We start from the raw sequence: 57,671 nt of genomic DNA, 5'->3' as shown, positions 1-57,671 counted from the left end.
CTTGTAGAAGTCTACTAAGTTTCCTGGGTAAATTATCATGATTTTGATTTTCATATTCAAACCTGAGAGCATAAGCATTGTTAACAGGTTCAACAATACCTACATTTGCATCAAACTCTATAACTTGCCGATTAGCAAATTGAGTAACACGATCATTTTTATACCCTTGATACTCGTTAAATCTCTCTTCCAAGTTCCAAGGTTTATATGCTTGCAAAGCTTGTTTGACTTGCCGTTCTGTTTTTTGTTTTAATAGTCGATAAGCAAAACGCTGTACCAATCTCGATTTATCTTGCAATGCTTGAATTAATACATCCAACCCTGCATCACCATATTTCAAGGCTTCGCTGAGTGCAGCAATTCGGACTGTAATCACAGGATTTGATAAAGAACGTTTAACCCCCTCAATTCCTCCTAAAACAACTCCATCCACAGGAGGCGGAGATTGTCCTCCCAACACTGCATCATAATCTCTGGGTTGATTTTGGTTGTTTGTCATGGCGTTTTACCTTTTGAGTCCTTATTAGAATTCCCAAAAATGCGGAATACGCATACATTAATCTCTCAAGTAAAAATACGAGCAACGTAGACGATCGAGGAATGAAAATGTTTTCTATGGAAAGCCTTTTAGGATTTTTGGCGTTACTTTTGATTGTTCCAGCAATTAGCGCTGCGATCGCAACCACTGCCAATATGATTAATCACCTCACCAACGGAACGGATATCAAATTCAGGTGGACGAGAGATTTAAAATGTAGAAGTGTAACCTTGTCCATCCCCGCTTAACAAAAGGTTTAGCAGAATTATTTGCTATGCCTGCTATAGTTATGTTGTCTTTAAGCAAGTCCCCACACTTTAATAGTTTTTTCCCAACTGCTACTACTAACCAGATTCTGCCCATCTGGGCTAATTGCAAGACTCTTAATAAGAAGAGATTGGTGCCCTCTTAGCGCGTTCATCTGCTGTCCGGTTTGCAAATCCCATACTTTGATTGTATTTTCCTCACCGCCGCTAAAGAAGGTTTGTCCGTCTGGGCTAATCGCTACACAATTAACTTGGGTTTGATCTCCAATAAGAGTGTAAATTTCTTTTCCCGTTTCCAAATCCCACACTTTAATAGAACCGTCCCAACTACCGCTGACAAGAGTTTTTTTATCACCAGTGAGGGCAACGGAGGTAACTGCTTTTGAATGTCCCTTCAAAATATGGATTTGCTTTGCTGTGGGTAAATCCCATACGGTGATGCTGTTGTTCTGACTGCTACAGACCAATATTTGTCCGTCTAAGCTGATTGCGAGACAACAAATCTCACTCTGATGAGCATAGAAGTTGTAAAGTTCTTTTGCCATCTGCCAATCCCAGGCTTTGAGTGAATAGTCGCTACTAAAAAGAATTTGCCCATCTGGACTAACGGCTAGAGCGTAAATCGACGTAAATCTTGCTTGTAACCTAGTACGCAAAGTGCTAATTTTTTTTCCAGTTTGCCAATCCAAAACCTTGATAAAATTCTTTTCCTGTCCAACGAAAAGAGTTTGACCATCAGGGCTAATGGCTAGGGAATTAATATAATATCCATCTCCGTCGAGCGTGCGAATTAAACGTCCTGTTGCAAACTCCCATACTTTGATTGTTGTGTCCCAACTGCCAGTGAAAAGAGTTTGACCATCAGGGCTGAAGACGACACAGCTAACAAACCTTGAATGACCTTCCAAGGTACGCAGACATGTAAGCTTTTGCCAAGGATTGTACTCGCGTAACGCCTGTTTTATAAGAGGTTCTTGTCTTTGCCTTAACAGCGAGTAAGCAGCCCACCTAACTTGTGTAACTTCATTTTGCAAAGCTTGGATGACTAAATCTAAGCCTGCATCCCCGTGCTGGAGGGCTTCTTTTAACGCTGCAATCCGATTTTGTGGGGCAGTACTGGCTAACCGTTGTTTGACTCCTGGCAGTCCTCCTAAAACTGCTGCATCGCCTGGGGTAGGTATTTGGCTACCTAAAACAACATCAAAAGGTCTTGGCTGGTTGGGATTTTGTGACATGATGGTTTCAGCTTGCACTACTGTCTATCATTCCCCTGGATTGATAAAATGCGATCGCTCTATTGCGCGTGTAAGTAACCGTCTAACCATGAAGATTGTGCGTAAATTATGTTAAATCTTATTGACTTAAACTAGTACATTTGTTTTAATTTATTGGCGAAAGCTCTCACGTATTTATTTGTACTAGTGCCAGTGTTAATTGTCGTTGGCTAGAATTTGGTACAACACGATCGAAACCCTAAAAAATCAAAAGAGTCTATTTATGGCTGAGTATCAAAAAATTGAGTATCGCATTGGTAAAGATGGGAAAATTACTGAAACAGTAATCAATTCTTCTGGTTCAAGTTGTACAAGTACAACATCGGGAATTGAAAAGGCTTTAGGAGAAGTTGAAAATCAAGAATTATTGCCTGAGTATTACGAAGGCGGTGAGGGCGATACAGTGGCACAAAACCAGTCTCTCAAACAAATCTAAGAGGGATGCAGATAGGAATGTTTTCTCTTTTAAGCCTTTTGACAATCGCAATAGGGATTTGCACTCTATTGTTGATTATTCCAGCAATTAGTGATGCGATCGCTCGCCAAGCAGACTTGGAAACTAACAAGTTAGAATTGGCGCGATGTCTAGCAACAAGCAGGTTAGCATCTACGCAAATTGAGTTACTAGAAAATGAACTAAAGGCAACACGCAAAAATTACTTAGAAGAGCAGCAAAAAATAGAACAGTTACTTGCTGAAAAAGCAGCGCTATATCAGGAAGGCTTGCGACTACATGAAGAATTGCAGCAGCAGCGTCTTGAACTGACAGACGAAATACGTTCTTCGACATTTGAGCAATTGCAGACATTGTTAACAAACTATCCCAGCATCCATCAGATGGTGCAGGTTAAACCAGAATTACCTGCGAAAAATCTGCTTTCGATGTTTACCTCTTTAGATAACCTCCTCAATAAATGGGGTTACGAACAGATAGGGAAACCTTGGGAACAAGTACCTTACAATCCTCAAATTCATCAACCAGACACAGCAGATATTGCTGAAGATGAGTTAGTTTACATCCGATTCGTTGGTTATCAACATCAAGGAAAAATTCTTGTCCCTGCGAAAGTTAGTCGCACTTTGCCCGGAGGAGGGAGATGAGGGGGATGAGGAGGATGAGGGAGATGAGGGAGCAGGGGAAGCAGGGGAAGAAGAACTATTGATTATTACCCAATTCTCCATACCCAATGCCCCATGCCCCATGCCCCATGCCCAATGCCCAATGACAAATGACAAATGACAAATAACAAATGACTACAGTAATAATTGATTTTGGTACGAGCAATACTGTTGTTTGTACTACTGATTTGATTACGCAAAAACCACGGACGTTGAGATTTGATTCGATGTCGCGCCGCTTTGAGGTTGGGACAGAACAAGTTAGCGTTGTACCCAGTTTAGTATTTGTGGAAGGGCGCGATCGCATTTCTTTTGGTGAATCTGTACGCGCTAAACGCTTAGGGTTTGCCCAGCCTGAACGCTGTTTTAGAGCTTTCAAACGCGATTTGGCAGCAGATTTTGTCCCACCTCCCCGACAGTTGGATGGTAATAGTTACAGCGCTGAGGTGGTTTCGGAACTGTTTCTTAAGGAAATTTGGCAACAAGTTGAACAGCAATTACAACCCAGTAGCGTTATTTTCACAGTTCCCGTTGGTGCATTTGAGCGATATCTTGACTGGTTCCGCAACTTGGGCGACAAGTTAAATATTCCCGCAGTGCAAATTGTCGATGAATCTACCGCCGCAGCCCTTGGTTATGCTGTCAAGCATCCTGGTGCTGTGATTTTGGTGGTTGATTTTGGCGGCGGTACTCTAGATTTAAGTTTAGTACGAACTGTCAGCGCTGAATCTGAACAGCAAGTAGTACGTGCCGAAGTTATCGCCAAATCTGATGCTTTTATTGGCGGCATAGATATTGATACATGGATTGTCGAACATTACCTGCAAAAAATTGGTTCCTCTCGTGCTGAAGTTGGAGAAATCGGTTTTATGAATCTGCTGGAAGTTGCAGAAAGGGTAAAAATTCAACTTTCGATAACAGATGAGGCGAAAGAAGCTTGGTTTGATGATGAAAATTTTATGTCCCATGAATTGCAATTACATCGGGATGAATTAGGCGAAATTTTAGAAAATCAACAATTATTAGAACAGCTAAGACAAACCCTAGATGAAGTATTAGCGATCGCACTTGCTAAAGGGATCGGTAAATCTACAATTGAACAAGTTTTATTAGTGGGTGGTACTTGTCAAATTCCCGCCGTACAACAACTAGTAATTTCCTATTTTGGACGACAAAAGGTAAAGTTAGACAAACCCTTTGAAGCTGTCGCACATGGCGCATTAGCTTTAAGTGAAATGGCAGCAGTCGATGATTACCTGCGCCACAGTTATGCTATTCGTCTTTGGGAACCCCACAGCAAAAGTTATTCTTATTTAACTTTGATTGAAAAAGGGGCAAAGTATCCAGGGGCGCGTTCTGAAGCTTTAACTCTGCAAGTTGCAACAGAAGGACAGCGAGAAATTCGTCTCGATATTGGGGAAGTAGCAGAAGTTTCCCAAGCGGAAGTTTATTATGATACTCAAGGAAGGATGACGAGCAGCCAATTAGTAAAACAAGATAGTTATCGCTCTTTGGAAACTCATCATCAACAAGTATGTGTTGCTCATATCGAACCGCCTGGGCAAACGGGAATAGACCGAATACAGGCACAATTTGAAGTGAACGAACAACGAGTATTAGTAGTGACGGTAAAGGATTTATTGACGGGAAAAATGTTAGTTGATAGGGGAGCGATCGCCAAACTAAAATAATCTCCACTTTGCGTCCTTTGCGTCCTTTGCGGTTTGTTTAAAAAAGAACCGTAATCAAAAATGGGAATACTACTAAGAGGATGTCTGAAAAGTATCAAATATTTGTTGATCCCCCCTAACCCCCCTTAAAAAAGAGGGGAATAAGAGTCTTAAAGTCCCCCTTCTTAAGGGGGATTTAGGGGGATCTCCAAGGGTTAGGCGTATACAAAAAAACTTTTCAGACATCCTTTAATATAGCGGTTTGTAGTTGAATCCAATACAGACCTAACCCCAACCCCTTCCCTACAAGGGAAGGGGAGTAAGATTCAAAGCCTCTCTCCTAAAAGGAGAGAGGCTTGGAGAGAGGTCAAAACTGTACTGCACCCAAGCGAGAACCCTTATAGTAAATTGGTAAAAATGCGATGACAGAGAATCAAAATCAACCTAAAGAATATGATGCCGTTTTAGGTACTCAAAATTCTGCCCCAATTGGCAGTGTTATTTTAGGCGGACTCGAAGGTGTTAAAAGCCGCTTGAAAAGTGTAGATATAGAAGCGCGAATTGCCGCATTAAAAGAGGCACTCAATTACGGAGAAGCAGGTTTAGACTTAGTAATTCAGACTTGGCAATATGAATCAGGTAATTTCAAGTGGGCTGCCTATTCGTTACTTCGCCACAGAGAAGAAGCAAGAGTCAAACAGGCATTACAAAAATATAATCCCTGGCTAAATATCACTTGCCTCCACACTTTACAACAAGATTCAGGCATTAGAGCTATTGCTATTAGCCCAGATGGGAAAACTTTTGTAAGTGCCGGAGATGCCATTAATCTTTGGGATTTGCATACCGGACAACTTCAACCTATTTCTATGGAAGATTTCAACGTTAATTCCTTAGCTATTAGCCAAGATGGAAAAACTTTAGTTAGTAGAGGAGGAGGTAGTAGAGGCGCATATTATGATGACGGACACATGCTCAAAGTGTTGGATTTACAGACTGGAGAATGTAAAAAAAACTTAGATGAATTTGCTTTCAGCGTTTTTTCTCTAGTTATTAGTCCAGATGGAAAGACGCTTGCCTGTGGCAGTCAAAATAGAGGAATTAATGTTTGGGATTTGCAGACAGAACAAATTATACGTACCATTAGTGGACATTCAAACTACTTAGTTCAAGCGTTAGCTATCAGTGCCGATGGAAAAACTCTCGTTAGTGGTAGTAATGACGCAACGATTAAAGTGCGAGATTTTGAAACTGGAAAGCTGATACACAGGTTTAAAAAATATTCAAATGGTGTTGAGTCTGTAGCTATTAGCCCAGACGGCCAGACAATTGTCAGTGGTAGTAAAGACAAAACAATTAAAGTATGGAATTTACAGACAAAACAGCTTCAGTTCACACTTGAAGGGCATTCAGGGTGGGTTTATTGTGTAGCTATTAGCCCAGACGGAAACACTCTTGTTAGTTGTGGTAGAGACGAAAATATCAGAATTTGGGACTTGCAAACTGGGGAATGTCAACGCATTCTCAAAGAACATACTGATTGGGTTTATTGTGTAGCTATTAGTCTCGATGGCAAGACTCTGGTTAGCGGGAGTAGAGATGAAACTATCAAAATATGGGGTATTAAGTCATAAAAAAAGTTGCGATCGCACACTTCAATAAAAACTGCGATCGCACTTCTGTTATTGAAAATAGTTACCCCATGTAAAGCGTATTTATGAAATTAGGTGATTATGGCGATCGCACTCAATCATCCCATCATATTACTAAAAAATAATTTAAGATATAAACTGCTATCTTGCTAATCAAATCATCAAATGATTGACCACGATCGCCTATTTAAAGAACTTCTTTCCAACTTCTTCCCAGAGTTTATCGAGCTATTTTTTCCAGATATAAGCGCTTATTGGGAGAGAGATTCAATAGAGTTTTTGCCACAAGAGATATTTACAGATGTGACTGAGGGAGAACGGAAAATACTCGATATAGTTCTGCAAGTTTCAGTGAGAAACCAAGATACTTTATTTATCATCCACACTGAACATCAATCTTATTCCCAAACTAACTTCAATCAGCGAATGTTTACATATTTCGCTCGACTGCACGAAAAATATGCCCTCCCAGTGTACCCAATAGTCATTTATTCTCATGACTCTCCGCAAACACCAGAACCGAACTCTTATCGCATAGATTTTCAGGGCAAGCGGGTGCTGGAATTTAATTATGAAGTTGTCCAGCTAAATCAATTAAAATGGCAGGATTTCGTCAATCAGAGAAATCCTGTAGCTAGCGCGTTGATGGCGAAAATGCAGATGGATGTTCAAGAACGCCCAACAGTAAAACTAATGTCGCTACAATTGCTAGCGAATTTGGGACTCAACCCCGCACAAATCCAATTAATTTCAGGGTTTATTGATACATATCTCGATTTGAATGCTCAAGAAGAAATCATGTTTCAAGAACAACTTGCTAGGATTGAACCAAAGCAGGAGGAAATAGTTATGCAAATCGTCACCAGTTGGATGAGACAAGGTATACAGCAAGGCGAATTTACGCTGATTTTACGCCAACTAAACCGCCGTATAGGTGAAGTGAATCCGCAATTACAAGAACGTATTCAAACTTTGTCAATAGATGAGTTAGAAAATTTGGGAGAGGCTTTACTAGATTTTACAACTGCTGCTGATTTAGAAGCTTGGTTTGAGGGTAGATAGTTAGGGTTTTTCTCTCTTTTCTAGATGAAGGGGTTAAGAGCGATCGCTCAAAAGTTATCAAGTCAATAGTAGCGATCGCACTCAATAATTCCATCATATAAATAAAAAGTAAAAACATGATGTCAAAAAATTCCAATCGCCCAACAGTTTATGATGCTGTCCTTGGTGGTCAAGAAAAAGCGCCTCCTGGTGCTGTAGTATTAGGAGGACTAGAAGGTGTTAAAAGACGCTTGGCAAATCCGGTAATTGAACAAAGAATCGCTGCATTAGAAGAAGCACTCAAGTATGGCGAAGCAGGTTTGGAATTGGTAATCTGGGCGTTAGACGATAAATTATGGAAAGTACGCCAAGCAGCTTATTCACTACTAGCTTCTCGACCAGAACCTATAGTACAAGAAATACTTCAGGACTATAGTCATAAAATTGACAGATATGATGCTTTCGTAGCGATGGCGCGTGCTGGCGGAGTGTCCGATGTCGATACGCTGATGGATAATCTAGAATATGACCGCAATAGCGCCACCTACAAGTTAGTTGACTTTACACTGGGCTTAGTTGATACTTTTCAAGGTCAAGACCGAATTCGACATTACCTGTTCAATGGCACACAGGTACAACGTAATTATGCAGCACTTTACTTTAAGCGAAAAGGTGCAAAAGATATTTTAATTGAAGCAGTGCAGCAGGGCTGTATTGACAGAGTGCAAGCATTTTCTAAATAAAACAGCAATGTCAGAAAATCCCAATCAACCAAGAGAATATGATGCAGTACTTGGCGGACAAGTACCACCTCCAAAAGATGGTGTGGTTTTAGGAGGTATTGAAGGTGTTAAACGACGGTTGATCGGCGCTACATCCCTAGAACAACAAATTGTCGCCGTTGAAGAAGCCCTAAAGTATGGCCAAGCTGGTACAAAATTGGTGTTTCAGATTGTAAATACTGAATCGGAAAAGTTGGAATTTACAGTATCGTCACTGCTGGGACAACAAGCATTAGCAAAAGTACAGTCCCATCTACACAGTGATATACCATTAATCTCTGCGGTTGATGTAAACTACAGTCGTTTGCAAAATTTGCTCGCTTCCAGAAAGTGGAAAGATGCAGACCAAGAGACTGCTAGTATAATGCTGCGCGTATGCGATCGCATACCACAAGGATTTTTAGACCCATCAGACGTTGAAAAATTCCCTTGTGAAGATTTAAACACGATTGAAACTCTCTGGCAAAAATATAGCAATGGACGCTTTGGCTTTGTTGTACAGACGCATATCTGGCAAATCGTTGGCTGTACATCCAATCCTGACTGGGAAGCCTGGTGTCGCTTTGGTAAAGGTGTGGGATGGTTTTCTCAAGGTGCTTGGCGGTATTGGAATGACTTGACATTCGATTTGAGTGCTAACGTAGGACACCTACCCCGTGGCGGTGCATTTATAGGTTGGGGGTTAGGTGACTTTTGGACAGGTTGCAGAACCCTGTCTGCGCTTGCAGAGAAATTAGCAAGCTGCAAAATAGCCTAAATTTGGGAACACTGGTATTAGCAACAGGTAAAAAGCGATGCCAGATAATCCCAAACAACCAAGAGAATATGATGCTGTACTTGGCGGAAAAAATCCTCCGCCAGTCGATGGTGTAGTTTTAGGCGGATTGGAAGGCGCAAAACGAAGTTTCGCTAGCAGTGATGAAAATTACCGCTTTTTAGCGCTTTCGCAACTCATTAACTATAGACAGGAAGGCTGGGATTTAGTAATCCAGGCTTTAAAAGACCCATCAAAAAGGGTACAGTTAGCAGCATATAAATTATTACGGGATATCTCAGAATTAAAAGTAAAACAGGCAATCTTAGAATTTAATCCCTATCGATTTTTTGAGTGTGTTTATACAATTGAGCTTAATAAGTATTATGATGCAGCGATCGCTATTCATCCCGATGGCAAAACCCTCGTGTGTTGCGATGCTAGCGATAGTTCTTATGAAGAATCTCAAAGAGATGGCAGTATTGTTGGTGGGACTTATCTAGATTTTAAAAAGTGGGATTTGAAGACAGGAAAAAGTCTTCACACCATCAATAAAACCTTTGCTACGAGAATGAAGCAATACCCAGAACATTTAACTTTCAGTTCCGATGCTCAAACGTTGGCGATAGTTGGTTTTCAGCATGACAAGACCATTATAACTGAAATTTGGAATCTCAATACTGAGCAATTAAGTCATTTTATTAGCGGACAACCGTTGGGGGACTCTAGAATTAGAACGCGTAATACTATTACCGCTACTACTCTTAGTTCTGATGGCAAAATATTAGCTAGCGGTAATGAAGCTGGTCATATTATCGTCTGGGATTTAGAAAATAAACAAAATATTGACATTACCAAAGGACATTTACAACGTATAACTTCTGTCGCTATTAATGCAGATACAAACATCCTCGCAAGCGCTAGTTATGATAAACCTATAAAAATCTGGGATTTTAGAACTGGAAGTGAAATTTACACATTGGTAGGAGAGGATACTTTTGACTATAATTCTAATCGTGTATTGTTGACAATTAGTCCGAATGGAAGAACTTTAATAACTAGCGACCATCATATGCCAAAACTCATCAGAATATGGGACTTGAGAAGTGGTAAAGAAATTCATAAATTATTTAGTAATACCGATCCATTGAGATGTTTTACTTTGAGTGCAGATGGAAAAATATTTGTTAGTTGTGGCGGTGATATTAATATCTGGAATTTGCAGACACAAGAATTACTTGCTAAACTTCCTGATGCCACAAGTGTTACTATTAGTCCAGATGGGCAGACTATTGTCAGTTACGTTGGGAAATTCATTCAAGTATGGCGAGTTCCATAGAATCAAGGATAGGTGCGATTCCAAATAAGTGCGATCGCATTTCCTGAATTGGGAACACTGGTATTAGAGTCGAGGAAGAGAATGATGCCAAATAATCCCAATCAACCGCAAGAATATGATGCTGTACTTGGTGGACAAGCACCACCTCCAGTTTCCGGTGTAGTTCTAGGCGGAATCGAAGGCGTTAAGCGTCGTCTTTTAAGTAATAATTTAGAAGCAAAAATGGCTGCACTCACTGAAGCTATCAACTATGGTGACGCAGGCTTAGAGTTAGTCATTCAAAGTTTACAGAATGAATCAGTACAGTTAAAAGCGGTAGCATATAAGTTATTACATAAAAGAAAAGAAGCTGGTGTTGAACAGGTTATTGCAGCTTTCAATCCATACCATTATAAATTTTTTGAATGTTTAACTACTTTAACCGGACATACATCTGATGTATATGGAATAGCATTTAGTCCCAATGGACAAACTATTGCGAGTGGAAGCCATGATAAAACTATCAAATTATGGAATATTCAAACCAGCCAATTAATTTCCACATTAGGTGAAGGTTTATCATCTCTTTATGCCCTTGCGTTCAGTCCAGATGGAAAAACTTTGTATAGCAATAATTGGAATGAAATAAAAATTTGGAATTTACAAAATCAGCAAGAAATTCGTACACTTAAAGGGCATTTTGATGCTGTTTTATCTCTTGCTGTTGCTCCTGATGGCACTCTAATTAGTGGTAGTCAAGATAAATTGATTTATGTTTGGGAACAACCCCGTTCAGGAAAATATGATGTTTTGGGAGAGCATCCTTGTTACGTTTGGGGAATGAATACTGTTAAGGTTTCCCTTAGTATTGATGGGAAGATTTTGATTAGTGGTAGTGCTATTGATAGGGCAATAAAAGTTTGGAATTGGAAGCAAAGACAACAAATTACAACTCTAGGAAACGAAACATTGGGTTTAAATAATTATGTACCAGGACTTTCTTGTGTTGCTATCAGTCCAGATGGAACAATTGCTATTGCTGGAGGAGAAAATCAGGTTGATGTTTGGGATATAGAAAAAAGAGAGAAAATTTATACACTTACCCTGGAAGCAGATAATAAGATTCACTCAATATCTGTTAGTAAAGATGGTGAAGCTTTCTTTGGAGGTTTAAATAATGGCATTATTAAAATTTGGAATTTGCTTACAGGTGAAGAAATTCAGGACTTAGAAGGGCATTCAGCTAATGTTATGTCTATTGCTGTGAGTCCTGATGGAAAAACTGTTGTTAGCGGAAGCATTGATAGAACTATTAAAATTTGGGGTATACCAGAGTAATACTAATTCATAATTCGTAATTAGGACTTTTGCAAGAGGTTAACTATCTAGGCTGGGAAAGATGCCCAGCCCAAGCACTTTTTTACACCCAACGCCCTACAACTACTCGCACAGTTCCATCTGCTAATACTTCTTCATCCTCCACATTAAAACCTTGTTCTTGCACCGTTGCCATCAAGGTTTTATGAGCATATTTTTGGCTGATGGAGTTAACAAACTGCTGTTGATTAATTTTTGCTCCCCAAAAGTCTGCAACTATTTCGTAATTTTCACCACTGCGGCGAAAACCTAAATCATAACCATTCTTCTGGCGAATCACATACTCGGCTTGAGTCGTATCGCCTTGATATCCGCGTACATTCGTGTTGCATTCAACTTGATAGTTTAATTCTTGCAAAACTTGATGCAGAATTTCACCGTGTTTGATTTGGACTTTGATAGTTGTGAAATGAGACATAATACCAATTTGGGATTTAAGATTTGGGATTTTGGATTAAATAACGAGGCGCAGGAAACACGTATTTTTTCTATTTTAATCGACTTCTAAAGGGCCTATTCCTTGTTCAGTTGAGTATTGTTTTAATTCTTCTACCAACAGCACATCATTGGAGGCGGTTCTAGCACCTGCTTGTGCTGCCCATTGCTTTAATGCTTCAATTTGTTCATGCGCGATCGCAGCTAGTGGCACTGTCTGCGCTACAGCCTGTAAAATATCTTCTGTATTAAAGTCTCGGCGCTGTCCCTCAATTCTTGTGGAAAATGCTTGGTGCATGGCATCAACGATTACCTGCTCAATTTCCGCACCGCTAAAATTGAGACTCTGTTTAGCTAACAAAGCTAAGTTAAATTCTCGCAGCCGATTCGGGCGTAACCGTTGCAAATGCACTTTAAAAATCTCTTGGCGTTCGGTTTCTGTAGGTAAATTCAAAAAGAAAATTTCATCAAATCTTCCTTTCCGCAACAACTCGGCTGGTAATATTTTGACGTTATTTGCGGTGGCGACAATAAACACACTCGCGGTTTTCTCTTGCATCCAGGTAATCAAACTGCCAAACACGCGGCGCGATGTCCCCGAATCCCCATCAATGCTACTGGTAATATTGCCAAAGGCTTTATCAATTTCATCAATCCACAAAACGCAGGGTGCCATTGCTTCAGTTAGCTGAATCATTTGGCGCACGCGGCTTTCACTTTCGCCGACAATCCCACCAAATAAACGCCCAGAATCTAATCTTAATAAAGGTAAACGCCATTCATGGGCAATTGTCTTGGCCCAAAGAGATTTACCTGTTCCCTGAATGCCCACAAGTAACATCCCTTTGGGGTTAGGAATACCGTAGCGTCTGGCTTCTTCGGTAAAAGCATCTTGGCGCATTAGTACCCATTGTTTGAGTTGATCTAATCCACCAACTCGTTTGAGTGATTCTTGGGGTGTGAAAAATTCTAAAATCCCAGTTTGGCGGATTGCTTGCTTTTTCTCTTCCAATACGCCGTCAATGTCAGACTCATTTACTTGTTGTTTGGCTGCTAGAGCTTTTGCCAATACTCTAGAAATTCGGGTGCGGCTTAAACCTTGACAGGCTTTAACTAACTGTTCTCGCGCCAAACCAGAAACATTTAATTTATCTGGTACTACTAACTGTTGGATTAAATTATCTATTTCGCCAACGCTAGGTAAGGGAAAATCCACTACTGTCACTTCTTGCAGTAACTCGTCGGGAAGTTCTAAAGTATGGCTGGTGGTAACGATAATTTTACGCGATCGCTTTAACTCCCGCGTCAAGTTTCGCAACTCTCGCACAATTGGGGCATTTTTCTCAGTCGTCGGATTTTTCACAAATGGATGCAAATCCCGCAGTACAAACATCGCAGGTATTTGGGCATCAGCTTTGCCAATTCGCCCTAACGCCGCCATCACCGAACCTTTATCTGCACCATTGTCACTCCAACCCCGGACAATATCCCAAAATAAAAGCTGTCGTTTGGGCACAGAACGTAATGCAACTTGCTGCAACACTTCTTCCACAGGTTCTTCTTCAACGGAAATCACATACAGTAAGGGATACCGTGCCCGAATCATCAAATCAAGTTGCTCTACTAAGGAGGTGTATTGCTGATTCTCGCTGTTATGAGTTGCATCTCCTTTTCCATATTGATGAAAATTGTTCATTTCGCTTGAAAATGGGTATTAGGGTATAAGAAAAAGAGTTTTTAGCGCTGTTTAAAACTCTTATCTTTGCGCTTTTGCGCTATTTGAAATGGTGAACCAGCGCTGCGGGAGGGTTTCCCTCCGCAGGCGACTGGTGTTAGCGTAGCGTTAGCGACGCAGGAGCGTCACCCGAAGGGTATGTTTATTTCTGCCGTGCTGTACTAGTAATTGATTAGTCTTAATTAATACTATATCCTTTCCAAAGATACTATAGCAAGCGCCAAGATGGTTAGGACGCAAAATGCAAGACATCTTCAATGGCGTCTCGTAAACAATCAAACTGCTCCAGTTTTTTGCGGATTCGACTTTTTAGTATTTATCACTGATATGCTTCCATTGTAGAGCGATCGCTTCTGATGGTCTGCACCCAGTAAAAAATAATAATTTTACTAAAGGAGCATAGTAGCTGTAGAGTTTACTCTCCTCGAACGCTTGAATTATGCTATCCCGTTCTTCCTTAGTAAAAGGATTGATTTCATATTCTGCCGATTCCGACTTCGGCATCTGAATATCTTTTGCCATACTTTGAAAGGGATTGGATTTAATTAGCTGACTTTTAAGTGCCCAATCACAGCAAGCATTTATATTTGTCAAAGTACGTTTAGCTGCATTAGCACTGAGATTTGCAAGTAAATAGTCTCGAATTGCGATCGCATCATCTAAAGTTTTAGTTGCTAACTTAGCAATGTGATTGCGATACTTGCGGTAGTCAACTGCATAAGTAGAAGGACTAACCTGTGGTTTTTTAAATTCAGTGTATTTTTCCCATAATTCTCCCAAGTCTGGTTGGGGTTTAGGTGAAGGTGTAATTGGGGTAACGGTGCTTAATGACGCTGCTGGTTTGTACTTAACTAAACTGGCATCAAACTCTCCATAGTCAATATCTCTCTGGATTTTTGTCGCCAAAGCCGATGCTTGATGTCTTCCAAAAGGTGTATCGTCGTGCCTTGTTGAAAGATAGAAACGCTTGGTTTTTAGCTCTCCAGTCGGAGTAATAATAGGACGAGAAAAAACTAATTGGAGCCTGCCGTTAGAGTTCTTAATCTATACTGAACCCCGACGGGCAATACTTTGAGATTTTTGAGATTCCATAAGGGTAATTAACTGGGGTAAAGACCTTTATCCTTTCGCTTTACCCCAGTTTTACCCCAGAAATACTTATTGGGGTAAAAACCTCTACCTTACATTTTTACCCCAGTTTTACCCCAGTTCTTTACCCAAACTACCCAAAATAACCCCAAAAATCTCTAAAGGCTTTGAAAACAAGCTTTTAACGCCCAATAAAAAAGGGCTTGAAAACCCTGTAATGCTTATATTTCTTTAAAGGCGGCACCCGGATTTGAACCGGGGGTGGAGGTTTTGCAGACCTCTGCCTTACCACTTGGCTATGCCGCCACAGCAAGATTCCCTGAACTACTTTTATGTTGCTAAGGTATCTTAGCAGCTATTTAGCAGTCATAGGACGCTAGTTAAACCATGATAGCATAGGATTTTGAGGTAGAGATAGTAGGTTAACTGGATGTTTTTGGTAGGCTTTAGGCGATCGCGAGAAAATTTTGATTGCAAGTCGATCGCAGCACAAACAAATCTTAGCTGATTAAAGAGATTTGTAACTCCTCACTCTTAACTTGTTACACCTTTACTTCATCGGCAAAATTACCCCAGCGCAGAAAGTGAAATGGGCCAGCGATAGAACCCCAGAGACGTTCATCGGTGTCTAAATCTCTTCCCCTGTCGAGGCTGAAAAATTCTTTAGCGTCAATCTCAAATTCGTTATCTAGATAAGTATTTTTGCCGTCGCGAAACACTATGCAGCCTTTACCAGGTTCAACTCTGCCTTTGAAGCTTTTACCTGTCCACTCTACAATCATGTTGCAACCTGGCATTTTTTCCAATTGGTCAAGAGACAACTCTTTGAGGCGTTCGGGTTCGCGAGATGCACCGTAAAATTTCTCTTCTTGTTTAACGGTGTAGTGTTCAATCGCAATGTGGTTTTCTGCCGGAATTAACTTCATTACCCGCATCCGGTAGGGTTGATTGAGCGCAAAATCATAAGCTTGTTCGAGAAACAAACTTACCCCTGAGAACAATTCTAAGGGAAGGGGACGGATACAGACGCGGATATGAGCATAAAAAGGCGGATTTTCAAAAGCTTGTTCTTGATTGCTAAAGTCAGCTGCCATCCAGCGAGCTAAGGTGGCGATATCAGTAGAATGAGTCATTACAAAACGATTGACTAGTTACTTAAATACGATCTAGGATTATTTTGACACTCCCCTGGCTCAAAAATCCTGGCTGCGATCGCAATTTTTATCGCAATTTTTAAAATATATCTAGGATAGATGCTCTGATTGAAGAAAATTAGCCGCTTGAGTACAAGTAAAACTTTACATCTTGTACCTAACAACTAGAACTCGTTAAGCATTTATTTTGGCAAAATCCGCACGCTATCTTTTCTCTGTGTGCTGAAGCCAGATTGCTCTCAGGTAGGCTTTTCTTGTAAACCTGGAGAAAAGCAGGAGAATAGTTAGTCAATAATAGGCATGGGGATAATTGTTAATTATCTCATGCAAATCACTCAAGGCAAAGTAAAGTACTCATGCTCAGGCACTTAATTGCGATCGCTACTGCCACTATACTCTTTAGCAATTCTTTAACACTGGCAGCGAGTAAACCGCCGAAACCACCCGATGAATTTCCTCCCAACCCTCTAGAGATTACCACACCCGATCCACTGTCACCGCGATCGCCCAAGGATAAACAGCCGTTAACTCCCCAAGAACGGCAAAAGTTAGAACCAGCGTTAGATGCCCTAAATCAAGAAGCGGCGGCGAAACTACAAGCAGGTGAACAGGTGGCGGCGTTTGAAATTTGGAACCGAGAATTACGTTTGCGGCGCTTTTTAGGTTCATTAGCAGAAGTGCAAGCATTATCACGAGTTGGCGCGATCGCTTGGAAGCTAAACGACGGACAAGAAGTACAATATATAACGGAACGATTGCAAACAATTCAAAAACAAGCCCAATCTCAGAAAAAAGCTGCCCCAATCGATTTAGAATTGTGGCGATCGCTAGGTGAAGCTTACAAAAATGTGCGATTGTCTAAACTAGCTATAGAAGCTTACAACCAAGTTTTGCTAGTAGTGCGACAACAACAAGACCAGACAGCGGTATTAGAAACCCTCAAAACAATTGGAGAACTGCATTTGAGTTGGTTTGATTATCGCAAAGCGGCACCAATCTATGAGGAATTGTTGAGTTTCGCTACATCCCAAGGCGATCGCGTAAATGAAGTAACATATCTGCAACAATTGGCTTATATTTACGAGCAGACAAACCAACCGCAGCAGTCATTAAATGTACTTAACAAACTAGTAGAAATTTATGCCAATGAAAATAAGCTTACAGAAATACTAGAATTAAAGCTAGCGATCGCTTCAGATTACGAATCTCTAGCTAAGAAAGATCCTAATTTACTGCTAGAAGCTTTTAATAATTATCAAGAAGCTTATACCACTGCTTGGCAATTAAAAGAATACGTTCGGGCTGCTGATGCTTTGCAAAAGTTAATTGCGTTGTATCGTTCCCAAGGACAAACAGAAGAGGCTTTGCAGGCTAGTGAAATTCTAGTGCAGATACAGGCGCAAGCTGCCAACTTTTACGGAATGATGCAAGCTTATGACCAAATTGGGCAATTGTATCTAGAACGCAAAGAATTTCCTCAAGCATTAACAGCTTTTCAACAAGGGTTAAAACTGGCGCAACAACTCAAACATGAAGAAGCATACTTTACTGGGCAAATTAAAAAACTGTCGAACGCAAATTAACTGAAATTTCTGCGATCGCTTAACATAAAAATACCCGCTACGCTTACCCCCAAGGTGAAAAGCTATGTCAGAAACCACCCTAGCTGCACCAGATATTCAACTCCCACCCACCCAAGCAGAATTACCATACGATGACGGTATTCCGATGGAAAGCGCACGACATAAAACCCAGATGGATTTGCTGATAGATGCTCTGATACCTTGGTTGGAAGAACGAGAGGATGGGTTTATCGGCGGTAATATGTTTGTTTACTACAGTCTGGCCCAAGCACGAAACAAAGACTTTAAAGGGCCAGATTTTTTTGCTGTGTTGGGAGTCCCGAAAAGAGAACGTCGCAGTTGGGTGGTTTGGGAAGAGGAGAAAGCACCAGATGTAGTCATTGAATTGCTTTCTGACAGCACAGCCCAAGCAGATAAAAATGAGAAAAAGCTGATTTATCAAAATAAAATGCGTGTACCAGAATATTTCTGGTATGACCCTTTTAACCCTGATGATTTGGCTGGTTTCTCTAATGAAAAAGGAGCTTATCAACCTATTGCAGTCAATGCTCAAAATCAGTTAGTGAGCCAATCTTTAGGGTTAGGATTGCAGTTGTGGCAGGGAAGTTATAAAGGTATTGATGCTACTTGGTTACGCTGGGCAAATTTGGCAGGAGAATTACTACCAACTCCTGAAGAAAAGGAACGTCAAAGGGCAGACAAAGCAGAATCGCAGTTATTGCAAACTGCACGCAACTTACTTGAGTCTGGAATGCCAATAGAACAGGTAGCGAGATTAACAGGCTTGAATGTATCTGAGATAGAAATGTAGAACTTAGAAGATTTGATTTTGAATGCGTTCTTCTCTCAACTCATCTATAAAAGCATTAACATCAAAGTTTTCTGGTAATTCTGCCTCTACAACTAAAATCCCTTCTTTTCGATAAATGTTTGGTTGGTTAAGGGGCAGTATATTAGCTATCTCAGAGTTTTGTTGAGTATGTTCTTCAGTGATTTATTGACTCAGCGTATCAATTTTTTCTGTAATAGCTTGCAAAATAAACTGCTCAGTCGAAATTCCCTGACTACTTGCCCATTTTTCAATCTTTTGTTGGAGTTGGGGAGGAAAGTTCATATATGTAAATACAATTAATACTCCAATTGTAAAAGGCGATCGCTTACCACAGTCTATGTTCACACATTGCCAAAGCATCACTGTATAGTGGTTCGGCATCGCTGTACCGCCCTTGGCTTTTGTGGAGTAAAGCTAAATTGTTCAAGCTTAATGCCACATTGGGATGGTCGCCAGCAAACAGGCGCTTTGTCATTGCCAAAGCATCACTGTATAGTGGTTCGGCATCGCTGTACCGCCCTTGGCTTTTGTGGAGTAAAGCTAAATTATTCAAGCTACTAGCCACATCGGGATGGTCGCCAGCAAACAGCGCTACTAACATCGCGCTTTAAGTTACTAAAATAACGAGTTTAGTTACTACCACTACGATTTTTGTGACAAACATGATTATTTTTGTTACAATATTACCAATTTGTTAGTAAAATAACGAGTTTAGTTACCACCACTACGATTTTCGTTGATATTGCTGGCGCTATCGTTACATTTAAGACTTTTTAAATTCAGCGACATTGAAATTTCACTTCGTTTGAAAGATATTTTGTACCATTTTTTTGTCTGCATTCGCCGCCGCCTTATCCAACTCTGCAATCTCACCAGCGTTTAATTGCCAACCCAACGCCCCAAGATTCTCTTTCGCTTGTTCCACGCTCTTTGCTCCAGGGATAGGAATAGTTCCTTTACAGATGCACCAATTAATTGCTACTTGTGACATAGTTTTGTTTCTAAATTGTGCCACTTCTCGCAAACATTCCAAAAGCGATTTACCAGCAGAAGCCGCTTTGCTTTTACGCATTCCTGATAATATTTGCTTAAATAACAGACCTCGAATGCCTTTAGGCAAAGGGCCTTGCTCAGAGTATTTTCCTGTTAGTAGTCCCAAAGCTAGAGGGCTGTAGGCAATCAATTTAATATCCAATTCATCACAAAGGTCTTTGAGCTTGAGTTGAGTGACAGGATATGTAGACAATAGAGAGTATTGAACTTGCAAACTTGTAATCGGAACGCCTCGTTGGGCGAATTTTTTCTGCACTCGCATCAGCCGTTTCGGCCCATAATTGGATAATCCCACGCCCTTAACCAGTCTTTGCTCATACAAATCGGCAAGACCATCTAAAAGTCCTTCCTCTTGCCAAGGAGCATAGTTTGCTGTTGACCAATGCATCTGTACCAAATCAACATTTTTTCCCAGGCGTTGAGCAGATGACTGGCAAGCCTTTACCATTGATTGACGCGTCCATCTCCACGGGTAAGCAGCAAGCTTAGTTGCAATACAAATATTTTCTTTGCCTGAACCTACATATTCTCGGTTAAATCGTCCCAGAAGCAACTCGCTGCGACCATTCAATTTCCCTGTTCCGTAAGAATCACCTGTATCAAATAAAGTTACACCGTTGCTGACACAAAGGTTAAAGACGGCTTGCAACTGCTCATCCATACTTTCGTCATATCCCCAAAGCAGTTGGTTGCCCCAAGCCCAAGTACCGCAGCCCATGCTTGGGAGTGAGAGTTTTTGGAGAGTCTGCATCTTTGCTATTTGTAGATTGCCTTATTAATTATCAGGCATATATAGTAGAAATCATTTATTAAAGAAAGGCAGGAGGCAGGGGGCAGGGGGCAGGAGGTTGGAAGTAGGAGGTCGGAGGCAGGAGGTTGTAGAAAATAATTTTTATCTCTGTTTTTCTTCGTTTAACCGAAGCACAAAAAAGGCAGACTCCTTGTCTGCCCCTTAAGACCTGAGAGTTAAATTTTTGGTTTTAGACCTTAATAGCGGCCACCACCACCACCACCATAGTTTCCTCGTCTACCACCAGAGGAACCGCCCTCTGTTTTGGGTTTGGCTTTATTAACTTTTAAGCTTCGACCCATCCATTCAGCTTTATCAAGGGCATCAATTGCCGCTTGTTCTTGTGCGTCTGATTCCAATTCCACAAACCCGAAACCTCTCATCCGACCTGTTTCTCGATCGACAGGCAATTGAACATTTTTTACAGTTCCATATTCTGCAAAGACTTGCCGGAGGTCATCTTCTTTAACCTCATAAGATAGATTGCCGACGTAAATTGACATAGAATGTCTCCAGAATCAGAGGGTGTAGAGATTTAGATCCGGAGAGGTCTGTAATACAAATATACATAAAAACAAACTGTACAGCCGAATTTCATCTTCCATGCATACTTTAACATAAATGGAGAAGTTATGTTTTTAAGTAACACTATACTTAATCTGTCGATCTAAGTACTCAGATAGTTGGCAAAACTAGTAGTCTGGCAACCCAAAAATGTTAGGTGGAGGTTGGGTAAAGGGTAAAGGGTAAAGGGTAAGGGATAAAAAACATGAGTCCCTTTCCCCTTCCCCTTTACCCCGCTTGCAATGCCTTGGCGTACTACTAGTTTCAAATCAACCTAGCAACGATCGCATGAAATATGCAGCAATCAAAAAATTTTCATCACTGAACTTAATTTATCTTCAAAGAATATTAATTGGTAATTTTTAGATTTTGTTCGATCAAAATTTCGAGAGAGAACAAATCAATAAAACCAGTGCGATCGCTTGTAACGTAAAATTAGTTTCCATCCAGCATTTGCTAACACCTTGACGCCCATGTTTTGCGACTACCTCATCCAAATCCTGACTGCCCGTGTATATGATGTTGCCCAGGAAACACCACTCGAGTATGCTCAAAATTTGTCTGCGCGGCTGAATAATCAACTCCTGTTGAAACGTGAGGATATGCAGTCAGTATTTTCCTTTAAACTGCGGGGTGCTTATAACAAAATGGTGCAACTGCCCCCAGATATATTGGCGCAGGGTGTAATTGCCGCATCTGCGGGAAACCATGCTCAGGGAGTCGCCCTGGCAGCCAATCGTTTGGGAACCAGAGCGATTATCGTCATGCCAGTAACCACACCCCAAGTGAAGGTAGATGCGGTGAGAATGAGGGGCACAGCAGTGGTGTTACATGGAAACACTTATGACGATGCTTATAGCTATGCCCGTGAATTAGAAATAGAAAAAGGATTGACTTTTATTCATCCCTTTGACGATCCCCATGTAATTGCTGGACAAGGAACAATTGGGATGGAAATTTTACGGCAATATCAGCAACCCATCCATGCAATTTTTGTGGCAATTGGAGGCGGCGGATTAATTTCTGGGATTGGGGCTTATGTAAAACGATTGCGTCCCGAAATCAAAATTATTGGTGTTGAACCAGTAGATGCTGATGCCATGTCTCAATCACTTAAAGCTGGACATCGAGTGCGCTTGTCTCAAGTGGGGTTATTTGCTGATGGCGTAGCGGTGCGAGAAGTAGGTGAAGAAACCTTCCGTTTATGTCAGCAGTATGTAGATGAAATTATTTTGGTGGGTACAGATGATACTTGCGCTGCGATCAAAGACGTGTTTGAGGATACGCGATCCATTTTAGAACCAGCTGGTGCATTAGCGATCGCAGCCGCCAAAGCCTACGCCGAAAGAGAACAAATCGAGGGACAAACTTTAATTGCTGTTGCCTGTGGTGCAAACATGAATTTCGATCGCCTCCGCTTTGTCGCAGAACGCGCAGAGTTAGGCGAACGCCGCGAAGCAATCTTTGCAGTCACAATTCCAGAGGAACGGGGAAGTATTCGCCAGTTTTGTGAATGTATTGGCAACCGCAATCTGACAGAGTTTAATTATCGCATTGCTGACGAAAAAACAGCCCATATTTTTGTCGGCGTGCAAATTCAAAACCGTGCTGATGCTGTCAAGATGGTAGAAATCTTTGAAGCTCATGGATTTGAAACCCTTGATTTAACGGACGATGAGCTAACTAAACTACATCTGCGGCACATGGTGGGTGGACACTCTCCCCTAGCTAACAATGAATTGCTCTACCGTTTTGAGTTTCCCGAACGTCCCGGCGCATTGATGAAATTTGTTACTTCCATGAGTCCCGACTGGAATATTAGTCTTTTTCACTACCGCAACAACGGCTCAGACTACGGACGAATCGTTGTCGGTATCCAGGTTCCTCCCCACGAAATGCAAGAGTGGCAAGCTTTTCTCGATAACCTGGGCTATCGCTATTGGGATGAGAATAAGAATCCGGCATACAAGCTGTTTTTGGGATAGGCGGGGAAGAGGCAGAGGAGCAGAGGGGGAGTATAACAATGCCCAATGCCCAATCCCCAATCCCCAATGCCCAATCCCCAATCCCCAATTTAACGAGAACTCCCCTTCAATATCAGATTTGAGTCCCAAGTATAGAAGCCAATTTGATTAGGAACCCTAGCGAATCTACCTGTGCGATAGCCTCTAGATAGTTCATTCAGCACCTTATTTTTGATCTCTCTAATTTGCTGAGAATCTAGTTCTCCATAAATTCCGGCGATGACTTCAGCCACGCTGAAAATTTTACCTGGATTTTGTTTTAACAGAGAGGTGAGGGCATCAATTAAGAATTGGCCCTCAAAGGCTTTGAGCATCGGTACTGTTTTTGTCGGAGGAACGAAAGGCTTCTTATTTTTGTTCTTGATATTCCTAGAAGCACCATTGCGATTACTTGGGGCTACTAAACTTAAATCTAGAGTATAACAACCTGGCTCATCGGGAATAGTTACCCAGTAATTCCTTTCTCTGCCTTGGGTGAGGGAAGATTGCACTCTACCTTTAACTACTTTGAATAGATTGGAATCTAACTCTCCATAAAGCGATCGCACGATAAAATCGATATGACAAACAGTACCTATCTGTTCTTGCAATAGCTGTTTTATGGCTTCCATTCGCGAGATAGCGTGCTGATACTGAGGTAGCATCGGAATTTCCACTACCTTCGTTGAACTATCGTTGTTCTCTGGAGCGATCTTTGGATCTGTTGATGTCGTTTGAGATTGACTCTCTTTTGTATCAACAGCAGAAAAAGAATTATTTATCTCAACTTGATCTGAGTCTTTTTCTACTAACTCTAAAGACTCCACCAAGTTGATTTTGTCGATGTCATCAAGGGGTGATAAAAACCGCAGAGAACTTTCCCCAGAAAGATTTGAGGTTTCATCAGCCGCCGTTAATCTTGATATCTGCTTGTTGGTATCAGAAGAAGACCAGTTAGACAGCAATGCTTCTACATGGTCGAGCTGCGATCGCGCCTGCACAAAGAGGCGTTCATACTCTTCTGTAAGGCGAGCATAATAGTCTCGTAATTCCAACAGTGGTGAGAAAAAGGTTTCTGGAGGCGGTTCTAATTGTCCATTTTGAGTCATAGGGCTTTAATCAATTTAAATCGATGTCACTTTTATAAGACATTGCTCTGGGTTTTGCCTTGTGAGATGCAGGTTGGGATTTCTTAGGCGGTTGGGGAGGGCGACATCTCTCACAATATAAAGGTCGAGGGCCGAAAGTCTCGCGTTTTGTCAGATCGTTACACTCTTTACAGACAAACTGGAAAACACGAGTATGAATCTGTCTTTTGTGCGCCCTGACAGTATATTCTCTAACATCAATGAATTTACTTGCCATAATCAGGAATTGTGAATTGCCGACGTTATCAATGTCCTATCAATATAGCTATTCAAGCAAATCAAACCGCATCAGTGTGTGTTTATGTAGAAGTTTTATTCAAATCAGTGAATTTGACATCTAGACATAAAGTGCAAATGAGCAATTTGAGATTTAGCCGTTGACTATATCTCTCAGCATATAATTGGTGATGAGCAAACACTACTATCATTCTTTAGGCGCAGCAATTTACATTGCCATTGCCCTGATTAGAAAAATGGATCGGGAAAGTCCAGGATTATTTACTTCCAGTACTATTGATTGGCAAAGGGCGCGATCGCCAGTGTCTCTAATAGCCCATCATAAAATTACCGCACTCCTAACCCCTCTTCTTCATGCTAGATGGGTAATGCTTAATGAAGCCATTCCTGTCTAAAGAACAACCGCCTCCTAAAACAGGAGGCGGCGATCGTTGTTAATCAAAGTATGATTTCAATAAGTTTGATCCCTCTATTAGTAGTATGTCAAGTCAACTTCACGGGGTCAATAACTTTGTAGTCAGAGCTTTAGCCCTTTGTTAAGCGCTCAAGCGCTTATTATTAACCCATGAATTTCAACTTAACAGACTACTGCTGACTGGGAGTAGCAGGTTGTGATTGAGGTTGTTGGCGTAAACGACGCAAAGAGTCCCGCAATTTATTCTGGCTAGCGTTATCTCTTCGCCGCCGCCGATTTGTGGTTGTTTGTGGCTTTTGTGATGAATCGGTAGTCGTTTGCTCGCGCTGGATGCGGCGTAGGGACTCTCTTGTAGTTCCTTGAGTACGAGTTGTTCTAGCTTCAGATGATGAGTTTCTCGCAGGACTTTCTGCTCTTTGAGGTTCCAGTCGCCGACTAAATCCAGATATTGCTGGTCTTGATGGGGGTGCCAACTCTCTGCGCCTACGTCTTGGAGTTTCCTGTGTAGAGTTAGCAGCCGTTGTTTGCTGGCTTCTCTGTGTCTCTTGTGCTTGTCTTTGTGTTCTCCGTTCTTGAACTTGGCGCGATCGCCGTGAGCCTTTGATGGCATATTCAGTGGCTATAGATACCCCTTGTCTACCACCTTCTGTGGGTTTTAATTTCCAGTCACGCGCTTGTCTCTTGGTTTCTTCATCCAAGTCGCGGTTTCCACTAGAGCGAGCAATCCGCACATTAGTAACATTACCTTGTGCATCAGTATCTACAGCTACTTCTACTCTGCCTTCAACTCCTCGCCGTCTTGCTGCCTCTGGATATTTGGCATTACATTCGCGGCAGGCTGCACGACCATTACCATTACCTGAACTGTTAATTTTTGGAGTTGTAGGCGCTGTTGCTACTGTGGGACGGTTTCCTGTTCCACTACCAATTCCACTACCAGTGCCACTACCGATGCCACTACCAGTGCCGCTACCGATGCCGCTACCAGTGCCGCTACCGATGCCACTGCCTCTGCCACTACCAATTCCACTACCGATGCCACTGCCTGTGCCACTACCAATGCCGCTACCAGTGCCACTGCCTGTGCCACTGCCAATGCCACCGCCGGTGCCAGTGCCAGTACCTCCGCCAGGGCCAGTACCGCTATTTGTACCTACAGCAATACCACTACCTGAGCCTAAACCAACACCAGATCCGCCGCCGCCGCCACCGCCACCGCCACCACCTGGTGAACTTGCTTTGGAATCTTCAGACGGAGCTGATTGGGGAATGGATGATGCAGATTTCACAGGTACTTCTGGTACCGCTCGTGGAATAGGTGCAGATTTCACAGCAACTTTCGGCTCGATCGGAATTGCTTTTGGCGGCGTATCTATCGCCTGTGGCTTCTGAGGGACTGCTGTAATCTGTTCAAATTTTTCTACTGGTGGAGTTTCTATAGGCTGTTTTTGGACAATCTCTGGTTCTTTATTTATTTCTTTTGGAATCTCTGCAATTGGTTTTTCTGGTTCCGCAGTCGGAGCATCCACGAGCGCCAACTCTATTGGTTCTTCTTCTCCTGTAGGTACTCTGGTCAAATAATTACTTATGCCAGAAGACAGTACGCCGATATGCAGCGCCAGTGAACCTATCAGACTGTAAGTCAGAAAAGACTTGAGAGCCTCAACTTCTTTGGAACGTTGCTCGACAGTAATGCCAGAAAAGCTCATAGCTATTGCTACCTATTCTCACTAATTTAGCTATCTTAGAATGCAAGGTTACAAATATCAAGTAAAAATTCAAATTAATTGCGATCGCTTTACAGAATCCTGGACTAGGATAAACATCTTTTTAAACCACCAATATCATGCTTTTTGGACAAAATTAACTTTTATTGCAATTAAATTAAATTAATTTATGTAAAACAAACGAACAAGTAAATAAAAATCATGATCGTTTCATTTGAAAAATTTCTCATTATATCTTATATTTTGTTGAGAATAAGTTTCATCTTTTCTCTAGATTCTGGTAGTCTAATTTTGTATTGTGGATGACGTTATAGAGGCACTACATGGAAATTCAGAATTTATTTGCAGCAGGTGGTATCGTCATGTGGCCCCTGTTGGCGTTTTCGGTAGTAGGTGTGGCACTGATTGTCGAGCGGATTAGATTTTGGGTAAGAATCAATCAGCGTCAAAACCGGGTGGTGCGAGATGTTTTGAATCTCTACCGTCTCGATAATATTGTCGGTGCAATGGATAAACTTCAGAAAAACGCAGATTTGCCACTCGCTCGGATTTTTCTGGCGGCTTTAGAATTAGAAGAGCCAAACCCGGAGGAGTTTCGTTTGGCGTTAGAAAGCGAATCACAGGCTGAAATACCTGTGTTAAAACGTTTCCAAAACCTTTTTGAGACAATCATTAGTCTGGCACCACTGTTAGGTCTTCTCGGCACAGTATTAGGATTGATAGCTTCTTTTGCTTCCCTAAATCTTGGTGATGTGGGAGGTAGCAAAACGGCAAGTGTTACGGCTGGGATTAGTGAGGCTCTAGTATCAACTGCATCAGGATTGATCGTTGCTATATTCATACTCATGTTTGCCAATACCTTCCGGGGATTGTACCAACGGCAAATTGCACTAATTCAGGAGTATGGGGGACAGCTAGAATTACTTTACCGCCGTCGCTATGAACGAGGAGAAAAAACCTATGCGTCTACCAGATGAACCAGAACTTCCGCTCCAGATCAACATCGTGCCGATGATTGACGTGATTTTTGCAATTTTGACATTTTTCATCATGTCAACTCTGTTTTTAACACGTTCGGAAGGTTTGCCAGTCAATTTACCGAAGGCCGCCACAGCTAAACAACAGCAAGTTCCCACTAAAATTACCATTACGGTAGATGAAAAAGAACAGGTAAGCCTGAACCGTAAACCAATTGCAGTTGATGATTTAACAGCGCAAGTGCGGACTTTAGTTGGTTCTAACCCGGAAGTATTAGTGATTATTAATGCTGATGAAAAAGTTGATTATGGCCGGGTGGTAGCGGTAATGGATCGGGTACGTCAGGTTCCGGGAGCTAAATTAGCGATCGCTACCCAAAGAGAGTAAATAGATATATTAGGCATCAGAAGTTCAGAGAGTCAGGAAAATTCTATATTCTGACTCCTAACTCCTTCTTGTCTAATAAACATCTCTAGCAATTATGCGTTGTCCAAAATCCTTGTTATACACAATTCATTAATTTTGCCTAGCTAATTTTCACCAAATATTTAATTCTAACAGCAGTAACTTTTATTAACGTGAGTTCGACAAGCCCTTTTTTGACCTCTCCCTCAACCCCTCTTAGACACCCCTACCGTGATACACAAGTCGAATTACCCCCCTTAATCCCCCCGATGTATTGGGAGGAAACCGGAAAATCTAGTTCCCTCCCCAATACATACGGGGAGGGTTAGGGTGGGGTAATTCGAGGACTAGTAGCGATTCGATAACTTGTGTATACACCGTAGCTTGGACACCCAGAGGGGAGCCAAAACCCTAATTTCTCGTTGCTCCTCCCTTTCTCCGTGGGAGAGGGAGGTTGTCCGGGAGAGGTTCATCGAACTCACGTTTTATTAATGTAGGTTTTGCTAAGGTTAAGTTTCAGCCGAATGCTTCCATTCTAGTATCTAGAATCACGACATAATCCAAACTGACTTGATAAATTGCTAATTACACGAACAAAATAAGGCATAGCAAATTTATACAAGCAGGTAGATTATCTGATGACTATTCCAGAGTCAATTAAAAAATTCATTACATGGATACAAGGTTTTGATCGTCGTGTTTTACACAATGAAGATGACGTAAAAGAAAAGTTAATTTTGCCCATGTTCCGCTATCTCTGCTATCCAGAGATATGTCATCGTGAATACTCTTTGAAAACATATCAATCAGAAACACACACCAAAAATCCAGAAATTGCTCAGATTTATTTTGCCACAGATGATGTTAAGAAACAAAATACAGATACATCACTCATTTTTGTAAAAACGATAGAACCGCATAAAACTAAGTTAAATAAAGCTATTGAGCAAGCTAAATTTTATAGTAATCATTTTAATCCACTATTTTTTATTGTCACTAATGGATATGAAATTAAGGTTTTCCAGCGCCTAGATTATAATCGAGAAGAATTAGTATTCGATCTAAATATAGATGCCTTTAAAAATAACGATATCGTCTCAAAGTTTTATAATAAACTAAATTTTGATGTAGTTAAAAATATTGATAAAAATATAACCGATATTTTGACATATTCTAAATGTAACTTAATAGAAAAATTAATTATACGCCATCCAGATTTACAGTATTTTTTAGAAAAATGTGATTTTGAGCCTTCTATAACACTAGAAGGCTGCCACTTAGTTGTTGTTAAACCAAAAGTAGCGATCGCCTGTAATTTACCCAAAGCTTTTGGAGAAGGTAATTGTCAAATAGAATTCAGTAGTATTCTTTTTAAAGGTTTAAAAATTCACTTAAATCATCAAGATATTTTAGGTCATTTAATGACTGGATTGCACACTCAACCAGATTGGGGGTGTCGTCGTTTTTTAAAACAGATAGATAAAGATAGTTTTACAGTAAAATTGGGTCAAATAACAGTCATTTTATCCAACTTAGAAGCAATAGACTTGTGTTTGTGTATTGATGAAGTTTGCCAAAAATATAAAAACTCAATAATTGAATTTGAAAATGCTTTAGAAACATGGGATTTTGAATTCATCAAATTTTCAGAAGTTCGTGGTTTTATACTTTTTTCTGTTAGGCAAGAATTATGGGAGTTAATGCAACAGTTTTTTAAAGAATTTGATTATAATAAAGGCAAGTCAGAATGGCATCTATTTCATAGAAAAAATATCTCAATTCGAGTGAGTAAAGGAATTCGCGATCGTGCATTTATCTTTCCCAAATTTAACAGAGATTTCTCTTTATTACCTAGTAATCAAATTGATATAATCTACGAGATAAATGATATTAATTTACAATCTATAGAAAAAGCTAAATTTAGCTTCTGGCAGCAAGATATTGGAGTAAGAGGAACTTGGACAGCTAGATATACCAAACAATGGTTATTAGATAAATATATTCCCAAAGTTATTAATTATAACTCTAACAAATCTCAATTATCTGAATCTGAATTGCTAGCAAAAATAACAAATTACAGAAATGAACGTGTGCTGATTAAAGAAATTGATAATATTAAAGATTTAGTACCTTATCTTCGTGACATCCAATCTTGGCTACATATCTATGTGGAAAATATTGCGGCTTCGCTATTGAAGCCATATTACCAAGCCTATACAAATTTAGTGCGTAACACAGATTCTTCCATAACAGGCATAGACTATATTTTTGGAAATTTGCAAAGAGTTGAGTGGAAAAATACGCCAGAAGAAAATTATAGCAATTCCACAGACTGGAAAAACTTGACTTTTAAATATGCTATAGATTGCTTAGATCGGCAAGTAATAAGAATAAATAATAGTGAATACGAGAATAGTTTCAAAGCAGATTTAATCACTCGGATATTTATTTGGATTATAGAAAATGGTAAAATATCTTTTTCACAAGCTCAGTTAAATGCTGCTAAACAGGCTTTAATACCAATTTGGGAACAAAGCCGCTTTGAAATGCGCTATATTTATCCTAATCAATAAAATTACATAATCTGCTGTAAATCTAACACAAACCCAGGTAGTATATTTTCTCCTGATAAACTAGTAGGATTGTCTAATATCTCTACATCTTTACCTGGACGATAAATTTCCACTCGCTTGTTTTTCCGGTCAATTAACCAGCCTAATTGAGTGCCATTTTCGATATACTCCTGCATTTTATCTTGCAATTCTTTCAAGGAATCAGTACGAGAACGCAACTCTACTACAAAATCAGGACAAATTGGGGCAAATTTTTCTTGTTGTTCTGGAGTTAAAGCATTCCATCGCTCAATTTTCACCCAAGAAACATCAGGAGAACGTTCTGCACTATTAGGTAGGGTGAAACCAGTTGAAGAATCAAAACCTTTGCCTAATTTAGTTTGTTTATTCCAGATTCCTAATTCAACAACCATATCAAAGTTACGGTTGCCAGTATCACTACCTGTAGGTGGCATAATTAATAATTCCCCTGATGCTGTACGCTCAAATCGATAATCGCGGTTTTTCTGGCACATCTGGAAAAATTGCTCATCAGTCAAGTCAATTTTCAATTTGAGTGTAGAAGGGAAGGTGGTTGTCTTAGCGTTCATAGGCTATTGTGAGCATCTTAGTTTCTATTTTAGTAGTTTCAAGCGATCGCATGATGAGATGATGGAGAGCGATCGCACTTTACCTATTAAATAAATTTGTCTGCCCATTCGGTGTAGCTTTACCGGGATATATTTGCTTAGAACCCTTGGGAATGTAAATCCAGCCAAGGTCTTGCAAACGATAAACAAGATTAGATATGGTTACACCAATATCCTTTTGGATTGCATAAAGGTGATGCCAATTAGTTAAATCACGTCCTTTTCGTTTAGCTTCCAAAATTTCTCTAGGCATTAACAGACAGCTAGCAAAATACTGAGCTTGCCATTCTCGCCAGTCATCCTGAGTTTCAGGACGCCTCTTATAAATCTGCTCACTAACATTACGACATAGAAACTGTTGTTCAATTGAGTCAATACTTAGGGTTAGCTCTAACTGCTGCACAGAACCTCTGGCTACATCTTGGTTTATATGAAGTACCCAATGCCCAATCTCATGAGCAATTGTAGATGCTTGGAAACCTTCTTCTTCTAATTTTTGTATGTTTTTGTTAAGTACTATTTTTGGTTCTTTTCTAGGAATTATTTTAGCTACTATTTCTCCTTTATCATCAGGAAGTATACTTTGCCAGTCAATCATTATTCCCAAAGCATCAGCAGTACAACTAGCGTCAAAAGGCCACTTTGGAATAAAATTTTCTGCCTTCATCCTCTCTAGAACTTCATAAGCTTTCTGCTCAATCTCTGCTTTAGAATAGTATCTATATGCATTGAAAATGCTCACGTTATTTTTTCCTCACTTTTACCTCATAAATAATACATTCTTGGCTGTTCAGTCTCTAATCCTATTTTTCCGGGATAGATTTGCTTAGAACCTTTAGGTATATAAATCCAACCTAAATTTTGTAACCGATAAATAAGACTAGATATTGTTACACCAAGCTCCTTTGCCATTATGAAAAGGTGCTTCCAATTAGTTAAATCACGTTCTTTACGTAATTCTTGTAAAACATAACGAGGCATTAATAGACAACTAGCAAAATACTGAGCTTGCCACTCAAATGCTTCAAATTTATCAATTGGGCTACTAGCACTACGACATAGGAATAAAATTACTTGATTCTCATCATCACTATTTTCGTTAATTTCTTCTGATAAAATATCAGCATCTTCCTGGTTAATATGAAGTACCCAGTGGCCTATTTCGTGGGCAATTGTAAACTCCGTAAAAGTCCCTAGCATTTCTGGAAGACCTGAGTTTACTAGTATTCTTCTTTCTAATGGTAAAATTTTAGCTACTATTAATCCATGTTCATCAGGCAATATTTCCTCAATATCGATGCTTAAATTCAAGTAATCACATACTCTAGTAGCATCAATTGGTATTTTGGCAGCATCATCATTATGCAAATTTGGCATATTATGTAAAATTTCGTTAGCTTTCCTTTCTATCTCCTCTTTAGAGTAAAAAATATAAGGCTTAAATAAAGTAAGTTTTTTTTGAAGTTTTTCTACTTTAGTTCTTAACTCAGCATTTTCTTTTTGTAATCTTACAATTTGTTCATCTCTTGCTTTAACTAAAGAATCAATACCCGGACTTTCTCTCATTCGACGAAATAAAGCAGGCATTTCTTTGTAGTTAACCTTAAGCAATTGCTCGAAAGCTTCCGAATCATTTTGAGTCATGCGTCCAGCTAGGTACATCAACTGTTCTGCATTCAAACTGAGATGTTCTGCTAGCGAACGGATCACCTTCTCGCTTGGTTCAACGTGGTCGTTTTCTAGCTTGGACAAATAGGTGTAGTCTACCCCTACCTTTACCGCTAGCTCACGCTGACTTAATCCCTTTTTTCTACGAGCTTGCCAAATACACCTGCCAAAACTCTGACTCTCTTGCTTATCCATAATCACATTCAACTGCCTAACGCATTTCCTGAAGCATAAATAATAATAAGCCTTCTATCGGTTTGAGTGATAGTAGGCTAAAAGCCTTATTTGACAAAGCTTTTCAGGAGTTGCTGGGCTATAAGTTACCCAAAATTTTTAGCCTTTGAATCACTCATAGATAGATAATACCAGTGTTGAAAATAAAATTCAACATTTATTTTTGCCTGAATTAAGTAGTTGACAATAATTATGCAGTTTGCATAATATGGTTCAATACTGAACAACTTATATCTTGCCTTGTTGAAATTGTATGGCAATTCAGGCGGTTGTACTGATGTTCGTTGAGTTATATTTCGTTACACAAGAGCAAAAGCATGAATAAACAATCGTTGAACCCTGAACAACTGAGTTTTTCTATTGGTAGACCTCTACCAGTTCTGCTTGAAGAAATTCAAAAATCAAGCCGCAATCCACAACTCATACAGGCTGCGGAACAGATGCTAGAAGGCTTACATACCTTGGAAATCGCCACCGAGATTGATGTATATACAGCAATCTACGAAATCCTGACTAAGTAAAATTTTTTTCTCTGCTAAATTCTGGGATTTGACATCAATGAGCCAAAATTGGCTACCATTTGCCAGTTACAACCTATGGTTGCAGTATTCTCCACCCATAGGGAAAGAACACTTACACTGTGACATGAAACGAGGTTTTACAAAAGCGCGATCGCGAGAACCTGCGGTTGCAGCAATCTTAGTAAGTGATAGCACTCCTCAGCGAATTGGACTACTAGCACAAAGGGGGGTTTATGAGTTTCATGAAAACTCCCCGATGTTACATCAAGAAGATGCTGTAGAACAAATAATAGAGATTCTGGAATTGCGGAAAGAGTCAGATTTGGTTCAGCAGCGAGTACTTCAAATACTGACAAACTACCAGCAAAATCCAATTCTTGCTGAGAAGAAAATTATTCAACTTAGCCGAGGTGATGAGGGTTTTCCAGAACCAATTCTGATTAAGCAGGGCAATCAGTCTTTTAACTTCTTTGCTGCGATTGACTGTATTTTTGCCGAAGAAGATGATACTTTGCACATTTTAGATTTCAAAACTGGCCACTCTGATTTTGATCGGCGACAAGGGTATATTTATTTACTAGCTGCTAGTTACCGATACCCCCAGCAAAAAGCAGTAGCGTCTTTTTATAACTTAGAAAATGGTAACTGGTCAGAACCTATCAGCGCAACACCTAACACTCTTAAGGCCTTTCAGATAGAACTCGCTTTAATAGCTCAACGACATCAAGAGGAATTGAGACGCTACCGGAAAAATTCTGCTGATTTCAGTCAAATATTTCCCCAAAATCCAGGTGTAAGTTGTCGCTACTGTTCGTTTAACTCAATTTGTGAATTTACTATATCAGAGGTTTCTACATGACTGCTGGTGTGCTTCAATCTCCCTTAAAAACTAATATATCCCCAATATTTTTGGCTGAAATATTTTTACTCAATATTCCTCAACCTAACTTAATCTGCTTTCGACTGACTCCCAGATTAGATACTGAAATAGGAAATCGCTTAAGTTGGCGGTTTAGTCAGAAATTTCCTGATATTATGACCATCTTTGCAGATGGTAATTTCTGGGTTTTAGCTAAACCCGATCAAGCAATGCCAAGTTTAGATGAATGGCGAAAAGCTTTAACAGGAATTCAAGAAGAATTGAAAAAAGATATTGGCGATCGCTATTATTCAATTCAATGGGTAAGCCAACCACAAATATCTGCTGATATTCTTTCTGAACTAGCTATAAGAATATTAAAAATTAGACGACCATTTTCATATTTTAGTATTCCATTTAATAAGGTTGAAGTTAGACGAGAAGCCAAATTTTGGGCAGAACCAATTGAAATTCAAAATATTTCACACCCAGCTATTGCTATAACTGTTCGTAGTTCTTTCGCCTTTAAAGGAAAATTGTCTGAATTTTACGAGAATCATCCTTATAGACAAAATTCAAAAGATTTATTAATTGGTTTAAATGTTCGAGATATTGAAAAGAATAGTTCAGCTACTATTGTAGATATAGAAGGAACTATTGGTGAGCGTGAAGAAGAATTACTCAACTATAAGCCTGCATCAACCAGTGAAATCGCTATTCGTGAAGCACCAAGAGATCAACCTGTTGTAATTGTTCAATTTGGTAAGAAGAAAAAACGCTATCCTTATGCAATGGCTGCTCTTATTCCTTGTATTACAGAAGAAACTGCCAAACGATTTGATGTAAACTATGGAGATTTACTCAAAGAAGCTAAGATTCCTTATCAAGAACGACAAAATAGTTTGGCTTCATACAAAAAAGAAGCTGCACTAGCTCTAAGTCTTTATGGGTTTGTGTTATCCGAAAACTGTATTAACAGTAGAAAAGGCGGCAATTGTTCTGAATTATTCTTGCCACTAGAATTTAAGCTTGAAGATACTCAACTTCTATTTGGAAAGGATAAATCTGGTCAAAATTTTATAAGTAGGAGAGGAGATGTCCTCAAAGGACTATCACAAGGAGGCGTTTATCGTCGTCAATCTCAATATGAAAATAAATTAACACCGATTCGTATCACAGCTTTGAAGCTTTGTGATTTGAAAGTAGATCCTTTTATCAGGGAAGTTCAGAAACGTCTAAAATACTATGGGTTTGAAAGCATAATTGTTCATCGCGTTGGTGTATCAGTAAGTAGTTCAAGTGTGCCTGAAGATAGAGAAAAAGTTGAAGAAGCTGTTGATAAACTAATGGCAGTTCCTGAAGATAGAGAAAAATTTAAAGAAGCTATTAATGAATTAATGGCGATTCCTACTGATATTGTTTTGACATTTTTACCTCAGAGCGATCGCCATGCTGATAATAGTGATGATGGTAGCTTTTATTCTTTTATTTCTTCACGTTTACTTCGGCGAGAAATTGCTAGTCAAGTAATTTATGAAGAGACATTAAAAAATACTAGTAATTATGGTAATATCCTTCATCAGGTAATTCCAGGAATTCTCGCAAAATTAGGAAACTTACCCTTTATTTTAGCTGAACCTCTAGAAATTGCTGATTATTTCATTGGCTTTGATGTTTCCCGAATTTCTAAAAATAAGGGAATCGGAAGTAGAAATGTCTGTGCGAGTGTGCGTCTCTATGACAAGCGAGGGGAGTTTATTCGTTACCGACTGGAAGATGCTTTAACCGAGGGTGAAACAATTGATAAACGAACACTAGAAAGATTTCTACCATCTGCTGAATTAAGACAAAAAACTGTACTAATTTACCGTGATGGACGTTTTTGTGGTGATGAAATAAAGAATTTAAGAGAAAGAGCAAAAGTTATTGGTTCAAAGTTTATTTTGGTAGAGTGTGTAAAATCTCAGATTCCACGACTATATAAATTTCAGCAGTCTGTAGTGACAGCACCAACTAAAGGGTTAGCTCTTCGCTTATCGTCGTATGAAGTAATTTTAATCACTACTGAAGTAAAATCTGAGAAAATGGGTTTACCTTATCCTCTGCGTTTAAAGGTTATTCCCGATCCTGAACATGAACAGCAAGTATCAATTGAAAGTTTAATAGAAGCTACACTTAAACTGACATTGCTACATCACGGGGCGTTGAAAGAACCTCGCTTACCCGTCCCATTATACGGTTCTGACAAAATAGCTTATCGACGGTTACAAGGAATTGCTCCAGGTATAGTGGAAGGCGATCGCCAGTTTTGGTTGTAGAATTAAAATCAACGCTACAGACATTCTGCATTCATCAAAACCGACTTTGCGCAGGTGCGATCGCAATGCAAACAACTCCTGCTTAAATGTTACTAATGCTCTATAAGCTTGATACTTTAGAAGGTAGAAAAATCTAGATGCTTTGGTTATCTCAATGGCTAGTGTTAGGAACTATATTTGTTAGCTTAACTTTTAGCACACCTTTAGTTGCCAGTCAGTCTATGAACCAACAAGATATCCAGATATTAATAGAAAAAGCTAAAGATGCATGGGTTGCTCAAGATGTTGACGCTATTGCACAATTGTTTACGATTGATGGAGAACTAATCGTGCCTGGTCAATGCTGGCGGGGGCAAGAAAGAATTCGAGAAGGACTTGCCAATTTTAAAGAACAGTATTCAGATGTTAAAATATACATCCACCGGATTATCATTGGAGCAAATCAGGCAGCAGTAGAGTGGTACTACGAAGATACAGAAAAGGCGACAGGTCGTCGTAATAAAGCTGATGACGTAATTGTTGTAGATTTTAAGGATAGTCAAATTAGTCGTTGGCGTGAATATTTTGACACACAAACGCCAACTAACAAATAGTTACACTAGTCGTGATAGTCAAATCTCCTTAGCTCAAAATGAACTAAGAAGATAGGAGTGTCAAAATTAAGTTGTAATCTAAAAAACACAAGACGTTTATCACCTCAGACCGCTCTGATAAAGAATTTAACCTTCCCTTGGTGATAACAAGGTGGAGGAAGCGACAAAAACTCCACACCGTCAACGTATTTAATTTACACTGTTCAAACATCTGCGATCGCTCTCCTTCGATGTTTGATACTGGGCCACAGCGGCATAACACCCATACAGTGTTGTTTGTTTTCATAAACTAGAATAGCTAACAGTTGGGTGAAAACCTCTCTCTCTCAAGTATAAACACCACCTAGTCAAGAGATATAGCTATATTGTTTATATAAACTTGTCTAAAGTAAGATTTTAATTCTTTATAACTTTAGTTAGTCATTTGACGCCGTTGGGACTGTGCTTGGTTAAACTGCTTTTGTTGTGGTGTTAATTGGCTGTAATCACTTGAAGATTGCATATCCCATTGTAATTCTGCTAGTAACAGTAAACTAACGGTCATAATTAGCCCCGTTGAGAGAAACTGCATAACACCGCAGTACGGTAAAACTAAGATTCCCAGCAAATGAATAAATCCCATCAAAATAAATGTGCGCGAACGCATTCCTACCCCGGTGCAAAAGTAACCGATCGCACTTAATCCTAACCACAGTGGACACAAACGGATCAACACCTCTCCCCATCCTAAAAAAATGCTCAGATCGGTCAAGATTAAACCCATTAAGATTAAAATCGCCCAGCTATAAACAACCCAGCGTAACTGTTCTACAGTTGCCCAAAACCAAGTTAAACTTACCATGCCAACTGCACCGAATAAGGTAAGCACTGACCACAAAATTGCTTGGCTACTCCAGCTAATGGGTAGAAACTGGGCGGTTACGAAAATTCCAGATGAAATTAGTCCCCAGAGAATAAATGCTTGATCGACGCGAGTATAAAACTTTGAAAAGAGAGTGAAATTTCCAATTTGGTAGTTGAGACAGACTAGACCTTGAATATCTTGAAAATCTAGCTCTTGCTGTTTTTCACGCAGGAGCGGCTCAGAGGAATTGAAAAAAGTCATTGATAATCTATTACCCTTGGTAGATGAATAAATTATTACTCTATCCAAAGATATATTGTTATTTAAATATAAACAAGTAAAGAGTTCCCTTTGGTCACGGTAGGAAACAGTGTTTCGACTACGCTCAACAACTGGGCAGTTTTGCTCAAGCAAGAACTGCCCTCTGCCTCCTGCCTTTCTTGATAAAATCGGTTGTTTTCAATAGCGATCGCAACATCAAAATACCAAATAAAGCGCTATAACTTTCTTTTGCTTAAGCGTGGCGATGTCTACGACGGGCTACGCCTTATCCACGCTTAAGCAGTAACTAATCTAGCCCTCTATTTACGTACTAGATTCAGCAGTTCTTTTGGAGAAGCCAACAAGTCAATCGCTACAAAGAAGATTTTGCCTTGGGGATCTAGCAAAAAGCGCCATGCAATATTCATACCCACGCTGGCACCGAACCAAGGGGTTTGGACTTTGCCTGTAACTTTAACTTGGGTATAGCCATCTTCCACAGGCTCAGATAAACCGCGCTCTGGGAGCATCTTCAATCCCTGACATTCTTCACGCATATAAGCACGAATTGCGTCTTGACCAACAATTGGTCTTTCAAAGGGAGGTTGCAAAGCACCTTCGGAAGTAAACAGAGAAACCGCAGCATCAAAGTCATTGGCATTCATGTTGTTGATATAGCCAAGTACCGTAGGATTGTTGATGCCCTCAATGGTGACTTTAGTCCGAAATGCTGGTGCAGTGGGAGGAGCTACCGGCTCTAAGACTTTTTTGTAACTACCAGGAGCATTCGGATCGAATCCCATGCTAATTACGGTATTACGTAAGATGGTAATTTGTTGACCTGAATCTGCATTGCGGATGGCTTGTAACACATCGGCAGCTTTAGAAGAAAGCTTGTAACCTGGTGGGATGGGAGCAACGATTCCCTGAGCCATCCATTCTCCTAACTGATACCAAAAGCCCAACTTGATATTCACCGTGAAGGATGCATAAGAACGGCACAGAGGAGTATCAGCACGGTTAGCCAAATCGTACATGACTTGCGTTTGAGCCTCAAAAGGCATCTGCTTAATTTGTTCGAGTAAGCCTTGTGCAAGGATCATGTTTGCTGCTCCAGGAGCCGCAACTGTGATACTTCTACCCATCTCGGTATAAGCAAACCAAAGTAATGCTAGTTGATCTTCAGCATTGAGCTTAGAGAATGATTCGACGACGGTTGGAACAACGTCAGCAACTAGGGTGCCGGGAAAAATACTTTGAGCCGACTGGATGGTAAAAGACATAGCAGAAATTCCAAAAAGAAAATTACAGTTCTACCGAATGTGAAAAATCAAATGTGCAAAAACCGATGAGAAATGCGTTTAAGTGTTAATAAAGGCACTCAATAGTTTTGACATCACTAGAAAGCCTGTTGTAGACATAGATAGCTCTAATAAAGGCATAGTGATGCTGTTGCCGTTGAGTTTAGATACTTGGCAAAGCACATTGCAGGCTCGACTGCATGGTTATTTAAAAAGCCTTGATTAACCGTGGTTTAACGCATTGATGCTGTTTGTGTATCTTTATGTAAAGAAACATAACAACTTCGTTACAAATAAGCAATACTTTCTCAGTTATATATTGATAATTTCTGTTTATCTAAAAAATAAGTTTTCCTGATGTTTAATTTCATGCAATTGGTACTTTTGTATGAATTCCCCTCCAAGAGCGTAGGTGTAACCCTTCTTTGAAGGAGTACGGCTGCACTCAGGAACCACCTGTCGTAGACATTAGACCTCTTGCATAAATCAAAAATAAGAAAGAACCCCACCCCGCCAAAGCTACGCTTTGTCATCCCCTCCCGAAGAGCCTACGGTGTATACACAAGTCTTAAAAACCTAGCCTTAATAAGACTTTCCTCGTTCCCAGTCGGAGACTGGGAACGAGAAAGCTACGCTTTGTCTCCCGAAGAGCGGGGAGGGGTGTTAGGGACTTTTGCAAGAGGTCTATTGCCTAGTTCTCGTACATATCCGAAATACCCTACTCACTTAGTACGGCGATCACTACTTTTATTTATATGTCAAGTATTTGCAAAAAATATTTACAATATTGAATATTCCTTTACAGAAAGCAAAAACAAAGAGTCAAAAATGGCAAGTAAAGGCTTTACCATTAACGAACGCAGTAAATTCAACAGATTTGCGATTGAACTTAAAGTTTATGTTGATGAAATTCCACGGATAGGATTCACCAAATATGCTGAAAAAGTTAATGGGCGTTTGGCAATGATTGCTTTTGTTTCACTTATAGCTGTAGAAGTTATCACCGGACACGGTTTGCTTGGATGGCTAACCAGCCTTTAAAGAAGACACTTTGAGATTTCTTAATTTTCTTTACTTGACGAATAAAGCAATTTAGAGTCAAACTTACTTATGAAAACTGATTTTGATTATCCCAAAAAGGATTTAATTGAACCCGTTGTTTTTAGACATGATTTCAACAACTTTGAGACTATCAATGTCAATCAAGTCTGGTAATTATTTTTTACTGCTGGTCAAGATGACAAAGGATTGGGAGAATAAATTGAGTTCGACAGATTTTTCACTAACCTTTTAATTGCCATTAAAGTAACTGGAATTCTTTGGGCGATTTACTTCAACTAATTAGGATGAGTAAGTTTGTTCATTTCTAGTGTGTAGTAACTTCAACAGAGGTCTTGGATTTGGATAAGCTGTTCCACATAAAAGTTGCATATATTGGGCGGGCAAGACGCCCACCCCACAAGAAATGTACAATTTCAGATTATGCAAACTAGATGTGGTTTAGCTTACCAGGACTTATTTGAAATTTTCAATAAGTTTAAAAATTCTATTTAGCTTTGGAAAAAGTTTGATGTTGATTGGATTTATAAAGCTTCCTAATTTGTCGCGGTATTGTGGATACGTGGGCTTAGAAGTAGCACAAATTGTTTCCAAACATCTTGCTGTTCAAAGTAAAACCTATGTAATTCAAAATAGAAGAGTATTGGTACATCAACTTTTAAAGTCTGGTCTGGATGCTCATACCGCAGATCGAACTGTTACTGTACTTATATCAAGCCCGGTTTTACAATTAAGCAACAAAAACCAGTGTGCAATTAATTGTATGCAAGAGAAACCATAGAAGTAGTAAAAAGGATTGGGGTTAAAGGAGAGTTTACAGGTGACAGGTAATAATCTGTACCCTCTAACCCGTATTCTATTCCCTTCTTCGTCCTCATTTCAACGCAAACAACGAATAGCTTCTAATAGACCTCTAGCTTTATTGAGCGTCTCTTCGTATTCTTTTTCTGGCTCAGAATCAGCTACCAAACCTGCACCGGCTTGTACGCTCACGGTATTATCATGTACTACCATTGTGCGAATTGCGATCGCAGTATTTAATTGTCCTTCAAAATCGTAATACCCATACACACCGGAATAAACACCCCGACGACTAGACTCTAACTCATGGATAATTTCCATCGCCCTAATCTTGGGTGCGCCGCTTACCGTACCTGCTGGGAAGGAAGCTTTCAGTAAATCCCATGCTGTTTTACCAACTGCTAATTTACCCACAACATTGCTAACAATGTGCATTACATGGGAGTAGCGTTCAACCATCATTAATTCATCGACTTTGACGCTACCACTTTGGCATACACGCCCCAAATCATTCCGCCCTAAATCGACAAGCATCACGTGTTCGGCAATTTCCTTGGGGTCTTGGAGTAAATCTTCAGCCAAGGCTGCATCTTCCTGAGTAGTTTTACCTCGCGGACGCGTCCCAGCAATTGGGCGTACCGTCGCGATTACTCCACCATCAGAATCGCTTTCGGCTTTCACCATCACTTCTGGACTGGAACCGATGATTTGCCAATCTTGGAAGTTAAAGTAAGCCATGTAAGGCGAAGGATTTATCTGACGTAGCGACCGATAAAGGGCAAAAGGATCGCCTGTGTATGTTGTTGATAGTCGCTGGGAAATTACTACTTGAAAAATATCACCTGCTTTAATGTAATCTTTCGCCTTCTCAACGCTGGCACAAAAATCAGGGCGGGTAAAATTACTCTGATACTCCTCTGCTTCTCTGCTCCCCTGCTCCTCTGCTCCTCTGCTCGCAGGCGGATTCCATTCCAATCGAGTTTTTTCTGGCGATAGGGGCAAAGATAGCTTTTCGAGCATTTGGGTGACGCGATCGCCCGCTTGTTGATATGCTGCTTTCAAATCTACATTCGGGTCGCGTAAATCAGCATAAGCGATCGCCCAAATTTTCCGCTTCACCTGGTCAAAAATCAACAAGTGGTCTACCTGCATCCACAACCCATCAGGGATATTCCGCTCATCTGGTGGATAAATGGGTACACGCGGCTCAATCCACTGAATCAATTCATAGCCCCAAAACCCAAATAAACCGCCAATTCCCGGCGGTAACTGTGGTAATTTTACTGGGTGATAAGGTGCTAAACATTCGGCTAAAGCTGTAAAAGGGTCGCCAGCAAAAACCACCTGCGAACCATCGCGGTTTTTCTGAGTCGTGCGATCGCCCCTTGCTTCCAAAACCCACACCGGATCGCAGCCCACTAAACTATAGCGTCCCAGTTTTTCCCCACCTTCGATGGATTCCAACAAAAAGCTATAAGGTTGACCCGCACAGACTTTATACCAAGCAGATACGGGCGTATCTAAGTCCGCTACCCATTCTTGATATACCGGGACGAAGTTGCCTTGTTGCGCTAGGGTAGAAAACTGGGAGAAATCCGGAAAAATCATTATTTTTCAAAAGTAATTGGTAATTGGTAATGGGTAATGGGTTTTTATTTACCAATTACCCATTACTAATTACCCATTAGCGACTAACAGTTAGTTACGGAGCGTCGTAGGTAGTAACACCGCTAAACTTAACTTTAGAGGGGCTGGGGTTTTGTCCGATACGACGGTCTACATAACGCACTTTGTCACGACCTTCAGTTACCTTTTCTGGGAAGTTACCATCAGCTGGGTGAAGTAAAGTGGTTTCTCCGTTGGGTAAAACCCGGTAAACTTTGTAATCTGTGATTTTGAGTTTACGAAGTTGCTGACCGCCCAAAAAGATGCCATATTCTTTACGAGCTATATACAGCAGGTTTTCACCTTTCCGCATAACAGCAGCACCACCTGTAGGCAATTCAAAAACTTGCTCTTTCGGGCTAGTCCAAGTGATAGCGTACTTTTCTTCAACTGCTGCTTTTGTAAGCAAGCCACCAGTGCTGCCTGCAAATAGCGGGGTTTGTCCAGAGAGTGTTTCGGCCATAAAGTCTGTTCTCTCAACGTTTTTAGGGAATCCTAACATCGCAACCAGGATCATGTTGCGATCGCGTCATAGACTGTAACAGTTTTTAGTCATTTGTTCTTTGTCATTTGTCATTTGTCCTTTGTCATTTGTTAAAAACCAATGCCCCATGCCCCATGCCCGATGCCCAATGACTAATGACTAATGACAAAGGACTAAATATCTATTTACTCTTGACTTTTGTTCGCTTTTCCTCTTGGCTACTCCGAACAATTGGGATGGTGAAGTGAAACTGACTGCCCTGGTCTTTGCCAGCTGACTCTGCCCAAATTTTCCCACCCCAGCCATTAACAATTTGACGGCAAATTGCTAAACCAAGTCCAGTCCCGCCAGTGGTGCGGCGCAGCGCTCCTTCTTCTTGATAAAAGCGGTCAAAAACTACTTCTAAACGATTTGGTTCAATGCCGCGTCCAGTGTCAGCTACAGTCACTTCGACCATTTGGCGGCTGTTGTAAATCGCTTTAATCGTGATTTCTCCTTGGGGTGGCGTAAATTTCAAAGCATTGTCCATAAGTTTTGCCAGCACCTCGACTAGCCAATCACCGTCAGCTCTTACTAAAGGTAGGTTTTCGGCAATTTGAGTCTTGATTTGGGGCAGCTTTTCCGTTGAGGAACGAGTGCGATTTCGGCTGAGTGCTAAATCGACACATTCTTGTAAGCTGAGGGATTCTGGATGCCATTCCACCCGGCCGCTTTCCAAGTTGGAAAGTGTGAGGAAATCTTGTACCAGTTTTCGCATCCGTTCCGAGTCGGAAAGAGCGGTGTTGAGCATGACCTGCTGCAACTCCAAGGGCATATCCGGTTCGCTAGCAAGACTTTCCAGGCACACTTGAATTGTAGATAGGGGAGTACGCAGTTCGTGTCCGGTGATGGCTATGAGGTTGCTGCGGGTGCGGTCTAGGGCTTCTAGCTGCTGGTTAAGTTCTTCTAGGTTAGCGTAAGCTTCCGCTTGGATGAGAGCTGCTCCTACTTGGGTAGCGATCGCTTCTACCAAATCCAATTCTCCAGGTTGGCACTCGTGGGGTGGCATCCGGCAGTAATGTAACTCTACAATCCCCAATAATCGCCCCTGATAGAAAACTGGTTCCATCAGCCAAGAACGAATGGCAAACTTTTTGGCGATCGTGGAAAGCCCTGGCGATTTGGTAACGCGGGGGTCACTGAGCGTATCGCTGACACAAACACCTTCGCCAAGTTCTACGATGTCCCGAAATAGAGAATTTTTCTCTAACTCCCAGGTTTGCCCACAAACAGATAAAATACCGGGATTCAAAAACTCGTGTTCAATTATCGCTTGGCTATCTGTAGCTTGAGCGCGGTAAATTAAACAGCGACAAGCTTCTAGGTGTTGCCCTAATTCTTGTGCCGCCACCTGGAGAACTTCATGAGGATCGAGCGATCGCCGAATCGCAGTACTAATCGAGTTGACTAATCGCTCTTTTCGTGCTTGAGCAGCAATAGAACGGTAAGCTTTGTGCAATTTGTACTGACTAGCTTGCAAATAAGTTACTAAGCGCTGCACAAAGGGATCTGTATCAATGTCACAGGCATACTCGTTTACCTGTTCGGCTCCAAAGTAGTTTCGCGGTTCGCCAATGCCAAACCTCTGACGTGCCTGTTGAATTTTACTTGTCAGTTCTGGTCTGTAAACCAAAACCCGATCTAACAACAATTCAGCGGCTTTCAGGCTAACTCCCCTTTCTGATGTCCAAATTCCCTCAAATCTTCGGGCTGTGTCTATATCCAAATTAGGGCTTAGTTCCGGTAGTTGGTTATTTTTGGCAAGAGAACCAAGGTTTTCTCGGCAAACCAGACAAGTAGCATAATTGTCAGCAATCACTACCAAATGCCACTCCTGACTTAAGCCATCCGTTGCCTCAAAAGCTATCTTTTCGTAGTGTTCCGAACTGTTGGCGAAATCCGTTTCTGGAGCAGCTAATACGTATATTTGGTTACTCCGCAAGGCAAGTCGCAGGTAGCGATGAGCTTCTTGGCGGTAGAATCGCTCTCGCTGGAAACTAGCAATTACAAGGGGTTTCGCTAAAGTCGCAGCCAAAACTTGATCTTCCATCGCGTGGGAGAGCGCCGTTAGTGAAGCCTTAAAATATAGCTGGGGCCGCAAGTTGGGTAGGGACTTTAGCAGATCACTCAGCACAGAAGTCGAAATGCTCATGAATTATTGTTAAACGCTCAACCTCGATCAGATCCACGTCACAGCTGCATTGTACAAATTCCAAGGGACTCTCAAGTTAAATAGATAGTTGCAATATGTAAAGAACGCTAAAAAGCGCTTTTCGCCAAAGCTAGTCGCAACACTTTGTTACCAAATAAGGGGCGTGGGTACACTTGATTTGCTGATTGACAACCTATTACGCCCAATATACATTCAGGGCAACTGATGCTTTTGCTTGTACAGGTAAATTTTTTCAGGAATAAGTACTAAAACATTAATTATTGTATGGTTTTAACTACTGTGTTCGCTAATAACCACGGACGCTCGATTTCTAGTCCATGCGTTGGCAAAATCGCCTGTCGTAGACATTGCCTACTTCGCCGACGTTGATTTCTGCTTGCTAAATAAGTTTTCTTAGCCAAAAATCATGACTGCGATATTTACATAACTTAATCACTAATGTTGATTAAACTTAATCAATTAATTATCATAAATTAGTCTAATCAAATATCAAAGATTATTTAAAATCTTGTGTCTCTCTACAATACGCTGTTTTTTGTTTAAACTATGTGTCGAGACACAAATCTTTCTTTTATCGACCTAAATAAATTTAGTTGCTCTGTCTCAAAGCAAAAGGTATTTATTCTTTCCTTCTGCCTCTTGGGGAAGAGACTTATACTCAAAAGACCACAAAAATATAGACCTGTACACGGAACTTTGTCTAATGACACCGGATACGCTAATCACCCCAGAAAAAATTTTTCTGGATGGAAAAACTTTTATTCCTGCCGAACAATTACCGATTCCGGAGTGGCCTTGTGTTGTGGCTGAAAGATCGCAACCGACACTAACGGTTAAAGATGATGATTTATTTTTTGTGACAGATACTATCGGTAATATTTCTGGCTGTTCCCTCAACGATGGTAATCTCAGTCTGGGACTGTTTTGTTGTGATACGAGATTTCTCAATCGCTTGGAGTTGCAAATTGAAGGGCGATCGCCTGTACTCCTCAGTAGTACTGCCGAAAAAGGTTTTGCACTCTCAGTTTTGTGTACCAATCCCAGAATCGACGAACGCCTAAAAGCCGAGACTATCGGAATTCGCCGGGAAATCGTGCTGAATGGGGCACTATTTGAAGAAATAGAAGTATCTAACTACAGCACAACCACTGTCAATTTTGAACTAAGTATCAGTTTTGATGCGGATTTTGTTGATTTATTTGAAGTCCGTGGCTATGACAGAGAAAAACGAGGTCGGCTTTTACGCCTAGTAGAACCGACGACTGAGGAAGGAACATCCGATCGCGTCGATGGTGTTGCACCTGTACCTAAAGAGCCATCTGCCTATAGAGAAGAATCCTTAACACTCGCCTATCAAGGCCTGGATGGCTCGGTGATGGAATCCCGAATTTTATTCCAGCATCGGCAACCAGACAATTTCAAGGGTTACACTGCGGTTTGGCAGCTAGAGTTGGCTTCTCACGAAACTCAAAAGCTGGGCTACCGAGTGAATATGTTGAGAAACAACCAGTCCAGTTCAACCGTGAGCGCCGCCACCACTTTAGGACAGGCGAAAGCTGCTGAGTGGATGGAGGAGCAGCACTGGGTACAACAAATTACTCGCATTAGCTCAGATAAGAGTACCTTCAATCGAGTGATTGAGCGGGCTGAACAAGATATGTATTTGTTGCGCCAGTCTTTTGGTAAGCATAAGACTGTTTCCGCTGGAGTACCTTGGTTTTCGACATTATTTGGGCGAGATTCGTTGATTACAGCTTCTCAAAGCCTGATGTTAAACTCGCAAATCGCCAAGGAAACTCTGATATTACTGGCAACATACCAAGGTAAAATTGACGACGAATGGCGCGAAGAAGAACCGGGTAAGATTTTGCACGAGTTACGTTTGGGAGAAATGGCTCGTTGTGAAGAAATTCCCCATACACCTTACTACGGTACAGTTGATGCCACTCCCTTGTGGCTGCTGCTCTATGCCGAACATTATGCTTGGACTCACGATCGAGAACTCTTAGAGCAACTTTGGCCCAATGCTCTAGCGGCAATGGAGTGGATCGATCGCAATACCAAAGAAACCACTTACCTCAGCTACTTCCGTAGATCCAAACGCGGTCTTGTTAACCAAGGTTGGAAAGATTCTGGCGACTGTATTGTAGACCGCAAGGGAGAATTAGCCAACGGCCCAATTGCTCTGTGTGAGGTACAAGCTTACGTTTATGCTGCAAAAATCCGCCTAGCAGAAATAGCTAGGATGAAAAAGCGGCTTGATTTGGCAGATCGTTGGCAAGAGGAGGCCAGAAATCTTAAGGTTCGGTTTAATCAAGATTTTTGGGTAGAAGACCAAGATTTCTGCGCCCTGGCTTTGGATGGAGAAGGTAAGCCAGTAGACAGTATTACCTCAAATCCCGGTCATTGTCTGCATTTGGGACTTTTCACAGACGAAAAAGCTCATAGTGTTGCAGAACGGTTGCGGGCACCAGATATGTTTAATGGTTGGGGCATTCGGACTCTAAGTAGTTTGTCACCCGCTTATAATCCGATGGGTTATCACATTGGTTCGGTTTGGCCCCATGATAACGCTCTGATTGCAATGGGATTGCGATCGCTCGGTCTTATCGATCAAGCTTTAGAAATATTCCAAGGTTTATTTGACATGACTCAGCAGCAACCCTATCAACGTCCTCCAGAACTTTTCTGCGGCTACGAACGGAACGGTGATAATGCTCCTGTGCAGTATCCGGTTGCTTGCACTCCCCAAGCTTGGGCTACGGGTAGTATTTTCCAACTACTGCAAATGATGGTCAACTTAGTGCCTGATGCTCAAAATAACTGCTTGCGAATCATCGACCCCGCTTTACCAGAATCGATTAATCGCTTGTCATTTCATAATTTACAAGTAGGCCCCACCATCCTCGATTTGGAATTCGAGCGTTCTGGGACTACGACTGCTTGTCGCGTTGCTAAAAAACGGGGTAATCTTCGAGTAGTTATTGAAGCATAGGAAGAGAGTAGGGAGTAGGAAATTCACCACTCCCTATTTTAGGCTGATATACTTGGTGCGTAGCGCATAGCCCGTCGTAGACATCGCGCAGTGCCATCCACTCCAACCAACGCAGTGTTAGCCTGCTTCATCGTCAGTATGTACAGTTCTCAAGAGTTGTTCTGTAAGCTCGATCAATTCAGATACAGAATTTTGCGTAATTTGTGTAGTTTTGAAGCCATGAGCAATAGAATTACGTAATGGGAGTGCATTCATTAGTAACTGATACTCAGATTTTGAAATTACACCTTCAGTTGCTAATTGCTTTACTAAGTAATAAGGTATCTGACATTCTTCCCACGGAGATATGTCTTCAGTTAGCAAGTAGTGAATTGCGTGCCAATATGAATCAATATCTAGTCTTCCAATTTTCCATTGCTCTTCAGCAATAAGAGCGTTCAAGTTATTATTTATTCCTTTTTTTTAAGTAGGTAGGTAGATGTTGAACTGCTTTGGTTTCTAGGGCTTCTTTTGCATGAAGATACAAGTCCAACACATACAAATCTTGTTTCGCTAAAATAGATGTGGATATTTGTTTGAAGTTTCCCTCTATTCCCATATCTTATATTTACCAGTGTATTTCGTATATCTGCTCAAATGAGATGTTATACAGTTATAATTCAGACCTGAATCTTGATGTGTGCCAGAACCTTGTCTTGTCTAACTGCGAACAGAGAATTTAAAACTACCCCCCAGTCGCTTCGCTGAGTGCTTCACGAATTATCTCATCACTGACACCATGCCGTTTCAAGCTGGCAATCAATGTCGAAACAGTATTTCCTTCAAGTCGCTCAAGATCGGCTCGAAGTCCTTGTCCGATGTAAGCGCGAACTAATGGCTGATAACCAGAAAACCCTAACAATGGTGCTACTCGTTTCAAATCCTCAATCACATCTTCGGGAATGCGAATTGTGACTGTCGTCATTGGACGATTTTTATCAAGTCGCTTTTTTAAGACTTCAGCTTTCATAGTATTCACCTTCCTTACGCGTCGCTTTCCGAGCCGAGATAATCCGAATCATGTCGTTTTCACGCTCAATGTAGACGACGTAGAGAAGATTCTATCGTTTGTCCAAGCCAATCACAGCATCCCGCTCCCATTGCGGCTTGCATCAACCGCCACCAGAAACGGATCGAAGAAAGCTTCTACGGCTTGTTGAAATGTTATGCCGTCATCATTGCTGCGATTAATCCAAGCTTTCTCCTCGTTCCAAATAAAGGTGATGCCATTAAGCACGAAAACACATCTATCCCTACATAGTTTAGGCAAGATGTATTTACGTTGTCAATACGCTTTTTTGTAAAAGTTTACAATCTCATTAATGAGATTTACTTTCATTAATTTGAATTTTATTGTAGACTATTTTTTGACAACTATTGAGAAAATTAATCAATAAGTTAGAGGGTAAAATGACAACTTCTACAAGTCCGCTGTCGGTGGAGCAAGACCTTACTGACTCGCCTTGGTGGGCTGGTAACGCCAGACTCACCAGCTTATCGGGGAAACTACTAGGCGCTCACGTCGCTCATTCTGGTCTGATCGTTTTCTGGGCAGGAGCTATGACTTTATTTGAGCTAGCCCACTTTAATCCAGCAGAACCAATGTATTCGCAAGGCTTAATTTTGCTACCTCATCTAGCTACTCAAGGTTGGAGTGTTAGTGCAAATGGTGCAGTCGTCGATACTTATCCCTACTTTGTAATTGGAGCTTTACATCTAATTTCCTCAGCTTTTTTGGGTTTTGGAGGAATCTTTCATTCCCTGCGTGGCCCGGAAAAATTGGAGGGTAAAGTTCCTTTCTTTGGCTACGACTGGTCAGACACGGGTAAAATGACCACAATCCTTGGTATACATCTGGTTTTACTGGGTTGTGGTGCATTCTTGTTAGTCGCCAAAGCAATGTACTTTGGGGGTTTGTACGACCCAAATGTTGAAAATGTGCGGGTAATTACAAATCCGACATTAAACCCAGCCGTCATTTTTGGTTATCTGTTTGGCGCAATTAGTAAATTTTGGATTGCTGGCGTTGACAACCTAGAAGACGTGGTTGGTGGACATCTTTGGGTTGGTGCAATGTTGATTATTGGTGGACTTTTCCACATAGCTACTAAGCCCTTTAGTTGGACGCATCCACTATTTGTTTGGTCTGGAGAAGCTTATCTCTCATACAGTCTGGGCGCTTTAGCACTGATGGGTTTTATTGCAACTCTCTTTGTATCGGTAAACACCACTGTTTATCCTGAAGTTTTTTATGGGCCGGCGCTTGTAGTTAGACAGAATATCGTGCCGTACTTTTCATCACCTAACCCTGACCTTGTAACTGCCCGGACTTGGTTAGCTAATGCCCATTTTTGGTTAGCTTTCTTCTTTCTCCAAGGTCATATCTGGCACGCCTTGCGGGCGCGTGGGTTCGATTTTCGCAAAGGTAGGGTGAGTCAGGAGGCGGTGATTCCGCAACCAATTAGCTAAATTCAATTAAATGCATTTAATGCAATAAATTTGCAATTGTCTGGAAGCATAAGCTCAACAATATTGCTAAATATTCTCAAGGATTTTTGGAAATGACAGCAGTAATTGAAGATAGCCCATATAAGCAACAGATACCTGATGTTGGTTGGTGGGCTGGTAACTTTCGTCTCACTAATTTATCGGGAAAATTACTAGGCGCTCATATTGCCCATTCTGCATTGATTTTGTTATGGGCTGGAGGGATGACGCTGTTTGAATTGTCGCGCTTCAACCCTAATGAGCCAATGTATGAGCAAGGCTTAATTTTGCTACCTCATCTAGCAACTCTCGGTTTGGGTGTCGCTACTGGTGGGCAAGTTATTAGCACCTATCCCTACTTTGTAATCAGTGTCTTACATCTGATACCTTCAGTGATTCTGGCAGCTGGTGGTATTTATCACTCCCTGCTGGGTCCAGAAGTGTTACAAGATAATCCTACTTGGGCTGGATTTTTTGGCTATGACTGGAAAGATAAGGACAAGATGACAACCATCTTGGGCATTCACCTCACGCTTTTAGGTTTAGGTGCTTTGGCTTTAGTTGCTAAGGCGGTGTTTTGGGGTGGACTGTTTGACCCTTGGGCTGCTGGCGGTGGAGATGTCAGGGTAATCAATCATCCGACACTTAACCCATTGCGCATCTTTGGCTACCTATTTGGGGTTTGGGGGCCAGAGGGATTGGCTGCTGTTGATAACTTGGAAGATGTTGTTGGCGGTCACATCTGGGTTGGTTTGATGTTAATTGGTGGTGGTATTTTCCACATCTTGACTAAGCCATTTGCTTGGGCACGCCGAGTTTTGATTTACTCAGGGGAAGCGTATTTATCTTACAGCATTGGTGCTGTAGCATACATGGGCTTTTTAGCAGCATATTTTGCATCAGTCAATAACACTGTCTATCCGGAAGTTTTTTATGGCCCAGTTAAAGCTATAGAAACTTCTACTGGTATAGTTTCTGCTCGTGGTTGGTTGGTAACTTTCCATTTTGTCCTAGCGCTCATGTTTCTGTTAGGTCACATTTGGCACGCTCTCCGCGCTCGTGCGATCGCAGCCGGGTTTGATTTTAAAAATGGTGATATGGTTCAGCCTCCACGTGTAGAGCGCCAAACGAGTAATCAGGTAAGCGCAGTCAATTCTTCTGATTTGACGCTGAAGTTTCTCAAATACTTACCAATTTACCGCCCCGGTATATCTCCTTTGTGGCGGGGATTAGAAATTGGCATGGCTCATGGTTACTGGCTAGTTGGCCCCTTTGCAACATTAGGTTCATTGGGTTTATTACGCAATTCTAATGTCGGCAGCTTGGTTGGTTTATTAGCCACAGGCAGTTTGATTATCATCCTGACAATTGGTTTTTCGCTTTATGGCACTACTAGCTACGAAAGACAGCAAGAAATCTATTCACGATCGGTTTCGGTTGCAACTGTTGCCAAAGTACCACAGAGCATCAATACTGTCGCCGAATGGAGTCAATTTACCGAGGGCTTTTTGATTGGTGGAATTGGTGGAGCAATCTTCGCTTATCTGCTATTGACTAGTATTGCTTTATTCGGTGCGATCGCAATCAACTCGATTTAATCATCTAGTGATTTAGTACTCATCATGTAAAGACGTAGCATTCTACGTCTTTACAATAAATTAGAGCAAGACTTAAATTGCTCACACTCGCCTCATTCCTTTTGATTTATGTCTACCTACTAGACTCAGTTAATTTAGTTTCACTCAACACTAGCTAAATAATATTTCATGCCTGCGGTTAAAAGCAGTTGACTGCGGGCACTTTTTTCTAATCTTTAGGAGGATGACTTATGCTGGCTACAATTTTTTGCGCTTCATTTGCTTGGGCCACTTTGATTTTCTTTATTTTGAGTATCTGCTTTACTTTAAAACAAGGGATAAATCATTTAAAAAAGCTACATCAAATTCCTTGTCATGCTTGTGAATATTTCACTAACGACTATCGCCTTAAGTGTACTGTACATCCAACTAAAGCTTGTTCTGAGGAAGCGTTTGGCTGTCTTGACTTTGAACCTCAAACTTCTTTTTGTAATGCTTGTCAAAAGGGTCGGCAAAAGCTTTATTAAAATTTTCTAATTAGATAATTTCTAATCCGTAATACTCTAAATACTTATGAACAGACAATCTGATTTGCTATCGGAACTATGCGATTTTTTATATCCTCGTAGTCCATATTATGGGCAATTTAAACCAGAGTATCTAGTATTTAACGCTAATCTTCAAAATTTTTCTCAACGGGTAAACTACATTTGCAGCCTCCAAACTAGTGGTAAACTTTCACCACAAGAGGCTTACAAACAAATTCACATCCTCTGGAGACAGTTGAAAAGTGCTAAAAAAGAATTGGAAATTCGCTAGCTAAATAGAATGAAAATTGTATACGCCTGCGATCGCAGTCTTTGCAAGATGAGTGGAGTTGTCCACCAATTGAGTATTTTTAACAAAATGTAAAAAAGTTACATTGACTGGATTGATATGGAAATAAATTTTTACTCAGAAAAAAATTAAGGATGTAAAAACAACAACCATTTACACCCAAATTGCTAACAGACGCGATTAATCGCGTCTCTAGATTATGCTTCTTCTGAATTATCTCTTTTATGTCCTGGGGATGCTTCGTAAAGTGCATCGAGATGTTGACGCGCATCTTCAACGTTAATTGAACGCATTATCAAAAGTGGCTCTTTAATTAAATTCCCCGCGCTATCTAACAACTCTGGATGGGGTACAAACTGTTTTTTTGATGAATAATAACCAGAGTTACGTTGGTTATTCATTGGCGAGGAATTCGTTGGGTAAGTTCGCTCCCGATCGAAACTGAACATAATCAGGTTGCGGATTAAGTTGCCAACAGCTATAAATGCAAGGATTGTAAAAGCAAGAATGTAAAGCAGATGTAACATTGGATTTTCCTCCAGAACAGCAATTTTTAAAACTTTATTTTGTAACGCTTTGTTTCGCCGATACTGTACTCGCAGTTAAGACGAATATTCTACGCACTTTTCAGGCGCTTACATTTATATGGAGCTATTTGTCAACCGTTATTCCACTTACGGTAGCATAGGATACATTATTTTGCTAATCCAGATAATGTTAAGAAATTGTTAAGAGTTTTCTACTATCTTTTTAACGACTGATTTACCATCTTGCCTAGACGCTTCCTTAGTAATTTAAAAGACATCGCTAAGTTGTCTGCCGAAATTTAGCGCGCTTAGACTTCACGTCCTTGACGAAAGCGCATTGCGACATTCCAGCATTCTGTTACTAATTCATGCCAAGGCATTAACGTTGCCATATCAATTCCGACTTGTTTATCAGTTGCATTAAATAGCATTTTCGCCGTATTTAGTTCATCCTGCGCTTGCTTAACCCGCAAGAGCAAGTCAGATTGCTCTTGGTGACTCATAAATGAGAGTTCCTCAGTTTCGAGTAAATGGCGCGATCGCGTAAACCAATGCTGAAAATCTTCCAGCAGCGGATCTAAAACCGTTTTAAACAACTCAGGCCCTGGTAAATTTGAGTCTGACATAAATAAGAGGGATATTTCAAACTTGCTTACTAATATTAACGTTATTTACGTTTCTTAATACTTTTTAGATTTCTCTCATAATTACTTAATGTAAAATTTTGTAACAAAGGGCACAAAATTTATTATATAGTCTCGATCTCTGGTTTGTACAGTGCCTTTGGACAGGCATCTATAGGCATATATGACAGCGAGTTGCAATTCATAAGATAATTTAGCGATGTCTACGACGGGCTACGCCTACGCAGGCAATCCTGAATTTGAAACTCAGGTAACAAATCAAAAATTTATCTTTATTTTTGGATTGAAGAAGAATTCAGAAGTCAAAATTCAGGACTCAGAATCAAACCGCTACGCAAAGTCATTAGCTATTAGTCATTAATCATTAGTCATTAGTCATTAGTTATTCGTAACGGACAAATGACAACGGACAAATGACAAATGACTAATTAACCAAAGTCGTTATAGTTGAATAAGCCTACAGATTCAGATAAATCACCTTTTGTAATCACCTCGCCAACGGTTCAGCAGCCAATGTCGCCAAATTCATCAAATCAGTCACAACAGTTAGAACAAGTTGAAAAAATCTATTTACCGCGTACCAGCGAATCGGAGAACTTAAAAAAGATTCGCCACACTGCTTCCCATGTTATGGCAATGGCGGTACAAAAGCTGTTTCCCAAGGCGCAAGTTACAATCGGCCCTTGGATAGAAAACGGTTTTTACTACGACTTCGACAGTCCAGAACCATTTAGCGAAAACGATCTCAAAGCCATCAAGAAAGAGATGGCGAAGATTATCAATCGCAAATTGCCAGTAATTCGGGAAGAAGTCAGCCGCGAAGAAGCCGAACGCCGGATTCAAGGAATTAATGAACCTTACAAGCTAGAAATCCTGGGAGATATCAAAGAGGAGCCAATCACAATTTACCACCTGGGGAATGAATGGTGGGATTTGTGTGCGGGGCCTCATCTGGAAAATACTAGTGAATTAAACCCGAAAGCAATTGAACTAGAAAGCGTTGCTGGCGCTTATTGGCGTGGGGATGAAACTAAAGCCCAATTACAACGCATCTATGCCACCGCTTGGGAAAGTCCAGAACAACTCGCTGAATATAAGCGACGCAAAGAAGAAGCGCTACGGCGAGATCACCGGAAACTGGGTAAGGAACTGGGATTATTTATATTTTCCGATCTAGTAGGGCCGGGTTTACCTTTGTGGACACCCAAAGGCACTCTGTTACGGAGTACTTTAGAAGATTTCCTCAAGCAAGAACAGGTAAAACGGGGTTACTTATCTGTAGTAACACCCCACATTGCCAGAGTAGATTTATTTAAAACTTCTGGACATTGGCAGAAGTATAAAGAAGATATGTTCCCCTTGATGGCAGACGATCAGGAAGCTGCTGCACAGGAACAGGGCTTCGTGATGAAGCCGATGAATTGCCCCTTCCATATCCAAATATATAAGAGTGAGTTGCGCTCTTATCGGGAACTACCGATGCGACTGGCGGAATTTGGTACTGTTTACCGCTACGAACAATCAGGGGAATTGGGCGGTTTAACACGGGTGCGCGGTTTTACTGTGGATGATTCTCACCTGTTTGTCACTCCAGAACAGCTAGATAGCGAATTCCTTAGTGTAGTGGATTTGATTTTGTCGGTGTTCAATAAGCTGCAACTGAAGAACTTTAAAGCTAGACTCAGTTTCCGCGATCCTGCTAGCGATAAGTACATCGGTAATGATGAAGTTTGGGACAAAGCCGAAGGTGCAATTCGCCGTGCAGTTGAAACCTTGGGAATGGAACACTTTGAAGGGATTGGAGAAGCGGCATTCTATGGGCCAAAACTTGACTTTATCTTTAGTGATGCCCTAGATCGCGAGTGGCAATTAGGAACTGTACAAGTAGATTACAATTTGCCTGAACGCTTTGAGTTGGAATACGTCGCTGAAGATGGGATTCGCAAACGTCCAGTGATGATTCACCGTGCGCCTTTTGGTTCGCTGGAACGGTTAATTGGGATCTTAATTGAAGAATATGCAGGTGATTTTCCTTTGTGGTTAGCGCCAGTGCAAGCTAGATTACTGCCAGTGGGTGATACACAGCTAGACTTTGCGAAAGATGTGGTAGCGAAGATGCGTGCATTGGGCATCCGTGCAGAAGTTGATACCAGTGGCGATCGCTTGGGTAAACAAATTCGCAATGCAGAGAAAGAAAAAATACCCGTGATGGCTGTGGTGGGAGCTAAGGAAGTGGAAACTAACACCTTAAGTATCCGTACCCGCGCCTCTGGGGAATTGGGAGTTATAGCTGTAGATGAGGTGGTAGATAAGATGAAAGATGCGATCGCTAAGTTCGAGAATTTCTAAAATCTAACCTTGATAATTTCTAAAATCTAACCGCAAGCGCACACTAATCATATATTGGTGTGCGTTTTGTCTAGCTGGTAGGTTTTGGGAAGGTGCGATCGTAACGTATTTAATTATTAAAGGCTCATTAATGGAGTTCAAAGACTCGTTAACAAAGATCAAAGGTGGATTCATCCAGTTCAAATACTCATTTTAATTTTAGGCGTTGCATAATAGAGGGATGAATTGAGGTCATCTACTGTGCAATGTCCATAC

56 protein-coding genes, 1 tRNA gene and 2 pseudogenes (1 of these 59 running past the window's edge) are annotated in these 57,671 nt (G+C 40.8%); 31 read left to right on the top strand and 28 right to left on the bottom strand.

Translation table 11 applies throughout. The features are described 5' to 3' along the window. A protein-coding gene (locus RMZ42_RS19710) for an STM4015 family protein (RefSeq protein ID WP_322672980.1) crosses the window boundary here: on the bottom strand, positions 1 to 499 show its 5' portion. It extends 770 nt beyond the left edge of the window; the window shows 499 of its 1,269 coding nt (coding positions 1-499); it begins with the start codon at positions 497 to 499; its stop codon lies beyond the left edge, outside the window. Positions 500 to 600: 101 nt separating this feature from the next. On the opposite strand from RMZ42_RS19710, the gene RMZ42_RS19705 reads away from it, so the two are divergent. Further along, positions 601 to 786, top strand: a complete 186-nt coding sequence (locus RMZ42_RS19705; protein WP_322672979.1) for a hypothetical protein — start codon at positions 601 to 603, stop codon at positions 784 to 786. A 50-nt stretch (positions 787 to 836) separates the two neighbouring features. Here the strand turns inward: RMZ42_RS19705 and RMZ42_RS19700 are convergent, their stop codons facing one another. Then, entirely contained in the window at positions 837 to 2,039 is a 1,203-nt protein-coding gene (locus tag RMZ42_RS19700) for a hypothetical protein (RefSeq protein WP_322672978.1), read from the bottom strand. Between the two features lie 262 nt (positions 2,040 to 2,301). Between RMZ42_RS19700 and RMZ42_RS19695 the strand changes: the two genes are divergently transcribed. The 9 genes from RMZ42_RS19695 to RMZ42_RS19655 all read left to right on the top strand — a co-directional run bounded on the left by RMZ42_RS19695 (position 2,302) and on the right by RMZ42_RS19655 (position 11,752). After that, positions 2,302 to 2,514 (top strand): DUF2997 domain-containing protein, encoded by a 213-nt coding sequence (locus RMZ42_RS19695; RefSeq protein ID WP_322672977.1) that lies wholly within the window; start codon positions 2,302 to 2,304, stop codon positions 2,512 to 2,514. Between the two features lie 17 nt (positions 2,515 to 2,531). Beyond that, positions 2,532 to 3,179 carry a hypothetical protein gene (locus RMZ42_RS19690; RefSeq protein ID WP_322672976.1) on the top strand — a complete coding sequence of 216 codons (648 nt, stop codon included), beginning with the start codon at positions 2,532 to 2,534 and terminating at the stop codon, positions 3,177 to 3,179. A gap of 149 nt (positions 3,180 to 3,328) precedes the next feature. Continuing rightward, positions 3,329 to 4,888, top strand: coding sequence for an Hsp70 family protein (locus RMZ42_RS19685; protein WP_322672975.1), 1,560 nt, complete (start codon positions 3,329 to 3,331; stop codon positions 4,886 to 4,888). A gap of 401 nt (positions 4,889 to 5,289) precedes the next feature. Continuing rightward, complete coding sequence (locus RMZ42_RS19680) at positions 5,290 to 6,501, top strand: WD40 repeat domain-containing protein (RefSeq protein WP_322672974.1); 1,212 nt, start codon at positions 5,290 to 5,292, stop codon at positions 6,499 to 6,501. A 183-nt stretch (positions 6,502 to 6,684) separates the two neighbouring features. Further along, positions 6,685 to 7,581, top strand: a complete 897-nt coding sequence (locus RMZ42_RS19675; protein WP_322672973.1) for a DUF4351 domain-containing protein — start codon at positions 6,685 to 6,687, stop codon at positions 7,579 to 7,581. 116 nt (positions 7,582 to 7,697) lie between these two features. Further along, entirely contained in the window at positions 7,698 to 8,303 is a 606-nt protein-coding gene (locus tag RMZ42_RS19670) for a hypothetical protein (protein WP_322672972.1), read from the top strand. Positions 8,304 to 8,310: 7 nt separating this feature from the next. Beyond that, positions 8,311 to 9,099, top strand: coding sequence for a GUN4 domain-containing protein (locus tag RMZ42_RS19665; protein WP_322672971.1), 789 nt, complete (start codon positions 8,311 to 8,313; stop codon positions 9,097 to 9,099). 37 nt (positions 9,100 to 9,136) lie between these two features. Next, the gene (locus RMZ42_RS19660; protein WP_322672970.1) at positions 9,137 to 10,435 is read left to right on the top strand and encodes a WD40 repeat domain-containing protein; all 1,299 of its coding nucleotides are present in this window, start codon (positions 9,137 to 9,139) and stop codon (positions 10,433 to 10,435) included. An 81-nt stretch (positions 10,436 to 10,516) separates the two neighbouring features. Further along, complete coding sequence (locus tag RMZ42_RS19655; RefSeq protein ID WP_322672969.1) at positions 10,517 to 11,752, top strand: WD40 repeat domain-containing protein; 1,236 nt, start codon at positions 10,517 to 10,519, stop codon at positions 11,750 to 11,752. 82 nt (positions 11,753 to 11,834) lie between these two features. Here the strand turns inward: RMZ42_RS19655 and RMZ42_RS19650 are convergent, their stop codons facing one another. From RMZ42_RS19650 to RMZ42_RS19630, 5 genes are all read right to left on the bottom strand, one after another. Continuing rightward, positions 11,835 to 12,209, bottom strand: a complete 375-nt coding sequence (locus RMZ42_RS19650; RefSeq protein ID WP_322672968.1) for a DUF1257 domain-containing protein — start codon at positions 12,207 to 12,209, stop codon at positions 11,835 to 11,837. Positions 12,210 to 12,284: 75 nt separating this feature from the next. Beyond that, entirely contained in the window at positions 12,285 to 13,922 is a 1,638-nt protein-coding gene (locus tag RMZ42_RS19645) for an AAA family ATPase (RefSeq protein WP_322672967.1), read from the bottom strand. A 348-nt stretch (positions 13,923 to 14,270) separates the two neighbouring features. Next, on the bottom strand, positions 14,271 to 14,957 hold the full coding sequence (locus RMZ42_RS19640; protein WP_416211825.1) for a tyrosine-type recombinase/integrase: 687 nt from the start codon (positions 14,955 to 14,957) through the stop codon (positions 14,271 to 14,273). Between the two features lie 328 nt (positions 14,958 to 15,285). Further along, a tRNA-Cys gene (locus tag RMZ42_RS19635) sits at positions 15,286 to 15,356 on the bottom strand. A gap of 236 nt (positions 15,357 to 15,592) precedes the next feature. Further along, entirely contained in the window at positions 15,593 to 16,183 is a 591-nt protein-coding gene (locus RMZ42_RS19630; RefSeq protein WP_322672965.1) for a chromophore lyase CpcT/CpeT, read from the bottom strand. 377 nt (positions 16,184 to 16,560) lie between these two features. Here RMZ42_RS19630 and RMZ42_RS19625 point away from each other — a divergent pair, with 377 nt between their 5' ends. Both RMZ42_RS19625 and RMZ42_RS19620 read left to right on the top strand, forming a co-directional pair. After that, a complete protein-coding gene (locus tag RMZ42_RS19625) occupies positions 16,561 to 17,787 on the top strand; it encodes a hypothetical protein (protein ID WP_322672964.1) in 1,227 nt (408 codons plus the stop codon). A 64-nt stretch (positions 17,788 to 17,851) separates the two neighbouring features. Continuing rightward, a complete protein-coding gene (locus RMZ42_RS19620; protein WP_322672963.1) occupies positions 17,852 to 18,598 on the top strand; it encodes a Uma2 family endonuclease in 747 nt (248 codons plus the stop codon). 183 nt (positions 18,599 to 18,781) lie between these two features. Here RMZ42_RS19620 and RMZ42_RS19615 read toward each other — a convergent pair whose 3' ends face one another. The 4 genes and pseudogenes from RMZ42_RS19615 to RMZ42_RS19600 form a co-directional block, all read right to left on the bottom strand. Further along, positions 18,782 to 18,964, bottom strand: a complete 183-nt coding sequence (locus RMZ42_RS19615; RefSeq protein ID WP_322672962.1) for a hypothetical protein — start codon at positions 18,962 to 18,964, stop codon at positions 18,782 to 18,784. A gap of 1 nt (position 18,965) precedes the next feature. Further along, positions 18,966 to 19,208 (bottom strand): annotated as a pseudogene (locus RMZ42_RS19610) (tetratricopeptide repeat protein); the annotation flags it as partial. Between the two features lie 207 nt (positions 19,209 to 19,415). Then, positions 19,416 to 20,423, bottom strand: a complete 1,008-nt coding sequence (locus tag RMZ42_RS19605) for an aldo/keto reductase (protein WP_322672961.1) — start codon at positions 20,421 to 20,423, stop codon at positions 19,416 to 19,418. A gap of 236 nt (positions 20,424 to 20,659) precedes the next feature. Beyond that, positions 20,660 to 20,965, bottom strand: a complete 306-nt coding sequence (locus tag RMZ42_RS19600; RefSeq protein WP_322672960.1) for an RNA-binding protein — start codon at positions 20,963 to 20,965, stop codon at positions 20,660 to 20,662. 534 nt (positions 20,966 to 21,499) lie between these two features. Here RMZ42_RS19600 and ilvA point away from each other — a divergent pair. Then, positions 21,500 to 23,011 carry a threonine ammonia-lyase, biosynthetic gene (ilvA, locus tag RMZ42_RS19595; protein WP_322672959.1) on the top strand — a complete coding sequence of 504 codons (1,512 nt, stop codon included), beginning with the start codon at positions 21,500 to 21,502 and terminating at the stop codon, positions 23,009 to 23,011. Between the two features lie 89 nt (positions 23,012 to 23,100). Here ilvA and RMZ42_RS19590 read toward each other — a convergent pair whose 3' ends face one another. Continuing rightward, positions 23,101 to 24,138 carry a hypothetical protein gene (locus RMZ42_RS19590; protein WP_322672958.1) on the bottom strand — a complete coding sequence of 346 codons (1,038 nt, stop codon included), beginning with the start codon at positions 24,136 to 24,138 and terminating at the stop codon, positions 23,101 to 23,103. Positions 24,139 to 24,148: 10 nt separating this feature from the next. Continuing rightward, positions 24,149 to 24,394 (bottom strand): hypothetical protein, encoded by a 246-nt coding sequence (locus tag RMZ42_RS19585; RefSeq protein WP_099099597.1) that lies wholly within the window; start codon positions 24,392 to 24,394, stop codon positions 24,149 to 24,151. A gap of 190 nt (positions 24,395 to 24,584) precedes the next feature. On the opposite strand from RMZ42_RS19585, the gene RMZ42_RS19580 reads away from it, so the two are divergent. Next, positions 24,585 to 24,809 (top strand): hypothetical protein, encoded by a 225-nt coding sequence (locus RMZ42_RS19580; RefSeq protein WP_322672957.1) that lies wholly within the window; start codon positions 24,585 to 24,587, stop codon positions 24,807 to 24,809. A gap of 190 nt (positions 24,810 to 24,999) precedes the next feature. Here the strand turns inward: RMZ42_RS19580 and RMZ42_RS19575 are convergent, their stop codons facing one another. Continuing rightward, positions 25,000 to 26,538 (bottom strand): TonB family protein, encoded by a 1,539-nt coding sequence (locus RMZ42_RS19575; RefSeq protein ID WP_322672956.1) that lies wholly within the window; start codon positions 26,536 to 26,538, stop codon positions 25,000 to 25,002. 341 nt (positions 26,539 to 26,879) lie between these two features. Between RMZ42_RS19575 and RMZ42_RS19570 the strand changes: the two genes are divergently transcribed. The 3 genes from RMZ42_RS19570 (at position 26,880) to RMZ42_RS19560 (ending at position 30,512) form a co-directional block, all read left to right on the top strand. Next, entirely contained in the window at positions 26,880 to 27,533 is a 654-nt protein-coding gene (locus tag RMZ42_RS19570; RefSeq protein ID WP_322672955.1) for a MotA/TolQ/ExbB proton channel family protein, read from the top strand. Further along, on the top strand, positions 27,517 to 27,921 hold the full coding sequence (locus RMZ42_RS19565) for an ExbD/TolR family protein (protein WP_094352241.1): 405 nt from the start codon (positions 27,517 to 27,519) through the stop codon (positions 27,919 to 27,921). The genes RMZ42_RS19570 and RMZ42_RS19565 overlap by 17 nt, the downstream gene beginning before the upstream one ends. Positions 27,922 to 28,577: 656 nt before the next feature. Next, on the top strand, positions 28,578 to 30,512 hold the full coding sequence (locus RMZ42_RS19560) for a hypothetical protein (protein ID WP_322672954.1): 1,935 nt from the start codon (positions 28,578 to 28,580) through the stop codon (positions 30,510 to 30,512). 2 nt (positions 30,513 to 30,514) lie between these two features. Here the strand turns inward: RMZ42_RS19560 and RMZ42_RS19555 are convergent, their stop codons facing one another. The 3 genes from RMZ42_RS19555 to RMZ42_RS19545 form a co-directional block, all read right to left on the bottom strand. Then, positions 30,515 to 31,102, bottom strand: a complete 588-nt coding sequence (locus tag RMZ42_RS19555) for a Uma2 family endonuclease (protein WP_322672953.1) — start codon at positions 31,100 to 31,102, stop codon at positions 30,515 to 30,517. Between the two features lie 79 nt (positions 31,103 to 31,181). Beyond that, on the bottom strand, positions 31,182 to 31,883 hold the full coding sequence (locus RMZ42_RS19550; protein ID WP_322672952.1) for an ImmA/IrrE family metallo-endopeptidase: 702 nt from the start codon (positions 31,881 to 31,883) through the stop codon (positions 31,182 to 31,184). 23 nt (positions 31,884 to 31,906) lie between these two features. After that, the gene (locus RMZ42_RS19545) at positions 31,907 to 33,004 is read right to left on the bottom strand and encodes a helix-turn-helix domain-containing protein (RefSeq protein ID WP_322672951.1); all 1,098 of its coding nucleotides are present in this window, start codon (positions 33,002 to 33,004) and stop codon (positions 31,907 to 31,909) included. A 356-nt stretch (positions 33,005 to 33,360) separates the two neighbouring features. Here RMZ42_RS19545 and RMZ42_RS19540 point away from each other — a divergent pair, with 356 nt between their 5' ends. From RMZ42_RS19540 to RMZ42_RS19525, 4 genes are all read left to right on the top strand, one after another. Next, positions 33,361 to 33,564, top strand: coding sequence for a hypothetical protein (locus RMZ42_RS19540; protein ID WP_322672950.1), 204 nt, complete (start codon positions 33,361 to 33,363; stop codon positions 33,562 to 33,564). A gap of 37 nt (positions 33,565 to 33,601) precedes the next feature. Continuing rightward, complete coding sequence (locus tag RMZ42_RS19535; protein WP_322672949.1) at positions 33,602 to 34,423, top strand: PD-(D/E)XK nuclease family protein; 822 nt, start codon at positions 33,602 to 33,604, stop codon at positions 34,421 to 34,423. Positions 34,424 to 34,599: 176 nt separating this feature from the next. After that, the gene (locus tag RMZ42_RS19530; RefSeq protein WP_322672948.1) at positions 34,600 to 36,741 is read left to right on the top strand and encodes a Piwi domain-containing protein; all 2,142 of its coding nucleotides are present in this window, start codon (positions 34,600 to 34,602) and stop codon (positions 36,739 to 36,741) included. 137 nt (positions 36,742 to 36,878) lie between these two features. After that, positions 36,879 to 37,334: a nuclear transport factor 2 family protein gene (locus tag RMZ42_RS19525; RefSeq protein ID WP_322672947.1), complete on the top strand. Its 456-nt coding sequence runs from the start codon at positions 36,879 to 36,881 to the stop codon at positions 37,332 to 37,334. A 43-nt stretch (positions 37,335 to 37,377) separates the two neighbouring features. Here the strand turns inward: RMZ42_RS19525 and RMZ42_RS19520 are convergent, their stop codons facing one another. The 3 genes from RMZ42_RS19520 to RMZ42_RS19510 form a co-directional block, all read right to left on the bottom strand. Next, positions 37,378 to 37,620, bottom strand: a complete 243-nt coding sequence (locus RMZ42_RS19520; RefSeq protein WP_322672946.1) for a hypothetical protein — start codon at positions 37,618 to 37,620, stop codon at positions 37,378 to 37,380. A gap of 126 nt (positions 37,621 to 37,746) precedes the next feature. After that, positions 37,747 to 38,439, bottom strand: a complete 693-nt coding sequence (locus RMZ42_RS19515) for a hypothetical protein (RefSeq protein ID WP_322672945.1) — start codon at positions 38,437 to 38,439, stop codon at positions 37,747 to 37,749. A 320-nt stretch (positions 38,440 to 38,759) separates the two neighbouring features. Continuing rightward, entirely contained in the window at positions 38,760 to 39,722 is a 963-nt protein-coding gene (locus tag RMZ42_RS19510) for an orange carotenoid protein N-terminal domain-containing protein (RefSeq protein WP_322672944.1), read from the bottom strand. Between the two features lie 82 nt (positions 39,723 to 39,804). Here RMZ42_RS19510 and RMZ42_RS19505 point away from each other — a divergent pair, with 82 nt between their 5' ends. From RMZ42_RS19505 to RMZ42_RS19495, 3 genes and pseudogenes are all read left to right on the top strand, one after another. Then, positions 39,805 to 39,966, top strand: coding sequence for a hypothetical protein (locus tag RMZ42_RS19505; RefSeq protein WP_322672943.1), 162 nt, complete (start codon positions 39,805 to 39,807; stop codon positions 39,964 to 39,966). Between the two features lie 602 nt (positions 39,967 to 40,568). Then, positions 40,569 to 40,781: a chlorophyll a/b-binding protein gene (locus RMZ42_RS19500; RefSeq protein WP_322673037.1), complete on the top strand. Its 213-nt coding sequence runs from the start codon at positions 40,569 to 40,571 to the stop codon at positions 40,779 to 40,781. Positions 40,782 to 40,850: 69 nt separating this feature from the next. Then, positions 40,851 to 41,081: pseudogene (locus RMZ42_RS19495) on the top strand (hypothetical protein). Between the two features lie 597 nt (positions 41,082 to 41,678). On the opposite strand, the gene trpE reads toward RMZ42_RS19495, so the two are convergent. The 3 genes from trpE to RMZ42_RS19480 all read right to left on the bottom strand — a co-directional run bounded on the left by trpE (position 41,679) and on the right by RMZ42_RS19480 (position 45,940). Continuing rightward, complete coding sequence (gene trpE, locus RMZ42_RS19490; protein WP_322672942.1) at positions 41,679 to 43,208, bottom strand: anthranilate synthase component I; 1,530 nt, start codon at positions 43,206 to 43,208, stop codon at positions 41,679 to 41,681. Positions 43,209 to 43,302: 94 nt separating this feature from the next. Continuing rightward, positions 43,303 to 43,728, bottom strand: a complete 426-nt coding sequence (locus RMZ42_RS19485; RefSeq protein ID WP_322672941.1) for a photosystem I reaction center subunit II — start codon at positions 43,726 to 43,728, stop codon at positions 43,303 to 43,305. A 202-nt stretch (positions 43,729 to 43,930) separates the two neighbouring features. Beyond that, positions 43,931 to 45,940: a DICT sensory domain-containing protein gene (locus RMZ42_RS19480; protein WP_322672940.1), complete on the bottom strand. Its 2,010-nt coding sequence runs from the start codon at positions 45,938 to 45,940 to the stop codon at positions 43,931 to 43,933. A gap of 724 nt (positions 45,941 to 46,664) precedes the next feature. Here RMZ42_RS19480 and RMZ42_RS19475 point away from each other — a divergent pair. Then, on the top strand, positions 46,665 to 48,956 hold the full coding sequence (locus RMZ42_RS19475; RefSeq protein ID WP_322672939.1) for an amylo-alpha-1,6-glucosidase: 2,292 nt from the start codon (positions 46,665 to 46,667) through the stop codon (positions 48,954 to 48,956). Between the two features lie 117 nt (positions 48,957 to 49,073). Here the strand turns inward: RMZ42_RS19475 and RMZ42_RS19470 are convergent, their stop codons facing one another. The 3 genes from RMZ42_RS19470 to RMZ42_RS19460 all read right to left on the bottom strand — a co-directional run bounded on the left by RMZ42_RS19470 (position 49,074) and on the right by RMZ42_RS19460 (position 50,265). Continuing rightward, a complete protein-coding gene (locus RMZ42_RS19470; RefSeq protein WP_322672938.1) occupies positions 49,074 to 49,397 on the bottom strand; it encodes a hypothetical protein in 324 nt (107 codons plus the stop codon). A 283-nt stretch (positions 49,398 to 49,680) separates the two neighbouring features. Further along, the gene (locus tag RMZ42_RS19465; RefSeq protein ID WP_322672937.1) at positions 49,681 to 49,965 is read right to left on the bottom strand and encodes a hypothetical protein; all 285 of its coding nucleotides are present in this window, start codon (positions 49,963 to 49,965) and stop codon (positions 49,681 to 49,683) included. Positions 49,966 to 50,076: 111 nt separating this feature from the next. Further along, positions 50,077 to 50,265 carry a hypothetical protein gene (locus RMZ42_RS19460; RefSeq protein ID WP_322672936.1) on the bottom strand — a complete coding sequence of 63 codons (189 nt, stop codon included), beginning with the start codon at positions 50,263 to 50,265 and terminating at the stop codon, positions 50,077 to 50,079. Between the two features lie 140 nt (positions 50,266 to 50,405). On the opposite strand from RMZ42_RS19460, the gene RMZ42_RS19455 reads away from it, so the two are divergent. From RMZ42_RS19455 to RMZ42_RS19440, 4 genes are all read left to right on the top strand, one after another. Then, a complete protein-coding gene (locus tag RMZ42_RS19455; protein ID WP_322672935.1) occupies positions 50,406 to 51,464 on the top strand; it encodes a chlorophyll a/b binding light-harvesting protein in 1,059 nt (352 codons plus the stop codon). Between the two features lie 92 nt (positions 51,465 to 51,556). Continuing rightward, on the top strand, positions 51,557 to 53,080 hold the full coding sequence (locus tag RMZ42_RS19450; protein WP_322672934.1) for a chlorophyll a/b binding light-harvesting protein: 1,524 nt from the start codon (positions 51,557 to 51,559) through the stop codon (positions 53,078 to 53,080). Positions 53,081 to 53,310: 230 nt separating this feature from the next. Beyond that, on the top strand, positions 53,311 to 53,586 hold the full coding sequence (locus RMZ42_RS19445) for a hypothetical protein (RefSeq protein ID WP_322672933.1): 276 nt from the start codon (positions 53,311 to 53,313) through the stop codon (positions 53,584 to 53,586). A gap of 46 nt (positions 53,587 to 53,632) precedes the next feature. Further along, complete coding sequence (locus RMZ42_RS19440) at positions 53,633 to 53,878, top strand: hypothetical protein (protein WP_322672932.1); 246 nt, start codon at positions 53,633 to 53,635, stop codon at positions 53,876 to 53,878. Positions 53,879 to 54,093: 215 nt separating this feature from the next. On the opposite strand, the gene RMZ42_RS19435 is transcribed toward RMZ42_RS19440, so the two are convergent. Next, positions 54,094 to 54,423: a DUF2973 domain-containing protein gene (locus RMZ42_RS19435; RefSeq protein ID WP_322672931.1), complete on the bottom strand. Its 330-nt coding sequence runs from the start codon at positions 54,421 to 54,423 to the stop codon at positions 54,094 to 54,096. Positions 54,424 to 54,731: 308 nt separating this feature from the next. Next, the gene (locus RMZ42_RS19430) at positions 54,732 to 55,049 is read right to left on the bottom strand and encodes a DUF2605 domain-containing protein (RefSeq protein ID WP_322672930.1); all 318 of its coding nucleotides are present in this window, start codon (positions 55,047 to 55,049) and stop codon (positions 54,732 to 54,734) included. 217 nt (positions 55,050 to 55,266) lie between these two features. Between RMZ42_RS19430 and RMZ42_RS19425 the strand changes: the two genes are divergently transcribed. Then, positions 55,267 to 55,428: a hypothetical protein gene (locus RMZ42_RS19425; protein ID WP_322672929.1), complete on the top strand. Its 162-nt coding sequence runs from the start codon at positions 55,267 to 55,269 to the stop codon at positions 55,426 to 55,428. A 152-nt stretch (positions 55,429 to 55,580) separates the two neighbouring features. Next, the gene (gene thrS, locus RMZ42_RS19420) at positions 55,581 to 57,416 is read left to right on the top strand and encodes a threonine--tRNA ligase (protein WP_322673036.1); all 1,836 of its coding nucleotides are present in this window, start codon (positions 55,581 to 55,583) and stop codon (positions 57,414 to 57,416) included. Positions 57,417 to 57,671 lie beyond the last annotated feature (255 nt).

The organism is Nostoc sp. DedQUE05, assembly GCF_034530955.1.
In the GTDB taxonomy this organism is placed as follows: Bacteria; Cyanobacteriota; Cyanobacteriia; order Cyanobacteriales; family Nostocaceae; genus Nostoc.
Note: the sequence above shows the minus strand (reverse complement) of the source record. Positions and strands in the feature narration are given on the sequence as shown.

Coding starts and splice junctions, on each gene's coding strand:
- RMZ42_RS19705 (WP_322672979.1), top strand. CDS start 601: ATGAAAATGTTTTCTATGGAAAGCCTTTTAGGATTTTTGGCGTTACTT.
- RMZ42_RS19700 (WP_322672978.1), bottom strand. CDS start 2,039: ATGTCACAAAATCCCAACCAGCCAAGACCTTTTGATGTTGTTTTAGGT.
- RMZ42_RS19695 (WP_322672977.1), top strand. CDS start 2,302: ATGGCTGAGTATCAAAAAATTGAGTATCGCATTGGTAAAGATGGGAAA.
- RMZ42_RS19690 (WP_322672976.1), top strand. CDS start 2,532: ATGTTTTCTCTTTTAAGCCTTTTGACAATCGCAATAGGGATTTGCACT.
- RMZ42_RS19685 (WP_322672975.1), top strand. CDS start 3,329: ATGACTACAGTAATAATTGATTTTGGTACGAGCAATACTGTTGTTTGT.
- RMZ42_RS19680 (WP_322672974.1), top strand. CDS start 5,290: ATGACAGAGAATCAAAATCAACCTAAAGAATATGATGCCGTTTTAGGT.
- RMZ42_RS19675 (WP_322672973.1), top strand. CDS start 6,685: ATGATTGACCACGATCGCCTATTTAAAGAACTTCTTTCCAACTTCTTC.
- RMZ42_RS19670 (WP_322672972.1), top strand. CDS start 7,698: ATGATGTCAAAAAATTCCAATCGCCCAACAGTTTATGATGCTGTCCTT.
- RMZ42_RS19665 (WP_322672971.1), top strand. CDS start 8,311: ATGTCAGAAAATCCCAATCAACCAAGAGAATATGATGCAGTACTTGGC.
- RMZ42_RS19660 (WP_322672970.1), top strand. CDS start 9,137: ATGCCAGATAATCCCAAACAACCAAGAGAATATGATGCTGTACTTGGC.
- RMZ42_RS19655 (WP_322672969.1), top strand. CDS start 10,517: ATGATGCCAAATAATCCCAATCAACCGCAAGAATATGATGCTGTACTT.
- RMZ42_RS19650 (WP_322672968.1), bottom strand. CDS start 12,209: ATGTCTCATTTCACAACTATCAAAGTCCAAATCAAACACGGTGAAATT.
- RMZ42_RS19645 (WP_322672967.1), bottom strand. CDS start 13,922: ATGAACAATTTTCATCAATATGGAAAAGGAGATGCAACTCATAACAGC.
- RMZ42_RS19630 (WP_322672965.1), bottom strand. CDS start 16,183: ATGACTCATTCTACTGATATCGCCACCTTAGCTCGCTGGATGGCAGCT.
- RMZ42_RS19625 (WP_322672964.1), top strand. CDS start 16,561: ATGCTCAGGCACTTAATTGCGATCGCTACTGCCACTATACTCTTTAGC.
- RMZ42_RS19620 (WP_322672963.1), top strand. CDS start 17,852: ATGTCAGAAACCACCCTAGCTGCACCAGATATTCAACTCCCACCCACC.
- RMZ42_RS19605 (WP_322672961.1), bottom strand. CDS start 20,423: ATGCAGACTCTCCAAAAACTCTCACTCCCAAGCATGGGCTGCGGTACT.
- RMZ42_RS19600 (WP_322672960.1), bottom strand. CDS start 20,965: ATGTCAATTTACGTCGGCAATCTATCTTATGAGGTTAAAGAAGATGAC.
- ilvA (WP_322672959.1), top strand. CDS start 21,500: ATGTTTTGCGACTACCTCATCCAAATCCTGACTGCCCGTGTATATGAT.
- RMZ42_RS19590 (WP_322672958.1), bottom strand. CDS start 24,138: ATGACTCAAAATGGACAATTAGAACCGCCTCCAGAAACCTTTTTCTCA.
- RMZ42_RS19585 (WP_099099597.1), bottom strand. CDS start 24,394: ATGGCAAGTAAATTCATTGATGTTAGAGAATATACTGTCAGGGCGCAC.
- RMZ42_RS19580 (WP_322672957.1), top strand. CDS start 24,585: ATGAGCAAACACTACTATCATTCTTTAGGCGCAGCAATTTACATTGCC.
- RMZ42_RS19575 (WP_322672956.1), bottom strand. CDS start 26,538: ATGAGCTTTTCTGGCATTACTGTCGAGCAACGTTCCAAAGAAGTTGAG.
- RMZ42_RS19570 (WP_322672955.1), top strand. CDS start 26,880: ATGGAAATTCAGAATTTATTTGCAGCAGGTGGTATCGTCATGTGGCCC.
- RMZ42_RS19565 (WP_094352241.1), top strand. CDS start 27,517: ATGCGTCTACCAGATGAACCAGAACTTCCGCTCCAGATCAACATCGTG.
- RMZ42_RS19560 (WP_322672954.1), top strand. CDS start 28,578: ATGACTATTCCAGAGTCAATTAAAAAATTCATTACATGGATACAAGGT.
- RMZ42_RS19555 (WP_322672953.1), bottom strand. CDS start 31,102: ATGAACGCTAAGACAACCACCTTCCCTTCTACACTCAAATTGAAAATT.
- RMZ42_RS19545 (WP_322672951.1), bottom strand. CDS start 33,004: ATGGATAAGCAAGAGAGTCAGAGTTTTGGCAGGTGTATTTGGCAAGCT.
- RMZ42_RS19540 (WP_322672950.1), top strand. CDS start 33,361: ATGAATAAACAATCGTTGAACCCTGAACAACTGAGTTTTTCTATTGGT.
- RMZ42_RS19535 (WP_322672949.1), top strand. CDS start 33,602: ATGAGCCAAAATTGGCTACCATTTGCCAGTTACAACCTATGGTTGCAG.
- RMZ42_RS19530 (WP_322672948.1), top strand. CDS start 34,600: ATGACCATCTTTGCAGATGGTAATTTCTGGGTTTTAGCTAAACCCGAT.
- RMZ42_RS19525 (WP_322672947.1), top strand. CDS start 36,879: ATGCTTTGGTTATCTCAATGGCTAGTGTTAGGAACTATATTTGTTAGC.
- RMZ42_RS19520 (WP_322672946.1), bottom strand. CDS start 37,620: ATGAAAACAAACAACACTGTATGGGTGTTATGCCGCTGTGGCCCAGTA.
- RMZ42_RS19515 (WP_322672945.1), bottom strand. CDS start 38,439: ATGACTTTTTTCAATTCCTCTGAGCCGCTCCTGCGTGAAAAACAGCAA.
- RMZ42_RS19510 (WP_322672944.1), bottom strand. CDS start 39,722: ATGTCTTTTACCATCCAGTCGGCTCAAAGTATTTTTCCCGGCACCCTA.
- RMZ42_RS19500 (WP_322673037.1), top strand. CDS start 40,569: ATGGCAAGTAAAGGCTTTACCATTAACGAACGCAGTAAATTCAACAGA.
- trpE (WP_322672942.1), bottom strand. CDS start 43,208: ATGATTTTTCCGGATTTCTCCCAGTTTTCTACCCTAGCGCAACAAGGC.
- RMZ42_RS19485 (WP_322672941.1), bottom strand. CDS start 43,728: ATGGCCGAAACACTCTCTGGACAAACCCCGCTATTTGCAGGCAGCACT.
- RMZ42_RS19480 (WP_322672940.1), bottom strand. CDS start 45,940: ATGAGCATTTCGACTTCTGTGCTGAGTGATCTGCTAAAGTCCCTACCC.
- RMZ42_RS19475 (WP_322672939.1), top strand. CDS start 46,665: ATGACACCGGATACGCTAATCACCCCAGAAAAAATTTTTCTGGATGGA.
- RMZ42_RS19465 (WP_322672937.1), bottom strand. CDS start 49,965: ATGAAAGCTGAAGTCTTAAAAAAGCGACTTGATAAAAATCGTCCAATG.
- RMZ42_RS19455 (WP_322672935.1), top strand. CDS start 50,406: ATGACAACTTCTACAAGTCCGCTGTCGGTGGAGCAAGACCTTACTGAC.
- RMZ42_RS19450 (WP_322672934.1), top strand. CDS start 51,557: ATGACAGCAGTAATTGAAGATAGCCCATATAAGCAACAGATACCTGAT.
- RMZ42_RS19445 (WP_322672933.1), top strand. CDS start 53,311: ATGCTGGCTACAATTTTTTGCGCTTCATTTGCTTGGGCCACTTTGATT.
- RMZ42_RS19440 (WP_322672932.1), top strand. CDS start 53,633: ATGAACAGACAATCTGATTTGCTATCGGAACTATGCGATTTTTTATAT.
- RMZ42_RS19435 (WP_322672931.1), bottom strand. CDS start 54,423: ATGTTACATCTGCTTTACATTCTTGCTTTTACAATCCTTGCATTTATA.
- RMZ42_RS19430 (WP_322672930.1), bottom strand. CDS start 55,049: ATGTCAGACTCAAATTTACCAGGGCCTGAGTTGTTTAAAACGGTTTTA.
- RMZ42_RS19425 (WP_322672929.1), top strand. CDS start 55,267: ATGTCTACGACGGGCTACGCCTACGCAGGCAATCCTGAATTTGAAACT.
- thrS (WP_322673036.1), top strand. CDS start 55,581: ATGTCGCCAAATTCATCAAATCAGTCACAACAGTTAGAACAAGTTGAA.